The 57,671-nt window shown below is 59.4% G+C and carries 44 protein-coding genes (1 of these 44 running past the window's edge); 19 read left to right on the top strand and 25 right to left on the bottom strand.

Annotation, left to right across the window (positions count from 1 at the left end):
- The 10 genes from yccS to betI form a co-directional block, all read right to left on the bottom strand.
- Nucleotides 1–1,797: the 5' portion of a YccS family putative transporter gene (yccS, locus tag ACZYSM_RS03780; protein ID WP_489069001.1), read on the bottom strand. The gene continues 387 nt to the left of window position 1, outside the view; 1,797 of the gene's 2,184 nt are visible here — the first part of the coding sequence; it begins with the start codon at nt 1,795–1,797; its stop codon lies beyond the left edge, outside the window.
- 238 nt (nt 1,798–2,035) lie between these two features.
- A complete protein-coding gene (locus ACZYSM_RS03775) occupies nt 2,036–3,214 on the bottom strand; it encodes a BaiN/RdsA family NAD(P)/FAD-dependent oxidoreductase (protein ID WP_489068999.1) in 1,179 nt (392 codons plus the stop codon).
- A gap of 142 nt (nt 3,215–3,356) precedes the next feature.
- Nucleotides 3,357–4,694, bottom strand: coding sequence for an ATP-dependent RNA helicase DbpA (dbpA, locus tag ACZYSM_RS03770; RefSeq protein WP_489069528.1), 1,338 nt, complete (start codon nt 4,692–4,694; stop codon nt 3,357–3,359).
- A gap of 153 nt (nt 4,695–4,847) precedes the next feature.
- Complete coding sequence (mdtD, locus tag ACZYSM_RS03765; RefSeq protein ID WP_489068997.1) at nt 4,848–6,275, bottom strand: multidrug transporter subunit MdtD; 1,428 nt, start codon at nt 6,273–6,275, stop codon at nt 4,848–4,850.
- 90 nt (nt 6,276–6,365) lie between these two features.
- Nucleotides 6,366–7,703: a TldD/PmbA family protein gene (locus tag ACZYSM_RS03760; protein WP_489068995.1), complete on the bottom strand. Its 1,338-nt coding sequence runs from the start codon at nt 7,701–7,703 to the stop codon at nt 6,366–6,368.
- Entirely contained in the window at nt 7,703–9,145 is a 1,443-nt protein-coding gene (locus tag ACZYSM_RS03755; RefSeq protein ID WP_489068993.1) for a TldD/PmbA family protein, read from the bottom strand. The genes ACZYSM_RS03760 and ACZYSM_RS03755 overlap by 1 nt, the downstream gene beginning before the upstream one ends.
- 150 nt (nt 9,146–9,295) lie before the next feature.
- Complete coding sequence (locus ACZYSM_RS03750) at nt 9,296–9,991, bottom strand: RraA family protein (RefSeq protein WP_489068991.1); 696 nt, start codon at nt 9,989–9,991, stop codon at nt 9,296–9,298.
- Between the two features lie 249 nt (nt 9,992–10,240).
- Nucleotides 10,241–11,944, bottom strand: coding sequence for a choline dehydrogenase (gene betA, locus ACZYSM_RS03745; RefSeq protein ID WP_489068989.1), 1,704 nt, complete (start codon nt 11,942–11,944; stop codon nt 10,241–10,243).
- Nucleotides 11,945–12,082: 138 nt separating this feature from the next.
- Nucleotides 12,083–13,555 (bottom strand): betaine-aldehyde dehydrogenase, encoded by a 1,473-nt coding sequence (gene betB / locus ACZYSM_RS03740; protein ID WP_489068987.1) that lies wholly within the window; start codon nt 13,553–13,555, stop codon nt 12,083–12,085.
- Between the two features lie 106 nt (nt 13,556–13,661).
- The gene (gene betI, locus ACZYSM_RS03735) at nt 13,662–14,255 is read right to left on the bottom strand and encodes a transcriptional regulator BetI (RefSeq protein WP_489068985.1); all 594 of its coding nucleotides are present in this window, start codon (nt 14,253–14,255) and stop codon (nt 13,662–13,664) included.
- 468 nt (nt 14,256–14,723) lie between these two features.
- On the opposite strand from betI, the gene ACZYSM_RS03730 reads away from it, so the two are divergent.
- On the top strand, nt 14,724–16,679 hold the full coding sequence (locus ACZYSM_RS03730; protein ID WP_489069526.1) for a BCCT family transporter: 1,956 nt from the start codon (nt 14,724–14,726) through the stop codon (nt 16,677–16,679).
- 149 nt (nt 16,680–16,828) lie between these two features.
- Here ACZYSM_RS03730 and choV read toward each other — a convergent pair whose 3' ends face one another.
- From choV to ACZYSM_RS03715, 3 genes are all read right to left on the bottom strand, one after another.
- Complete coding sequence (choV, locus tag ACZYSM_RS03725) at nt 16,829–18,007, bottom strand: choline ABC transporter ATP-binding protein (protein ID WP_489068983.1); 1,179 nt, start codon at nt 18,005–18,007, stop codon at nt 16,829–16,831.
- Nucleotides 18,004–18,852, bottom strand: coding sequence for a choline ABC transporter permease subunit (choW, locus tag ACZYSM_RS03720; RefSeq protein WP_489069524.1), 849 nt, complete (start codon nt 18,850–18,852; stop codon nt 18,004–18,006). Before choW ends, choV begins: the two co-directional genes overlap by 4 nt.
- Before the next feature lie 63 nt (nt 18,853–18,915).
- Nucleotides 18,916–19,863, bottom strand: coding sequence for a choline ABC transporter substrate-binding protein (locus tag ACZYSM_RS03715; protein WP_489068981.1), 948 nt, complete (start codon nt 19,861–19,863; stop codon nt 18,916–18,918).
- A gap of 447 nt (nt 19,864–20,310) precedes the next feature.
- Here ACZYSM_RS03715 and ACZYSM_RS03710 point away from each other — a divergent pair, with 447 nt between their 5' ends.
- Together ACZYSM_RS03710 and gbdR are read left to right on the top strand one after the other, a co-directional pair.
- Nucleotides 20,311–21,687 (top strand): L-serine ammonia-lyase, encoded by a 1,377-nt coding sequence (locus ACZYSM_RS03710; protein WP_489068979.1) that lies wholly within the window; start codon nt 20,311–20,313, stop codon nt 21,685–21,687.
- A gap of 557 nt (nt 21,688–22,244) precedes the next feature.
- On the top strand, nt 22,245–23,348 hold the full coding sequence (gene gbdR / locus ACZYSM_RS03705; protein ID WP_489068977.1) for a choline metabolism transcriptional regulator GbdR: 1,104 nt from the start codon (nt 22,245–22,247) through the stop codon (nt 23,346–23,348).
- A gap of 116 nt (nt 23,349–23,464) precedes the next feature.
- Here the strand turns inward: gbdR and ACZYSM_RS03700 are convergent, their stop codons facing one another.
- The 6 genes from ACZYSM_RS03700 to choX form a co-directional block, all read right to left on the bottom strand.
- Nucleotides 23,465–23,728 (bottom strand): hypothetical protein, encoded by a 264-nt coding sequence (locus tag ACZYSM_RS03700; RefSeq protein WP_489068975.1) that lies wholly within the window; start codon nt 23,726–23,728, stop codon nt 23,465–23,467.
- 412 nt (nt 23,729–24,140) lie between these two features.
- On the bottom strand, nt 24,141–25,304 hold the full coding sequence (locus ACZYSM_RS03695) for a gamma-butyrobetaine dioxygenase (RefSeq protein ID WP_489068973.1): 1,164 nt from the start codon (nt 25,302–25,304) through the stop codon (nt 24,141–24,143).
- Between the two features lie 23 nt (nt 25,305–25,327).
- The gene (locus ACZYSM_RS03690) at nt 25,328–25,804 is read right to left on the bottom strand and encodes a thioesterase family protein (protein ID WP_489068971.1); all 477 of its coding nucleotides are present in this window, start codon (nt 25,802–25,804) and stop codon (nt 25,328–25,330) included.
- Nucleotides 25,805–26,081: 277 nt separating this feature from the next.
- Complete coding sequence (locus tag ACZYSM_RS03685; protein ID WP_489068970.1) at nt 26,082–27,047, bottom strand: L-carnitine dehydrogenase; 966 nt, start codon at nt 27,045–27,047, stop codon at nt 26,082–26,084.
- 141 nt (nt 27,048–27,188) lie between these two features.
- Nucleotides 27,189–28,076, bottom strand: coding sequence for a 3-dehydrocarnitine:acetyl-CoA trimethylamine transferase CdhC (gene cdhC, locus ACZYSM_RS03680; RefSeq protein WP_489068968.1), 888 nt, complete (start codon nt 28,074–28,076; stop codon nt 27,189–27,191).
- A 72-nt stretch (nt 28,077–28,148) separates the two neighbouring features.
- Complete coding sequence (gene choX, locus ACZYSM_RS03675; RefSeq protein ID WP_489068966.1) at nt 28,149–29,093, bottom strand: choline ABC transporter substrate-binding protein; 945 nt, start codon at nt 29,091–29,093, stop codon at nt 28,149–28,151.
- A gap of 194 nt (nt 29,094–29,287) precedes the next feature.
- Here choX and ACZYSM_RS03670 point away from each other — a divergent pair, with 194 nt between their 5' ends.
- A complete protein-coding gene (locus tag ACZYSM_RS03670; protein WP_489068964.1) occupies nt 29,288–30,259 on the top strand; it encodes a GlxA family transcriptional regulator in 972 nt (323 codons plus the stop codon).
- Nucleotides 30,260–30,264: 5 nt separating this feature from the next.
- Here ACZYSM_RS03670 and ACZYSM_RS03665 read toward each other — a convergent pair whose 3' ends face one another.
- Both ACZYSM_RS03665 and ACZYSM_RS03660 read right to left on the bottom strand, forming a co-directional pair.
- On the bottom strand, nt 30,265–30,684 hold the full coding sequence (locus ACZYSM_RS03665) for a DUF3010 family protein (RefSeq protein WP_489068962.1): 420 nt from the start codon (nt 30,682–30,684) through the stop codon (nt 30,265–30,267).
- Nucleotides 30,685–30,937: 253 nt separating this feature from the next.
- Nucleotides 30,938–31,339: a lysozyme inhibitor LprI family protein gene (locus tag ACZYSM_RS03660; RefSeq protein WP_489068960.1), complete on the bottom strand. Its 402-nt coding sequence runs from the start codon at nt 31,337–31,339 to the stop codon at nt 30,938–30,940.
- A gap of 234 nt (nt 31,340–31,573) precedes the next feature.
- Between ACZYSM_RS03660 and ACZYSM_RS03655 the strand changes: the two genes are divergently transcribed.
- From ACZYSM_RS03655 to ACZYSM_RS03625, 7 genes are all read left to right on the top strand, one after another.
- Entirely contained in the window at nt 31,574–32,551 is a 978-nt protein-coding gene (locus ACZYSM_RS03655; RefSeq protein WP_489068958.1) for a dipeptidase, read from the top strand.
- A gap of 212 nt (nt 32,552–32,763) precedes the next feature.
- Entirely contained in the window at nt 32,764–33,294 is a 531-nt protein-coding gene (locus ACZYSM_RS03650) for a DUF5943 domain-containing protein (protein WP_150807153.1), read from the top strand.
- 15 nt (nt 33,295–33,309) lie between these two features.
- Nucleotides 33,310–35,370 (top strand): dimethylglycine demethylation protein DgcA, encoded by a 2,061-nt coding sequence (gene dgcA / locus ACZYSM_RS03645; RefSeq protein ID WP_489068956.1) that lies wholly within the window; start codon nt 33,310–33,312, stop codon nt 35,368–35,370.
- 175 nt (nt 35,371–35,545) lie between these two features.
- Entirely contained in the window at nt 35,546–37,495 is a 1,950-nt protein-coding gene (gene dgcB, locus ACZYSM_RS03640; protein ID WP_489068954.1) for a dimethylglycine demethylation protein DgcB, read from the top strand.
- Nucleotides 37,495–38,715 (top strand): electron transfer flavoprotein subunit alpha, encoded by a 1,221-nt coding sequence (etfA, locus tag ACZYSM_RS03635; RefSeq protein ID WP_489068952.1) that lies wholly within the window; start codon nt 37,495–37,497, stop codon nt 38,713–38,715. Before dgcB ends, etfA begins: the two co-directional genes overlap by 1 nt.
- A 15-nt stretch (nt 38,716–38,730) precedes the next feature.
- Nucleotides 38,731–39,501, top strand: a complete 771-nt coding sequence (gene etfB, locus ACZYSM_RS03630; protein ID WP_489068950.1) for an electron transfer flavoprotein subunit beta — start codon at nt 38,731–38,733, stop codon at nt 39,499–39,501.
- A 125-nt stretch (nt 39,502–39,626) separates the two neighbouring features.
- Complete coding sequence (locus ACZYSM_RS03625) at nt 39,627–40,193, top strand: GNAT family N-acetyltransferase (RefSeq protein ID WP_489068948.1); 567 nt, start codon at nt 39,627–39,629, stop codon at nt 40,191–40,193.
- Nucleotides 40,194–41,181: 988 nt separating this feature from the next.
- Here the strand turns inward: ACZYSM_RS03625 and gbcA are convergent.
- A complete protein-coding gene (gbcA, locus tag ACZYSM_RS03620; RefSeq protein WP_489068946.1) occupies nt 41,182–42,474 on the bottom strand; it encodes a glycine-betaine demethylase subunit GbcA in 1,293 nt (430 codons plus the stop codon).
- A 289-nt stretch (nt 42,475–42,763) separates the two neighbouring features.
- Here gbcA and gbcB point away from each other — a divergent pair, with 289 nt between their 5' ends.
- Nucleotides 42,764–43,864, top strand: a complete 1,101-nt coding sequence (gbcB, locus tag ACZYSM_RS03615) for a glycine-betaine demethylase subunit GbcB (protein WP_489068944.1) — start codon at nt 42,764–42,766, stop codon at nt 43,862–43,864.
- Between the two features lie 283 nt (nt 43,865–44,147).
- Here the strand turns inward: gbcB and ACZYSM_RS03610 are convergent, their stop codons facing one another.
- The gene (locus tag ACZYSM_RS03610) at nt 44,148–45,188 is read right to left on the bottom strand and encodes a threonine aldolase family protein (RefSeq protein WP_489068942.1); all 1,041 of its coding nucleotides are present in this window, start codon (nt 45,186–45,188) and stop codon (nt 44,148–44,150) included.
- Nucleotides 45,189–45,622: 434 nt separating this feature from the next.
- Here ACZYSM_RS03610 and glyA point away from each other — a divergent pair, with 434 nt between their 5' ends.
- From glyA to fdhA, 7 genes are all read left to right on the top strand, one after another.
- On the top strand, nt 45,623–46,876 hold the full coding sequence (gene glyA, locus ACZYSM_RS03605; protein ID WP_489068940.1) for a serine hydroxymethyltransferase: 1,254 nt from the start codon (nt 45,623–45,625) through the stop codon (nt 46,874–46,876).
- 23 nt (nt 46,877–46,899) lie between these two features.
- On the top strand, nt 46,900–48,150 hold the full coding sequence (locus tag ACZYSM_RS03600) for a sarcosine oxidase subunit beta (RefSeq protein WP_489069522.1): 1,251 nt from the start codon (nt 46,900–46,902) through the stop codon (nt 48,148–48,150).
- Between the two features lie 14 nt (nt 48,151–48,164).
- Nucleotides 48,165–48,491 (top strand): sarcosine oxidase subunit delta, encoded by a 327-nt coding sequence (locus ACZYSM_RS03595; protein ID WP_489068938.1) that lies wholly within the window; start codon nt 48,165–48,167, stop codon nt 48,489–48,491.
- Nucleotides 48,488–51,505 (top strand): sarcosine oxidase subunit alpha, encoded by a 3,018-nt coding sequence (locus ACZYSM_RS03590; protein ID WP_489068937.1) that lies wholly within the window; start codon nt 48,488–48,490, stop codon nt 51,503–51,505. The genes ACZYSM_RS03595 and ACZYSM_RS03590 overlap by 4 nt, the downstream gene beginning before the upstream one ends.
- A gap of 140 nt (nt 51,506–51,645) precedes the next feature.
- Nucleotides 51,646–52,278 carry a sarcosine oxidase subunit gamma gene (locus ACZYSM_RS03585; protein WP_489068935.1) on the top strand — a complete coding sequence of 211 codons (633 nt, stop codon included), beginning with the start codon at nt 51,646–51,648 and terminating at the stop codon, nt 52,276–52,278.
- 253 nt (nt 52,279–52,531) lie between these two features.
- Nucleotides 52,532–53,389 (top strand): formyltetrahydrofolate deformylase, encoded by an 858-nt coding sequence (gene purU / locus ACZYSM_RS03580; RefSeq protein ID WP_489068933.1) that lies wholly within the window; start codon nt 52,532–52,534, stop codon nt 53,387–53,389.
- A gap of 199 nt (nt 53,390–53,588) precedes the next feature.
- Nucleotides 53,589–54,788, top strand: coding sequence for a formaldehyde dehydrogenase, glutathione-independent (gene fdhA, locus ACZYSM_RS03575; RefSeq protein ID WP_489068931.1), 1,200 nt, complete (start codon nt 53,589–53,591; stop codon nt 54,786–54,788).
- A 161-nt stretch (nt 54,789–54,949) separates the two neighbouring features.
- Here fdhA and ACZYSM_RS03570 read toward each other — a convergent pair whose 3' ends face one another.
- Nucleotides 54,950–56,044: an RHS repeat-associated core domain-containing protein gene (locus ACZYSM_RS03570; RefSeq protein ID WP_489068928.1), complete on the bottom strand. Its 1,095-nt coding sequence runs from the start codon at nt 56,042–56,044 to the stop codon at nt 54,950–54,952.
- A 322-nt stretch (nt 56,045–56,366) separates the two neighbouring features.
- A complete protein-coding gene (locus ACZYSM_RS03565) occupies nt 56,367–57,269 on the bottom strand; it encodes an RHS repeat-associated core domain-containing protein (protein ID WP_489068926.1) in 903 nt (300 codons plus the stop codon).
- Nucleotides 57,270–57,671: the final 402 nt, after the last annotated feature.

The following is a 57,671-nucleotide window of genomic DNA, read 5'->3' as shown; positions in this document are numbered from 1 at the left end:
CATATTGGCCAGCGTGGTCGACAGTGCCGCGTCAGCGTTGTGGGCATTGCGTCGGGCCAGGCGATACGCCAGATCATCACTTTTGCCAGCAGCGTATTGCTGCATGATTTGCCGAAGGTAGATGCTGTTGCAGGTCAGGGTATTGGCCAGCACTTTGTTCAAGCGGCGGCCTTGCCAGTCCGGCAGGAACAGGAACACCGAGAGCCCTGCAATCAGGCTACCGAGCAAGGTATCGAACAGTCGTGGCAGGAACAGCCCATAGCCGTCGCCGACCTGATTGAAGCAGAACAGCACCATCAAGGTGATCGCCGCCGTGGCCAACGTGTAACGGGTGGTACGGTTGATAAAGAACACCACCCCGGCGGCGATGGCGAACAGCGACTGGATCAAGGGGCTCGGGAACAGATCGAACAACGCCCAGGCCAGGGTCAGGCCGATCGCCGTGCCGATGATCCGCTGACCCAGCTTGCGCCGGGTCGCGCCGTAGTTCGGTTGGCAGACAAACAGTGTGGTGAGGATGATCCAGTAACCCTGGGATGGGTGGATCAAATGCACCATGCCGTAGCCGATGCTCAAGGCCAGGGGCAAACGCAGGGCGTGACGGAATAACAACGAAGTCGGCGTCAGTTGGGTGCGTAGGCGCGTCCAGACATCCTTGAAGGTGCGCGGCGAACGGTCCAGCAGGCTGCTGTCGGTGGCGTCGGCCAGGGTGTCCGGGTTGCTCGCATCGCTGAGCAGCCGGTCGAGAGTGCCGAGGTTCGCCGCCAACGCGCGCAAAGAGCGCAGCAGGCCGCGCCAGGTCGGGTTGCTCTGGATGCGCAGGTGTTCGAGGGAGGCGTGCAAGTCGTTCAGCGCTTCGGCGAAGCTGGCGTCATACACGAATGGCTGGCGCATCTGGATCGACTCAGCCAATGCCTGACAGGCCTTGCCTTGTTGGCGCAGCAGGCGCAGACAGCGAAATAGCACGTCGCTGTGGAAGAAGGCTTCGGCCAGCGCGTTGTAGGGGTAGTGCGAGGAACTGGCGCGCTCATGGATGTCTTGAGCGAGGAAGTACAGCTTCAGATAGCGGCTGACTTTCGATCCCGGCCGGCCATTGCCGACCCGGTGCAGGATGATTTCTTTGGCGGCGTTGAGCGCTGCGACGACCCGACCGTTTTGCTGGGCCAGTTGCAGGCGCCGCGCCTCGACGTCCATTTGCCGAATGGGCTCGAACAGCGACGACTTCAGCTTCAGGTAATACCCCAGCTCACGGAACAATCGCGCCAGGCTCTGCTGCACCGGCTGGTTGGAGAACAGTGCCTGCCACAGGACCGACAGCAGGCCGTACCACGCGGCACCGGCCACCAGCAGCACCGGTTCATGCCAGAAATCAGTGACCGCACCGCCGCGCTGGTCCACGCCGATCATGGTGTAAACCGAGAGAATCAGCGTCGCCGACGCAATCGCCCCATAGCGTTCTCCCAAGGCGCCGAGCATGGTCAGGCCGAAACTGGCGAGCGCCAGGGCAGCCACAAATATCAGCGGGTAGGGGAATAACAGCTCGACGGAAAGCGCGGCGACACTGAAACAGACCAGAGTCACGGCCAAGGCATTCAAGCGGCCTTGCCAACTGTCGTCGGTCTCGGCCAGGGCGCTGGCAATAATCCCCAGGAACAACGGGATCAGCAATCCCATTTCGTCCTGATACCAACACAGCGCCATGCTGCCGGTCAGGGCGATGAACACCCGCACGCTGTAGCTGAATTTATCCAGCGCCCAAAGGCGACGCAGAGACTGACGAAACGAGGTCGATGACATGAAGTGCGAGGGCCTTCCGGGGCAATCCAGCTAAATTGAGCCAGTAATGACGACGGCGCAATGGCGCCGATCACATCTGACAGCAAAATCTGTTCCTTTAAGATCAATACATAACCAATGTGGGAGCGAGCCTGCTCGCGATGGGGTCAGCACATTCAACATCGATGTTGTCTGTCAGACCGCTATCGTCGGAGCGCCGCCCGGAGCAGGCTCGCTCCCACATTTTGTTTTGTGTTGGTCAGACGTATTGCGCAGCCGCGTAGCCGGAGGCCCAGGCCCACTGGAAGTTGAAACCGCCCAGATGCCCTGTGACGTCCAGTACTTCGCCGATGAAATACAGACCCGGGCTTTTCAGGGATTCCATGGTTTTGGAGGACACTTCACGGGTATCAACGCCGCCCAGGGTCACTTCCGCCGTGCGATAGCCTTCGGTGCCGGCCGGGACCAGTTTCCAGCTCGCCAGTTTTTCGGCGATGTCGGCCAATTCAGCGTGGGTGTACTGCTTCATCGGCTTAGAGACGAACCATTGTTCGGCCAACAGGTTGGCCATCTTCTTGGTGAAAATCTCGCCGAGCAGGGTTTTCAGCTCGCTATTGGGGCGTTCGGCTTGCTGCTGTTGCAGCCAGCTCGGCACGTCGTAATCCGGCAGTAGGTTGATTTCTACGGTGTCGCCCGATTGCCAGTACGAGGAAATCTGCAAAATCGCCGGGCCGCTAAGGCCGCGGTGGGTGAACAGGATGTTCTCGCGAAAGCTCTGATCGTTGCAGCTCACCAGACAATCCACCGAAGTGCCCGACAGCTCGCCGCACAGTTCTTTGAGTTGATCGGTGATGGTGAACGGCACCAACCCGGCGCGGGTTGGCAGCAGGTCATGGCCGAATTGCCTGGCCACCTGATAACCGAAACCGGTCGCGCCAAGGGTTGGAATCGACAGGCCGCCGGTGGCGATCACCAAGGATTCGCACGTCAGCTGCCCCAAGGTGGTCTCCAGCAGGTAGCCGCTTTCGAGTTTTTCGATCTGCTGGATCGAGGTGTCCAGGTGCAGGCTGACGCCGACCTGTTCACACTCATCGAGCAGCATGCCGAGGATGTCGCTGGACTTGTTATCGCAGAACAACTGACCGAGTTTTTTCTCGTGGTAGGGCACGCCATGCTTGGCCACCAACCCGATGAAATCCCACTGGGTGTAGCGGGCGAGGGCAGATTTGCAGAAATGCTCGTTCTGCGAGAGAAAATTGTTCGGTTCGGTGTACATGTTGGTGAAATTGCAGCGCCCACCGCCGGACATCAGGATTTTCTTGCCGGCCTTGTTGGCGTGATCTATCAGCATCACCTTACGCCCACGCCCGGCGGCAGTCAGCGCACACATCAAACCTGCGGCGCCAGCGCCAATGATCACGACTTCGGTAGAGCGCAAAACGGTGTCCTCTTAATGTGTCACCACAAAACAAACTGTGGGAGCGAGCCTGCTCGCGATGGGGTCAGCACATTCAACATAGTTGTTGTCTGTCAGTCCGCTATCGCGAGCAGGCTCGCTCCCACAGGGAAGTGCGTTGTTCTTACAAGATGCGTACGCGCAACGAGCGGCCTTTGATTTTGCCTTCGCTCAAACGCTGCACGGCCTGCTTGGCGATTCCGCGTTCCACGGCGACGTAGGCCTGGAAGTCGAAGATCGCGATTTTGCCGACCTGGGCACCCGGGATACCGGCGTCGCCCGTCAGTGCGCCGAGGATATCGCCTGGGCGAACCTTGTCTTTACGGCCGGCGCCGATGCACAGGGTGCTCATGGCCGGCAGCAGCGGGGCGCCGCCCTGGGATTTCAGGTTGTCCAGTTGATCCCAGCTCAGTGGCGATTTCTGCAGTTGCTCGATGGCTTGGGCGCGATGGGCTTCGGACGGCGCGACCAGACTGATCGCAATACCTTTCTCACCCGCACGACCGGTACGGCCGACGCGGTGGATGTGGATTTCCGAGTCACGGGCCAGTTCGACGTTGACCACCATGTCCAGCGCATCGATGTCCAGACCGCGAGCGGCGACGTCGGTGGCGACCAGTACCGAGGTACTGCGGTTGGCGAACATCGCCAGCACCTGGTCACGATCGCGTTGTTCCAGGTCGCCATGCAGGCCGACGGCGGAAATACCTTTGGCGGTCAAATGGTCAACGGTTTCCTGTACTTGCTGCTTGGTAAAGCAGAAAGCCACAGTGGATTGCGGACGGAAATGCGCGAGGATTTTGACCACTGCGTCCATGCGCTCTTCTGGCGAGATTTCGTAGAAACGCTGCTCGATCTGGCTGTCGGCGTGCATTGCCTCGGACTTCACTTGCTGCGGGTTACGCATGAATTTCGAGGACAGCTGCTTGATGCCGACCGGGTAGGTGGCGGAGAACAACAGGGTCTGGCGACGCTCTGGAGTCTGCATGATGATTTCTTCGATGGAGTCGTAGAAACCCATGTCGAGCATGCGGTCGGCTTCGTCGAGGATCAGGGTGTTCAGACCGTCGAGTTTCAGCGAACCCTTGCGCAGGTGCTGCTGGATACGACCCGGAGTGCCGACGATGATGTGCGCGCCGTGTTCCAGGGAAGCGATCTGCGGGCCAAAGGACACGCCGCCGCACAGGGTCAGGACCTTGATGTTGTCTTCGGAACGGGCCAGTCGACGGATTTCCTTGGCGACCTGGTCGGCCAGCTCGCGGGTCGGGCACATGACCAGCGCCTGGCAGCCGAAGAAGCGCGGATTGATCGGGTTCAGCAGGCCGATGCCGAAGGCCGCAGTCTTGCCGCTGCCGGTCTTGGCCTGAGCGATCAGGTCCATCCCTTTGAGGATCACCGGCAAGCTTTGCGCCTGGATCGGCGTCATCTGGGCATAACCGAGGGAGTCGAGGTTAGCCAGCATGGCGGCGGACAGCGGCAAAGTATTAAAAGCGGTGGCGATGGTGGTCACGGGACGGGCCTGCAAAACAAAATGTCGCGCAGTGTACCAGTCCCGAGCATTTCCCCCGCAAGTTCTGGACGAAAAGTAGCCAGGTGCGGCACCTTTTGTCAGAAACTAATGCTCAATATGCTCTTCCGGAAGGCGAATACGCCGGCCGTCCTTGGGTGACAGCTGCAAAAAGATCGCCGCGGCCAGCATTGCCATGATGCCGACGGTCACGAAAGTCAGCTGGAACGCACCCAATACAGTGTCCACACCGTCGTTGCCCACCTCAGCGGTAAAGCCACCGAGCAGGGCTCCGGCACACGCCACGCCCAGGCTCAGGGACAATTGCGCGACCACCGACAGCAGGCTGTTACCGCTGCTGGCGCTGGCGTCGTCGAGGTCGATCAGGGTCACGGTGTTCATTGCGGTGAACTGCAGCGAGTTGACCGCACCGAGCAATGCCAGTTGAAACAGCAGTATCCCGTAAGGCGTCTGTTCGCTGACCAGTCCCATGCTCGCCAGCAGCAAACCCAGCGCAAAGGTGTTGCCAGTGAGCACGATGCGGTAGCCGAGGCGCTCGATCAACGGTCGGGCGACCCATTTGGCGATCATCGCCGCAGCCGCCAGCGGCAGCATGCTCATCCCGGCTTGGGACGGTGAATAACCCAAGGCAATCTGCAGCAACAACGGCACCAGAAACGGCAGGGCGCCGCTGCCCAGGCGGGCGAACAGGTTGCCCAGGATGCCCACGGCAAACGTCCGGGTCTTGAACAGCGACGGTGCAAACAATGGATTGTCGATATGCCCGGCCCGCAGCCAATAGGCCGCCAGGCACGCCATGCCGCCGAACAGCAGCAACATCACCCGCAAGTGCGGCAGGTGCAACTCGCCCAGACCTTCCATGGCAATGGTGATCAACACCATCGCCGCGCCGAACAGTAGAAAGCCGATGCCGTCGAAACGTGTGCGTTCGCTGCCGCGCAAGTCGGGAATAAAGCGCCAGACCGCGTAGCAGCCGATCAGGCCGACCGGCAGGTTGATCAGGAAGATCCAGTGCCAGGACAGGTACTGAACCATCCAGCCGCCCATGGTCGGGCCGAGCAGTGGGCCGAGCAGACCGGGGATGGTGATGAAACCCATGATCCGCACCAGTTCCGAGCGCGGGTAGGCCCGCAGCACTACCAGCCTGCCCACCGGCAGCATCAGGGCGCCGCCGAGCCCCTGTATGACCCGGGCGCCGATCAGCGTGCTCAAGCTGCTCGATAGCGCGCAGAGCAGCGAGCCAAGACTGAACAGCAGGATTGCGCCGAAGAAAATTTTCTTGGTGCCGAAGCGGTCGGCGATCCAGCCGGAGGCGGGGATCAACAGGGCCACGGTGAGCATGTAGGAGATGACCACGCCTTGCATGCGCAGCGGGTCTTCCGCCAGGTCCCGAGCCATGGCGGGTAGCGCCGTGTTGAGGATCGTCCCGTCGAGGGACTGCATGAAAAACGCGATGGCCACCACCCACGGCACCCAGCGGGCGGTTATTGCGTCAAGCGTCGGGCGGTTGGGCATGGGACCTCTTGTGATGAGTGGTGGCGCAATCAGCAAGAATGGCGAAATCCTCGTAGCAGCCTTCGGCAGCTGCTACGGGGTTTTTGCGTGTTACAGGGTCAACGTCAACCGGCTGACCAGCGCTCCCGGCAGCAGCGCCGAGGCGGTTTGTCGCTGGCTGTAGGTGCTGGCCGACAAGATCAGTTCCCGCTCGCTGGTCAGTGCTTCCAGTTGCGAACCCAGCAAGCTGTAGGCGCTGTCGTCGAAACGCATGGTGCTGACCGGTGCCTGTATTTTGCCGTTTTCCACCCAGAAGGTGGCGAAGCGGGTCATGCCGGTCAGGCGCGCTGCGGGCAGGTCCGAGTAGTTCAGGTACCAGAGGTTGCTGATGTACAGGCCGGTTCCCAACTGCTTGAGAATCTCTTCCTGCGCCAGCGAACCCGCCGCCATGTTCAGTGCACTCGGCGATTCGCCGCCATCGGCACCATTGGCCGTGAGACCGTATTCGGCGGCACTGCGCGAGTTGACCAGTTGCGCATCGGCCTTGCCGGCATTGATCAGCTTCAGATCGCTGCGCGGATAACCTTCGCTGGAAAACGCCGGGCTCAACGATCCCGTGACTTTTTCATCGAGGGACACCTGTGGGCTGAAATCGCAATCGCCGCCGTAAAGCCGTTGCAGCGGGCTGCTCTTGCTGGCGATCGACTGGGCCGAGAAACCGCCCCAGCAGAGCATGCCGATGATTTCCTCAAGGGCGGCCGGGGCGAGGTAGGCCCGGTATTGTCCCGGCGCCAACGTGCGTAGCGGTCGGCTCAGGTATTCCAGCTGCTCGCGGGCCTGCTGGAAGCGCTTGGCGAAACCCTCACTGTTCCAGGCATGCCCGGCGTAGCTGGCCTTCACCGCCTGGCCGTTGGCGTGGAACAGGCTGAAGTCGAAGTTGAAACTGTTGGCTTGATGCCAGCCAAAGGCTCCCGCTGAACTGGCGAAGCCACGGCTGATGGGACCTGCGGCATAGAAACCGACCAGATCGAGCCCTTCAGCAGCGCGGCTGATGGCCTCCACGACCTGCACGGTGTCGGGCAGCGGGTGGTCCTGCACATTCTTGCTCTGCCAGCCATTGTGGTTGAGCAGCAGGTACGGGTCCTGTGGCAACAGCGGCAGGGTTTCGCGCAGCTGTTGCAGGCCGTCGGCAAGGCGCTGACAGTCGACTTGCGGGTCACCCGCGAGGGTGATGCCGAGGTTCGCATGGCGACCGTCGTTAATCAGTTTGAAGCTCAGGCTGGCCTGTTGTACATGCCCGGCCTGACGCACCTTGGCGTGGTTGAAACGAATGAACTCCGAGGACTCGGCGTCGTAGCTCAGGGTGAACTGTTCAGGCTCGCGCAGGTTGTCGCGCAACCAGCCGACCAGCGCCTGGAATTGTTGCACCTGACTCATGGCGGTACTCATCAGGCATCTCCTCCAAACACATCAACGTTGCTGAACACGCAGGCGGGCGACGCATGGCCGACCCGGATCACCTGATTCGGTTCGCCTTTACCGCAGTTCGGCGTGCCAAGGACCTTAACGGTACTGGCGTCGCCGACGGCGCTGAGGTTGCGCCAGAACTGTGCGGAAATGGCACGGTAATTGGGGTTCTTCACCACGCCTTTGAGCTCGCCGTTTTCGATCAGTTGGCCCCATTCGCAGCCGAACTGGAATTTGTTGCGCGCATCGTCGATGGACCAGGAACGGTTGGTCGACATCAGCACGCCGTGCTCAATGCCGCCGATCAGTTGCGCAAGCGATTGATCGCCGGGCTCGATGTTCAGGTTGGCCATGCGGTCGATCGGCGGACGGTTCCAGCTACAGGCGCGGCTGTTGGCGACGCCTTCGAGGCCGGAGCGGTACTGCGACAGCGCGCCGCCCAATGGGCGCAGGAGCAACCCTTCGCGGATCAGAAATTGTTTGCTGGCTGCACTGCCGTCGTCGTCATGGCCGTAGCTGGCGAGCTGTTCGGGAATGTCCGGGTCGAAGGTCACGTTGAGCAGTTTCGAGCCATATTGCAGGCTACCGAAGTCGCTGGCTTTGACGAAACTGGTGCCGGCGTAATTGCGCTCGTCGCCGAGAATGCGGTCCAGTTCCAGCGGGTGTCCGATGGACTCGTGGATCTGCAGCATCATCTGGTCTGGCATCAGCAGCAGGTCGCGCGGGCCTTGCGGGGTGTTCGGCGCCAGCAGCAGTTGCAGCGCCTGGTCGGCGACTGTTGGCCCTGCACCCACCAGCCCACAGCGGCTGATCACATCGGCGCCGCCTTGCTGGCCGAAGTTCTCGCGGCCCAGGCTACGGGTCTGGCTGTCGCTGCCGTCGTAAGCGGTGATCTCCAGGCTAGGGTAGACAAAACGTTGCGCCTGGCGCAGCTCGGCACCGGCGTTGTTGAGGTAGATCTGCTCAACGTAGGTGATTCCGATGCTCACTTGCCAGTTCACCAGCCGCTCGTCTTTTGGCACGGCGGCGGATTCATCGCCGAGCAATTGGTAGCAGTCGCTTAGAGACGGGAAGGGTTGTTCGAGGTTCGGTGAAAAGTAGTCGCCGCGCTCGCTGGACACCGGCTGTTGGCGCAGGTCGAGCAGGGCATGGACGGCGATCAACCGGGCTTGCTGTTCGGCCCGATCGAGGGCGGCTTGCAAGCCGGATTGGGAAAGGTCGTTGGTCGCGGCGTAGGCTTCGACGCCGTTGACCCGTGCGGTCAGCATCGCGCCTTCGTCGCGGCCCAGGTAGGGAGGCTCTGCAACGTTCTTGCGCACCGACAGGTACTGACCAGACTCGCGCACATAGCGCAGCGAAAAGAATTCAGCGCCCGTGCGCAACGCAGCAAAGCGCTGCTTGAGCTGGGGGTGGAAATCGAACATTCGAAGAACCTCCTTGTGAGTGGCGGCGACCATGAAGGCCTCATCGCGGGCAAGCCTCGCTCCTACAAGACCAAGATTGAATCAAAAATGCGCGACTGATCCAAATCCTGTAGGAGCGAGGCTTGCCCGCGATGCTTTTGCTTTGGGCTGTTAGACCGGGCAACCCTTGGCCCGCAGAATCGCATCGAAGCGATCCGGGTCCAGCGTCCCCGCTTCGATAGCAGCAAGCGTGGCTTTTTCGCGGGCCAGCAGATCGTGGCAGCGAATCAACAGTTCCGGCAGCTCAGCGCGTGCTGCGGCGACTACGCCGTCACCGTCGCCGATCATCAGGTCGCCCGGTGCGACGAGCATCCCGGCGCAGGAAATCGGCACGTTGATTTCGCCGCCACCGTCGGTGCTCGGGCCGCGATGCACGCCGCCGATGGCGTAGGCCGGCAGTTCACCGGTTTGCCATTCGTCGAGGTCGCGCAGAGCGCCGTTGATCACCACACCGACGATCCCGGCCTTGAGCGCCATGGCGCGCATGATGCCGCCGAACACGGCGCGGGTCAGGTCGGCGCTGCCGTCGATCACCAGTACGTCGCCGGGGCGGGCCATCTGCATGGCTTTGAGAATCATCAGGTTGTCGCCAGGGCGCACGCGCACGGTCAGTGCGCTGCCGAGCATCGGAGCGTTGCCGTGGAAGGATTTGAGGCCCAGACCACCGACGTTGCGACCCAGGCAGTCGCTGACGGCAGCGGCCGGGATCTTGCTGAATTCCTTCAGCCATTTGGGATCGAGGGGTTCAACGTTTGGATTGATCAGGTAGCCGGTGGGCCATTTGCTCGAAGAAACGACATCAAACATGAGAAAGCCTCGTGGCCAGTCTAGTGGCGGCTTGTCAATTGGGGCGGGGGTGAAACGTTTGCGCGGCACTAGATTAGGCCTGCGCAGGGGGTGGGATCAAGGGTGAAGCGGTGTGGGGTGGGTTTATGCAGTGTGAGGCAGAGAGTGATGTGGCGTTTGGGAGGACGCCATCGCGAGCAAGCTCGCTCCTACAGGGGTTACGCTATTCATGTAGGAGCGAGCTTGCTCGCGATGCGCCGTAGGCGCCTGTTACTGCGCGGTCCGGCTCACTTCCCGCAGCGGCTTGCCGCGCACCGGTTTTTCGCCAGCGACGTAGTAGTCAGCGGTGCTGCGTGGCAGCGGTTTACGGCCACGGATCTTGTCGGCGATTTTCTCGGCGATCATGATCGTTGGTGCGTTCAGGTTGCCGGTGGTGATCAGCGGCATGATCGAAGCATCGACCACACGCAGGCTCTGCAGACCATGCACACGGCCTTCGCCATCGACCACGGCCATTTCGTCTGTGCCCATCTTGCATGAGCAGGACGGGTGGAACGCAGTCTCGGCGTGCTCGCGGACAAACTTGTCCAGTTGCTCGTCGGTCTGCACGTCGATGCCCGGGCTGATTTCGCGGCCACGGAAAGCGTCCAGTGCCGGCTGCTGCATGATTTCCCGGGTCAGGCGGATACCGTCACGGAATTCCTGCCAGTCCTGCTCGGTGGACATGTAGTTGAAGAGGATGCTCGGGTATTCGCGCGGGTCCTTGGACTTCACTTGAATACGACCGCGGCTTGGCGAGCGCATGGAACCCACGTGTGCCTGGAAGCCGTGCTCTTTCACACCGTTGCTGCCGTTGTAGTTAATCGCGACCGGCAGGAAGTGGTACTGAATGTTCGGCCATTCGAATTCCGGGCGCGAGCGGATGAAACCGCCGGCTTCGAACTGGTTGCTGGCGCCGATGCCGGTGCCGTTGAACAGCCACTCGGCACCGATTGCCGGCTGGTTCCACCACAACAGTGATGGGTACAGCGAGACCGGTTGGGTACAGGCGTATTGCAGGTACATTTCCAGGTGGTCTTGCAGGTTCTGGCCAACGCCTGGCAGATCGTGAACCACCGGGATGTCCAGGCTTTTCAGCAGTTCGGCCGGGCCGACACCGGAGCGTTGCAGAATCTGTGGCGAGGCGATGGCGCCGCTGCACAGCAGGACTTCCTTGCGGGCCTTGGCTACGACGCGTTCTTCAGCGTCGCCCACCAGGTAACGCACGCCAATCGCACGCTTGCCTTCGAACAGAATCTTGTCGGTCAGGGCGTGGGTGACGATGGTCAGTGTGGAGCGCTTCTTGGCCACGTCCAGGTAACCGCGAGCGGTGCTGGCACGACGGCCGTTAGGCGTCACGGTACGGTCCATCGGACCGAAGCCTTCTTGCTGGTAGCCGTTCAGGTCTTCGGTACGTGGGTAACCGGCCTGTACACCTGCTTCAACCATCGCGTGGAACAGCGGGTTGTTGCCGGCTTTTGGCGTGGTCACGCTGACCGGGCCTTCGCCACCGTGGTAGTCGTTCGGGCCGATGTCGCGGGTTTCCGCTTTGCGGAAGTACGGCAGGCAGTCCAGGTAAGTCCAGTCTTCGAGCCCGGGGTTTTTCGCCCAGCCGTCGTAGTCCATGGCGTTACCGCGGATGTAGCACATGCCGTTGATCAGCGAAGAACCACCCAGGCCTTTGCCGCGACCGCATTCCATCTTGCGACCGTTCATGTGTGGCTCTGAATCGGTTTCGTAGGCCCAGTTGTAGCGACGGCCTTGCAGCGGGAATGCCAACGCGGCTGGCATTTGCGTGCGGAAGTCGAAACGGTAGTCCGGGCCGCCTGCTTCGAGCAGCAGTACGGTGACGCCTTGATCTTCAGTCAGACGGGTCGCCAGGGTGTTACCGGCAGAGCCGGCCCCGATGATGATGTAATCGAATTCTTGGGACATTAAATGCACCCTCTTTGTGTTGGGTCAGGAGGGGCCGTTGCGAGTGCTGCGCACTCGATCGCGAGCAAGCTCGCTCCTACACCTGTAGGAGCGAGCTTGCTCGCGAGACGGCCTCGCGAGCGGTGAAAGACTCGAGTCTTAGAACACCGAGGCGTAATCGCCCAGTTCGACCTGTACCGATTTGATGCGTGTGAAGTTGTTCAGCGAACTGATGCCGTTTTCACGACCCACGCCCGATTGCTTGTAGCCGCCAACCGGCATTTCTGCCGCCGACTCGCCCCAGGCGTTGATCCAGCAGATACCGGCTTCCAGTTGATGAATCACGCGGTGAGCGCGGTTCAGGTCTTTGGTAACCACACCGGCAGCTAGGCCGAAGTCGGTGTCGTTGGCGCGACGGATGACTTCTTCTTCGGTTTCGTAGGTGAGGATGCTCATCACCGGGCCAAAGATTTCTTCACGAACGATGGTCATGTCGTCGGTGCAGTCGGTGAACACGGTGGGTGCCACGAATGCGCCTTGGGCGAAGCGCTCTTCGGTCAGACGTTCGCCGCCGCACAGCACGCGGGCGCCTTCTGCTTTACCTTTGGCGATGTAGCCGAGCACGCTTTCCATATGGGCAAAGCTGACCAGCGGGCCGAAGTTGGTGTTTTCGTCTTCCGGGTTGCCGATGCGGATGCGGGCAACGCGCTCAACGATCTTGGCTTCGAAAGCAGCTTTCAGGTGGCTCGGAACGAACACGCGAGTGCCGTTGGTGCAGACCTGACCGGAGCTGTAGAAGTTGGCCATCATCGCGGTGTCGGCAGCGCGATCCAGGTCAGCGTCGTCGAAGATGATCAGCGGGGATTTGCCGCCCAACTCCATGGTGACGTCTTTGAGCGAGGAGCTCGAAGCGCTGGCCATAACCTTCTTGCCGGTGTCGGTACCGCCGGTGAAGGAGATTTTTTCGATGCGCGGGTGCTCGGTCAGCCAGGTGCCGACTTCACGGCCGCTGCCGGTCAGAACGTTGAACACGCCATCCGGCAGGCCGGCTTCGGTGTAGATCTCAGCCAATTTCAGGGTAGTCAGGGAAGTGACTTCGCTTGGCTTGAAGATCATCGCGTTACCGGCCGCCAGGGCTGGAGCGGATTTCCACAGAGCGATCTGGATTGGGTAGTTCCACGCGCCGATACCGGCTACAACGCCCAAAGGCTCGCGACGGGTGTAGACAAAAGAGGTGGTGCGCAGCGGAATCTGCTCGCCTTCGATGGCCGGGACCAGACCTGCGTAGTACTCGAGCACGTCAGCGCCGGTAACGATGTCGACGTAACGGGTTTCGGAGTAGGACTTGCCGGTGTCCAGGGTTTCCAGATAAGCCAGCTCATCGTTGCGCTCGCGCAGGATGTCCACAGCACGACGCAAGATGCGCGAACGCTGCATGGCCGTCATCGCGGCCCAGATTTTCTGGCCCTTTTCGGCGGCAACAACGGCGCGCTCGACGTCATCGAAAGTCGCACGTTGCACGTGTGCGAGAACTTCACCGGTAGCCGGGTTGATGGCGTCGAAAGTGGCGTCGCCGCTGGCGTCAGAGTAGCCGCCGTCAATGTAGAGCTTTTGCAGTTCAAAACGGGCCATAGTGTCCTCGCAAGTGCATTGTGATTGGCATTAACCACTGGGCGCGCCATAAAGCTTTGGCAACGTTGATCAGCGGCAGTTCAGGGGCTGAGCGGTTCTGTGTGCTCTAGCGCTCCTGCTTAGCCAGTTGTAAATCCATGTATTCGTAAGCGATCTGTTGTGCCTGCTCGGTGTCGAAAGCGTCTCCCGACAGCGCGCCGCGCAACCACAAACCGTCGATCAGGGCTGCCAGACCGCGGGCGGCGCTGCGTGCTTCAGACAGCGGCAACACTCGGCGGAACTGGCAGCACAGGTTGGAATACAGACGGTGATCGTTGATCCGCTGCAACCTGTGCAAAGACGGGTGGTGCATGCTGGTGGCCCAGAAGGCCAACCAGGTTTTCATTGCCGGGCCATTGACCTGGCTGGCGTCGAAGTTGCCTTCGATAATCACCTGGAGATGGGCCCGTGGGCCGTTATCTTCCAGCGTCTGGCGGCGCGCGGTGACGTTCTCGCTGAGGACGGTCATCAGATACCGCATCGTGGCGGCGATCAGGCCATTCTTGTCCTGAAAATAGTGACTGATGATGCCATTCGAGACACCGGCCAAACGGGCGATCAGCGCAATGCTGGCGTCCCCCATTCCGACCTGATCGACCGCCAGTAAAGTGGCTTCGATCAACTGCTGGCGGCGTATGGGTTGCATACCGACCTTGGGCATCTTGCACATCTCCTTAGGCCTGCCAGTAGTCGTCAAATGGCTACCGGCGTGAAGGCCAGTCTATTTTGTTTTGATTGAACGTTCAATCAACAAAGAATAAGCTCTGCGACAAATCGTCGCTGTCTACGGGTTTTCCTACGTGTAGATGGCGGAAAACGATATCTGAAAAAGCTCGAAACTCACTCGGTGCTGGGTGTGAATCGGCGAAGACGGACGTGTTGAGCGCTTGAGGCCCTGTGGCCAAGCAATCTTACGTACAAGGCCTTCGCTGGTTTTCAACGCAACCCATGTGGTTTCGGGCTTTTTTCGGGGTGTCTTTATATCACCCGCTGGTCGGCTGCCAATTAACCGATTGGTCGGGTAACGCGCTGCCTTGTGTCTTTCTCTCGCACTGCCTGGAGCATCTGTGCAATGAGTTCTGCTTCTCTTATAAAGACCCCACCCGAGAAGGTGACGGTCAACGGTTGGGTGTTCTACACCTCCACCGTAATGATCCTTCTGCTGACTGCCATTCTCATCGCCGCGCCGCAAGAAGCCGGGAGAGTGCTCGGGGTAGCCCAGGCCTGGCTGTCGCGCAGCTTCGGTTGGTACTACATGGTGGTAATCGCCGCCTACCTGGTGTTTGTGGTCGGCCTGGCGTTTTCGTCCTACGGCAAGCTCAAACTGGGCAGCAAGGACGACACTCCGGACTTCAGCTATGGCGCCTGGGCCGGCATGCTGTTCTCGTCCGGCATCGGTATCTCGCTGCTGTACTTCGGCGCGTCCGAGCCGCTGGATCACTACTTCAACCCGCCGGAAGGCGTGCCGGGCAGCAACCTCGCTGCGCGTCAGGCGATGCAGCTGACCTTCCTGCACTGGGGCCTGCATGGCTGGGCGATCTATGCGCTGGTCGGTCTGGCTGTGGCGTACTTTGCTTACCGTCATAACCAGCCGCTGGCGCTGCGTTCGGCGCTGTACCCGCTGGTAGGCGAGCGCTGGGTCAAAGGCGCGGCCGGCCACGCGGTGGACGGTTTCGGCATGTTCGTGACCCTGCTGGGCCTGGTGACCAACCTTGGGATAGGCTCGATGCAGGTGTCGTCGGGGCTGGAAAACCTGTTTGGTATGGCCCACAGCAACACTAACCTGCTGATCGTGATCATCGTGATGAGCACCGTGGCGACCATCGCTGCGGTGTCCGGTGTGGAAAACGGCATCCGTCGTCTGTCAAACCTGAACATCGTGCTGTTTAGCAGTTTGCTGATTTTTGTACTGCTGTTCGGCCCGACCCTGCACTTGCTCAACGGCTTTGTGCAGAACGTCGGCGACTACCTGAACGGCGTGGTGCTGAAGACCTTCGACCTCTACGTGTACGAAGGCGACAGTGAGAAGTCCGATCGCTGGTTGGGCCTGTGGACTCTGTTCTACTGGGCCTGGTGGATTTCCTGGGCACCCTTCGTGGGCATGTTCATCGCGCGTATTTCCCGTGGTCGTACCGTGCGTGAACTGGTGGCCGGCGTGCTGCTGATTCCACTGGGCTTCACCCTGGCCTGGCTGTCGATTTTCGGTAACTCGGCGATGGATCTGGTGATGAACCATGGTGCGGTGGAGCTTGGGCGAACAGCCCTGGAGCAACCGTCCATGGCGATCTATCAACTGCTTGAGCATTACCCGGCGTCGAAGATTGTGATCGGCGTGTCTATTTTTGTCGGTTTCGTGCTGTTCCTGACTCCGGCGGACTCCGGCGCGGTGATGATGGCTAACCTGTCCTGCAAGGGCGGCGATGTCGACGAAGATGCGCCGCACTGGTTGCGGATCTTCTGGTCGGTGGTGATCACACTGGTGACCATCGGTCTGTTGTTCGCGGGTAACTTCGAAGCGATGCAAACCATGGTGGTGCTGGCGGGGCTGCCGTTCTCGGTGGTGCTGGTGCTGTTCATGTTTGGCTTGCACAAGGCCATGCGCCAGGACATGGCGGCCGAGCAGGAACAAGCCGAGTTGGCGGCCCGTGGCCGTCGTGGTTTCAGTGAGCGTTTGGGTCAGCTGGATCTGCAGCCGACTCAGGCCATTGTTCAGCGCTACATGGACAAGCACGTTAGTCCGGCACTGGAAGAGGCGGCTGTCCAATTGCGCAGCCAGGGCTTGAGCGTGCAAACCCTGCTGGGCAAAGCCAAGCGCTGCATCGGGCTGCGACTCGAGATGGAAGAGGGTAACCCGTTTGTCTACGAAGTGAGCCTGGACGGTTATCTGGCCGCACCGAGCGAATCGGTCCAGCCTGAAGGCTCGGGTACCGAGCAAGTGCGCAGCCGTTACTACCGCGCCGAGGTTTACCTGCATAACGGCAGTCAAGAATATGACTTGATGGGATTCACGCCAGAGCAAATCACCCGTGACGTGCTCGATCAGTTTGAAAGCCATCGGCAGCTCCTGGGCCGGGTGTATAGCTAAGACTTGAGTGGCGCGCGGTGTATCAGTGACATCGCGTCGCTCCTTGAAAGATCGTCTGAAACGCTGCGATCTTTTGAAGCAACGCAATCATCAATGACGGATACAAACAAAAACGCCGCGATCCTCGCGGCGTTTTTGTGTCTGCTGCCTTACCCCAGATTCTTCCCTAGCAACGCATGGTAGAGCTCGCTGTCGCCGAGTATGCCGACCACCTTGTGGTTGTCATGTAGCACCAGCTTGTTGCCGGTCTGGTAACGGATCTGCAGCGCGTCGCGCATGCCGATGTTGAAGTCCACCAGGGTGGGTCGACGTCCCAGTCCTTCCACCGCCTGGCCAGGTATCCAGTTCTGCAGATCAAGGCTGGCGCCGTTCTGGCGTGCGCCCTTGATGGTGTTGCCTTCGGCCAGGTCGAGCCAGGAGTCACCGCCTGGGTCGAGGCATACAGAACCGTTGATGCGTTTGCAGTTGTCCAGTGTGCGCATCAGGCTGCGACCGCACAGGACATTGAGCGGATTGGTATGGGCAACGAACGTGCGGACATAGTCATCGGCCGGGTTCAGCACGATCTCTTCTGGCTTGCTGTACTGGACGATCCGACCGTCTTTCATGATCGCGATACGGCTGCCCAGCTTCAGGGCTTCATCAAGGTCGTGGCTCACGAATACGATGGTCTTGTGCAGCTTGCGTTGCAGCTCCAGCAGTTCGTCTTGCAGGCCTTGGCGGATCAGTGGATCGAGGGCCGAGAAGGGTTCATCCATCAGCAGGATGTCGGCGTCCATCGCCAGGGCGCGGGCCAGGCCCACACGTTGTTGCATGCCGCCGGAGAGTTCATCGGGTTTCTTGTTGCGCCATTGAGTCAGGCCCACCAGTTCGATTTTTTCGTCGACCAGTTTGTTCCGTTCTTTTTCCGGACGACCCTGCATCTCGAGGCCGAAGCTGATGTTCTCGCGCACGGTCAGCCAAGGCATCAGGGCGAACTTCTGGAACACCATGGCGATGCGCTTGGTGCGCATCATCTTGAGTTCCGCCGGGGTGCAGGAGGCGATGTCGATTTGCTTGCCTTCATGCTCGACGAACAACTGCCCGCGGCTGACGGTGTTCAAGCCGTTGATGCACCGCAACAGGCTGGACTTGCCGGAGCCGGACAGCCCCATCAGCACGCAGATTTCGCCTTTCTCAATATCCAGGCTGGCCTTTTCAACGCCGACGATCTGCCCGGTCTGTTTCAGAATCTGGTCACGCGTCAGACCCTGGTCCAGCAGTTTGAGGGCCTCACGCGGGTCTTTGGAGAAGACAACATCTACCTTGTCGAAGCGAATTATGCTCATGCGTCACCCCCTACTTTAGCGTCGGGTTGTTTGCAAATACGGTCGAGCATGATCGCCAGCAATACGATCGCCAGGCCAGCTTCGAAGCCCAGAGCGATATCAGCAGTGTTCAGTGCGTTGACCACGGGTTTACCCAAGCCATCAGCACCTACCAGTGCCGCAATCACCACCATCGACAGTGAGAGCATGATGCACTGGGTGATGCCGGCTGCGATGCTCGGCATGGCGTGGGGCAGTTCAATGCGCGAGAGCAACTGACGGCGCGAGCAGCCAAAGGCCTTGCCAGCGTCCATCAACTCTTGCGGTACATCGCGGATGCCCAGGTAGGTCAGACGGATGGGCGCGGCAATCGCGAACACCACCGTGGAAATCAGACCCGGGACCACACCCAGACCGAACAGGGTCAAGGTAGGAATGAGGTAAACGAACGTCGGTACGGTCTGCATCAGATCGAGAACCGGACGCATTAAAGTATAGAACATCGGCTTGTGCGCCGCGACGATGCCCAGTGGCACGCCAATGACCACGCAGACCAGTGTGGCGAACAACACCTGGGCCAGCGTTTCCATGGTTTCCTGCCAGTACCCCAGGTTCAGGATCAACAGGAAGGACAGTATGACAAAGGCCGTCAGGCCCCATTTGCGTTGAATGAAATGAGCCAGTAGCGCGATCAGGCCGATCAATGCCAGCGGATTGAACCAGGTCAGCGCAAACGTCACGCCGTGGATCATCGTTTCCAGTGTCACGGCGATCGCATCGAAAGTGCTGGCGCCGTTTTGCGTCAACCATTCAACGAAGGCAGCGATGTACTGGCCTAGGGGGATTTTGTGATCAGTCAGCATGATAGTGAACGTCCCGCATGCAAGGAAAAAACAGCCCGGGCGAGCGAACTCGCCCGGCATCAACGATTACTGCGCGAGTTTGGCTTTAACGGCCTCCAGGCCTGGTTTACCGTCAATGGTGGTCACGCCAGCGAGCCAGGTATCGAGCACCTGTGGATTCTTTTTCAGCCAAGCCTTGGCGGCTGCGTCAGGCTTCATTTTGTCGTCCAGGATGTTGCCCATCAGAGAGCTTTCCATGTCCACGGTGAACTCCAGATTTTTCAGCAACTGACCCACGTTGCTGCATTCCTGGGTATAGCCCTTGCGGGTGTTGGTCAGGACAGTGGCTGCGCCAAAATCCGGACCGAAGTAATCGTCGCCACCGGTGAGGTACTCAATCTTGAAGCGCTTGTTCATCGGGTGCGGTGCCCAGCCCAGGAACACCACGGCGGTACTGCGCTTCTGGGCGCGGTCGACTTGCGAGAGCATGCCGGCTTCGCTGGACTCGACCACTTTGAAGCCGGCGTCCTTCAGGCCGAAGGCGTTCTTGTCGATCATACTCTGGATCAGGCGGTTGCCATCGTTACCCGGTTCGATGCCGTAGATCTTGCCGTCCAGCTCTTTTTTGAACTTGGCAATGTCTTTGAAATCTTTCAGACCCTTGTCGTACAAAGCTTGTGGAACCGCCAGGGTGTACTTGGCGCCTTTGAGGTTCGTACGCACGGTGTCCACGGTACCGGCATCGCGGTAGGCCTTGATGTCGTTTTCCATGGTCGGCATCCAGTTGCCGAGGAATACGTCCATGTTCTTGCCGTCGGCCAGGGATTTGTAGGTCACCGGCACGGAAATCATGGTGGTCTTGGTTTTGTAGCCCAACGCGTCGAGGACGACGCTGGTGGTGGCGGTGGTGGCGGTAATGTCGGTCCAGCCGACATCAGAGAAGTTTACGGTGCTGCATTGTGCCGGTTCTGCGGCTTGAGCCAGAACAGGCAGACTTAGCATGGCGGCCAACAACAACGACTGGGAACCTTTCATGGGGGTGGACTCCTGGGTGTTTTTTTTGGCGGTGTTCCGACTGGACAACCGCGCTTATGTGTTGCGGTTGGATGGCGTTTTGGGAACTGCTCTACCACGGCGCCTTGCAATCGAGTCGACACTGATCATGTAACAGTGAAAATCAAACGCCTACAGGGTGCGTCGTATCCAGTACAGGGAGGGTCGCATCCAGTGTCGGTGACGTCGCTTACAGATTTTTTCAGCCCTGCAACCGCACTTTTTGTCCATCTGCACCGCAAAAAACGGCCAGAACTTGCCGTTGGCCGAATGCGACGTTGGTGGGCATGAGTGAGTCGGTGTGAGACGTCGTGCCTGACTGCAAAAGCCTGATGATGCGGCCATCTCGGCGGATTGCGGTTTGAGCGTAGCAGCTCCGTCACCGGGCGCTTTGGCGCCTGGAGTGTGCTTATCAGGAGGTTCGCGGTAATGGCTATCAGTGTGTTTGACCTGTTTAAGATTGGTATCGGGCCCTCTAGCTCTCATACCGTTGGACCGATGCGCGCAGCGGCGCTATTCGTCCAGACGCTTCGCGAGCAAGGTCTGCTTGATCAGGTGCGGCGGGTCGAAGTGCAGTTGTACGGCTCGCTGTCCGCCACCGGTATTGGCCACGGCAGTGATAACGCAGTGATCATGGGGCTGATGGGTGAATGGCCGGACGCTATCGACCCGTCGCAAATCGGCGTGCGTATCGACACCTTGCGCGAAACCAATACCTTGCTGCTCGATAGTCGCTTACCGATCCCCTTCGTCTGGGCACGGGACATGCGCCTGATCGATGAGAACCTGCCGTTCCACCCCAACGCGATGACCCTGGTCGCCGAAGGCGAGGCCGGCGAGCTGCATCGCGACACCTATTACTCGATTGGCGGCGGTTTTGTCGTCGACGAGGCGCAAGCCAGCAGCGGTGTGGCGGACCTTGATCGCACCGTGCTGCCTTACGATTTCTCCAGCGCGGTCGAACTGCTCAGCCTTTGCAAGAAACACAACCTGCGCGTCGCCGAACTGATGATGGCGAACGAGAAGGTCTGGCGCTCGGAAGAAGAGATTCGCAGTGGTCTGATGAAACTCTGGCGCGCCATGCAGGACTGCGTCGAGCAAGGGCTCAAGCACGAAGGCATCCTGCCCGGCGGTCTTAATGTGCGGCGCCGTGCGGCCAAGCTGCATCGCAGTCTGCAAGAGCTTGGTAAACCGAATGTGATTGGCTCGACCCTGAGCGCCATGGAATGGGTCAACCTGTTCGCCTTGGCGGTCAACGAAGAAAACGCAGCCGGCGGACGCATGGTCACGGCACCGACCAACGGCGCGGCAGGGATTATCCCGGCGGTGCTGCACTACTTTATGAAATTCAGCGAAGTGGTGACCGATGCCAATGTCGTCGACTATTTCCTGAGTGCGGCGGCGGTCGGGATTCTGTGTAAAAAGAACGCATCGATTTCCGGTGCTGAAGTCGGTTGCCAGGGCGAGGTCGGTTCGGCGTGCGCCATGGCTGCGGCCGGGCTGGCGGAAATTCTCGGTGCGACGCCGGAGCAACTGTGCAACGCGGCGGAGATTGGTCTGGAGCATAACCTGGGCCTGACCTGCGACCCGGTCGGCGGCCTGGTGCAAGTGCCGTGTATCGAGCGCAACGCGATTGCCGCAGTGAAAGCCATTAATGCGGCGCAGATGGCTTTGCGTGGGGATGGTCAACACTTCATCTCCCTGGACCGGGTGATCCGCACCATGCGTGACACTGGCGCCGACATGCACGACAAATACAAAGAGACGTCGCGCGGTGGGTTGGCAGTGAGTGCGGTGGAGTGTTGAGACCGAGTTGGCCTCATCGTCGGAACGCCGCCCGGAGCAAGCTCGCTCCCACATTAGATCTGCTGTGTTGACACAAATGGGTCTATGTCTGCGATTAAGTGTGGGAGCGAGCCTGCTCGCGAAGAGGTCAGACCTGGCAAAACTGCGCGGTAAGTGAACACTGATTCGATTTGACGCCACCTTTTGGCGCGTCGCTTACAGATAAGAGAAACACCCTCAGGTCAGGGCGCTCATTCGGCCCCGACCGTCGGTCACCCGTGCTTGCGGTGACACTCTTTGCCGGCGCTTCTCAGCGCCGTTCCCACAAGTGCTACCGATTTGCTCAAAGCCATCAGGCCAGGGCACCTGCACTCCTCTCATCTGTCGTTAATCCTCACTCCACGCGGGGGCTATATAGACACATCGCGACGTCGTTTTCAGGAGTTGTTGAATGGCCATTCAACTTTAGGCATGGCAATTGCTCTGTCATAACAAAGCCCGTCTCGGCACGAGAACGATGGCAATAACAAGAGCCTCCGCCTGAGGCCATCACCCGCTTTGTGTGAGGAGATACCGCGATGACGTCGTTCAACTCTGGGGCCCAACCCCAGAACCGTGCGCCTCAATCCATCGGCTTTTTGCTGCTGGACAATTTCACGCTTATTTCTCTGGCCTCCGCAGTAGAACCCCTGCGCATGGCCAACCAATTGTCCGGTCGCGAGCTGTATCGCTGGACTACCCTCACCGCCGACGGTGGCCAGGTCTGGGCCAGCGATGGTCTGCAGATCACCCCCGACGCCTCGATGCACAAAGCGCCCGTAATGGACACCATCATCGTCTGCGGCGGTGTCGGTATTCAACGCACCGTAACCCGCGAACATGTGTCTTGGCTGCAGAGTCAGGCGCGTCAGTCCCGTCGCCTCGGTGCGGTCTGCACCGGCAGCTGGGCCCTGGCCTGCGCCGGTCTGCTGGACGGCTTTGATTGCAGCGTGCACTGGGAGTGCCTGGCGTCGATGCAGGAAGCTTTCCCGCGTGTTGCCATGAGCACACGATTGTTCACCCTCGACCGCAACCGTTTCACCAGCTCCGGCGGCACCGCGCCACTGGACATGATGCTGCACCTGATCAGCCGTGATCACGGGCGCGAATTGTCGGCCGCGATCTCCGAGATGTTCGTCTACGAGCGCATTCGTAACGAACAGGATCACCAGCGTGTGCCGCTCAAACACATGCTCGGCACCAACCAGCCGAAGTTGCAGGAAATCGTCGCGCTGATGGAAGCCAACCTGGAAGAGCCGATCGACCTCGACGAACTGGCGGTGTACGTCACCGTATCGCGGCGTCAGCTGGAGCGTCTGTTCCAGAAATACCTGCATTGTTCGCCGTCGCGCTACTACCTGAAACTGCGCTTGATCCGCGCCCGGCAGTTGCTCAAGCAAACGCCGATGTCGATCATCGAAGTGGCTTCGGTCTGTGGCTTCGTCTCAACGCCACACTTCTCCAAGTGCTACCGCGAATACTTCGGTATTCCGCCACGCGATGAGCGCGTCGGGTCCAACACCGCGCAACAGGTGGCGATGATGCCGATTCCGCAGGCGCTGGTACTGGCCCCGCTGTCCGGACCCCTGTCGGCGTTGAGCCAGGCAAGGAATGAGTCGACGTTTGCCAGTGTAAGGCTCTAAACCGCATCGCGTTCAATCGCGAGCAGGCTCGCTCCCACAGTTGACCGAGTGCAGGCCACTTTTGTGTGCCTGTCGACGATCTAATGTGGGAGCGAGCCTGCTCGCGATGCGATCTATCAGGCGCTACGGCTCTGCTTGTATTGCGAGAGAGCAGGCAACAATTGCTTGTCGATAGCCTGGCGCACGGCTGGCAGAATCGTCGCGCTGCCGGTGTACATCTGCTCAACCATCCCTTTGAGTGCCTTGGCCCGCGCATCGCTCAAGCCACGCACAGCACACTCGCAAGCTTGCTCGGCGCTCGAGCCGCTGGATACTTCGAATCCCAGGGCCCTCAATTGGCCCAGCAGGTCGTCCTGGTCAATCAAATCTGCGTGCATCATGACTCTTATCCTTATTCAGGGAGCGTGGTCGTGGCTCGATTCTGGTAGGCACTTGGGGGCGTCGGCAAGGGCGAATTGTCGCAATGGCCGCAATACCTATGAACAGGTCGTTTTCGACTAACTCGCCGGGGAGCTGACTGGGCACACTGAGCCTCAGCTGACGTGTCGAACGGTTTGGTCACCCTCCGCGCAAAGCTCCTCTGAAAGCAACTTCTGCCCCGATCTTGTCACGGCTTGATCGGGGCTTTTTTTGTTTGGGGATTGGGATGTCATCAGGACGATGTGCGTTGCTTGGCAGGACGCAATCGCGAGCAGGCTCGCTCCCACATTAGATCTTCAGCGAACACTTATTTTGTGTACGACTACGATCCAGTGTGGGAGCGAGCCTGCTCGCGATGAACGATGACGCGGTCTAGCGTTGCAACACCAATATCCGCGACAACAATTCATCACGGTCGATGTAACAGCCCTGGAAATGCCGGGCGCCGGTGGTGGGGTCGAAGGCGTTGCGGGCGTGGAGGGTGCGGCGGTTGTCGAAGCACCACATCTCGCCGGGGTTGAGCCGGGTCATCACGCGGAAACGTGTTTCACGGGTCATGGCGATAAAGCGCCGATAAGCGTGATACAGCTTCGGCATCTGGTCCGCTGACGCATCGAACGGCCCGCGCAGGAAGTTGGCCATACGGATTTCCGTGATCTGACCAAGGGCATCGAGAGCGATGATCGGCGCCAGGCAGCGATAGTCGCTGTGACGGTCCTTGTTTCGAAACTCAACGGGGATGTCGCACAGGCTGCGAAAGGCTTCTGGATCCTCCTGACGCAAGGCTTCGGCAATGGCGAAACCATCGACAAAGATACTCTCGCCACCTTCCGCTTCATTGACCAGGCAATGCAGGAATTGCAGCCCCGGTTGCAGCTCGCGGGTTGGCAGGTCGCTGTGCAGCGGCAAGTTGAAGGCGGTGTAGGCGTTGCTGTCGGCATCGGCCTTGGATTGCACGTTGAACAGCACGCCGAAGTTGCTCTCGCGGATGAAGGAAATGCGCTTGGCGATCTGCGCCAGCGAACCCGGTTCGGTGGGCACGCCGCGCACTTGGGTGAGGCCGATATCGCGCAGCGCCAACAGCCATTGCAGCAGCGCCTTGGGGTCGTCCATCACGGCTTGATACTCGAACACCGGCAGTTTCAGGTCGCTGTGCCACAACTGGCTTTTCGGTTTGCCGGCGCGACGTTCTGCTCGGGATTCGTCGTCATAAGCATGGGCCCGTAACCAGCCGGGATCAAAGCGGCTGCGATGGCCGTCCTGCCAATCAATGCTCAGGCAGCCGTCGGCATCGATACGGGACGAGGAGGGCGCCAGGTCGTCGGCGACGTCGACGATTTCGAATACTTGTTCGCGAGTCACGCTATAGACGCAGACGGGGCATGGGCAGTTGTCGCGCAACCATTGATGATGAAACGGGCTCAGTCGGCCATCGGCCCATTGCACCTGAACACGGTCCGCCAAGGCTTGCACGGCGGACAAGGCGCTGATCAGCGGATAACTGCGGAAGTCGGCAAAAGCGGCAGCGGTGTTCATGCGAGCTCCTTGTTTTTTATTGGTTATTTTTCCGGTGGCAGACCGATTATTCGGCCAATGTAGGCGGGTTTTGGCAAGTCGACTTGCTGCGCAGTGATGGCTAGCAGTTTGTTCAGCACCGGCTCGCTGAACGGTGCGGAGCGTGGGCCTGCAAGGTCGACGTGAAGCAGCATTTGTTCATTGCCCGCCAGTTCTCGTTCTTCGCCGACCAGGTGCAGGCTGTGATAGAGGTGCAGGCGTTTGCGGTCGTGGCCGATGATCTGGGTGTGCACTTCAACCTCTGCACCGAGTTTCACTTCGTGCAGGTAATTGAGGTGCAACTCGAGGGTGAACAGCGAATTGCCGCTGGCTTCGCGGTTGTTACTGTCCATGCCCAGTTGATCCATCAACGCGTCGGTAGCGTAGCTGAAAATCAATAGATAAAAGGCATCGCGCAGATGACCGTTGTAGTCGACCCAGTCGGGGATGATTTGGGTGTTGTAGGTGGTTAGGGTTGGCATGGTGTGGGTTCCGGCGGGTGTTTGGGTTGATGCTGGGCAGTGAGATTTTGGTCGGATTCAAGAACCACCCCTCACCCCAGCCCTCTCCCCAGAGGGGAGAGGGGGAAAGGGAGCCGTTTTGTGTTGTTTTCGGGACTTATGTTCGACTCGGTTTTTCAGGTCGCAGTAACGCCAGAGAACTCCGAAGATCAGTCCCCTCTCCCCTCTGGGGAGAGGGCTAGGGTGAGGGGTGGGCACAGAGGCTGACAAAAAATTCTGAGGACTCCTCCAACAACCATCACTCGCTAAACGCCATCCCATGCTTGGCCTTGGTGGTTTTCACCGCTTCAAGCACTGCCAGCAGGCAGTCATCACGATAGCGTTCCAGAGCCGAAATGCTGTGTTTGCCGAGTTGATCGGTGGTGCCGTCGACCACGTCGTCGATCAGCTTATCGGTCAGCTCCGGTGCTGGCAGGTAGGTCCAGGGCAATTGCAGCGCCGGGCCGAACTGGGCCATGAAGTGCCGCATACCGGCGTCGCCACCGGCCAGGGTGTAAGTCAAAAACGTGCCCATGAACGACCAGCGCAGACCAGCGCCAAAACGAATCGCATCGTCAATCTCACCGGTGGTCGCCACGCCATCGTTGACCAGGTGCAGCGCCTCACGCCACAACGCTTCGAGCAAACGGTCGGCGATAAAACCGGGCACTTCCTTGCGCACATGCAGCGGGCGCATGCCGAGGGATTCGTAGACTTTTATTGCCGCTTGCACGGCTTCTGGCGCAGTGTTTTTGCCGCCGACCACTTCCACCAACGGCAGCAGGTAAACCGGGTTGAACGGGTGGCCGACCACGCAGCGTTCCGGGTGGGTCGAGCCCTCGTAGAACTCGCTTGGCAGCAGACCTGAAGTGCTGGAGCCGATCAGCGCATTGGGCTTGGCCGCGGCGCTGATTTTGCTGTGCAGCTCAAGTTTCAGCTCCAGACGCTCCGGGGCGCTTTCCTGAATGAAGTCGGCGTCTTTTACGCACTCTTCGATGGTCGCGACAAAGCGCAGGCGATCTTGCGAGGCACCGGGTGCAAGCCCCTGTTTCTCCAGAGCGCCCCAGGCGTTGGCGACACGTTTGCGCAAGGCAGCTTCAGCGCCCGGCGCCGGGTCCCAAGCCACTACGTCCAGGCCATGGGCGAGGGCGCGGGACACCCAACCGCTGCCGATGACACCGCTGCCCAGCGCGGCGAAGGTTTTGATTTCGGTGATAAAGCTCATGGTGACTTCCTGAAGAGTTCGGTGATCCAGTGTGGGAGCGGGCTTGCCCGCGAAGGCGGTATTCCGGTCACAGAACATGTGGCGGATGTACCGGCCTCTTCGCGAGCAAGCCCGCTCCCACAGGTGAGGTTTAAGTCCGGGTTAACCGCGTTTGGTCAGGCCCATCTTCGTCCGGCCTTCGGCTGGGGTCAGAACACGGGCGCCGAGACGACTGAGGATTTCCGAAGCGCGCTCAACCAATTGGCCGTTGGTCGCTAGCACGCCTTTGTCCAGCCACAAGTTGTCTTCCAGACCGACCCGCACGTTGCCGCCGAGCAATACCGCTTGGGCAGCCATCGGCATTTGCATACGACCGATGCCGAACCCGGCCCAGACCGCATTGGCCGGCAGGTTGTCGACCATGGCTTTCATGGTGGTGGTGTCCGCCGGAGCGCCCCACGGGATGCCCAGGCACAGTTGGAACAGCGGATCGTCCAGCAAGCCTTCCTTGATCATCTGTTTGGCGAACCACAGGTGACCGGTGTCGAAAATTTCCAGCTCAGCCTTCACGCCCAGCTCTTGAATGCGTTTGGCGCCAGCGCGCAGCTGCGCCGGAGTGGAGACATAAATCGTGTCGCCGTCGCCGAAATTCAGGGTGCCGCAGTCCAGGGTGCAGATTTCCGGCAGCAGCTCTTCAACGTGTGCCAGACGGGTCAGCGGGCCAACCAGATCGGTATTCGGGCCGAATTCCATCGGGTTTTCACCGGCGCCGATTTCCAGGTCGCCGCCCATGCCGGCGGTGAGGTTGACGATGACGTCGACGTCCGCCTCGCGAATGCGCTCCATGAGCTCGCGGTACAGCGCCACATCACGGCTGAACTTGCCGGTTTCAGGATCGCGAACGTGGCAGTGCACCACGGTGGCCCCGGCTTTGGCCGCTTCCACTGCGGCGGCGGCGATTTGTTTGGGGGTGACTGGCACGTGTGGGCTTCTGCCGGTCGTGTCGCCAGCACCGGTGAGTGCGCAGGTGATGATGACGTCGTGGTTCATGAGGCGGTTTCCTTCAGGCGTTGTGAGTCACTGCGCAGCCGTTTGGCGCTGCGCAGATTGATTTTGGTCGGGTTATTTACTGGTCAGCTGTAGGTTGGCGGCGGCGGGTTTGCCGTCGAAGGTGGTCACACCTTCCAGCCAGCGTTGCTTGTCTTGTGGGTGATCCTTGAGCCATTGTTTGGCTGACTCGAACGCGTCTTTATGATCGAGCAGTGGCTGCATCATCCGGCTCTCATCGGCAGCGGTGAAGGTCAGGTTGCTCAGCAAGCGGCTGACGTTCGGGCATTGATCCGCGTAGTTCGGTGCAGTGACGGTCCAGACCGTGGCCATGCCTTCATCCGGACCGAGGGCGTTTTCGCTGCCGGTGAGGTAGGTCATCTTCTGGTTGACGTTCATTGGGTGCGGCGCCCAGCCGAAGAACACGATGGCTTCGTTGCGTTTCACCGCACGGGTCACCGCCGAAAGCATTCCGGCTTCACTGGATTCGACCAACTGGAACTTACCCAGGCCGAACTGGTTCTTGGCGATCATCTCTTTGATTTGGGTATTGGCGCCCGAGCCCGGTTCGATGCCGTAGATCTTGCCACCCAGTTCTTTTTCAAACCTGGCGATGTCGGCGAAGGTTTTCAGGCCTTTGTCGGCGAGGTAAGTGGGTACCGCCAGGGTCGCCCGTGCATCTTTGAGACTTGGCGCGGCCAGGACTTTGACTTGATTGCCATCGACGAACGGAGTGATGGTCTGGGTCATCAGCGGGTTCCAGTAGCCCAGGAACATGTCCAGGCGCTGGTCGCGGATACCGGCGAAGATGATTTGTTGGGAGGCGCTGGTTTGTTTGGTCTTGTAGCCGAGGCCATCGAGCAGGACTTGAGTCATGGCACTCGTCGCGATCACGTCGGTCCAGTTCACTACGCCCATGCGCACGTTTTGGCAGGCGGCGGGTTCGGCCGCCATGACGCTGGAGCTCAAGAAAGCGGTACCGCTGAGTGCAAGAACACAGCTGCTGATCAGTCGTTTCATGGTGGGTTCCTCGGCAGGTCGTTATTGTGGGTTCCGGTGTCTATGTGCGCCGGTGATGTCACGTTACGCAGCTCAAGGTGGCAGAAAACGCACAGCGGCGACTAGCTCTTGCACAGCAGCGACCTGTCGTCTTGAATGGTGCCTTGAACTGGCGTATCACGGTTCCCACGCTACCCGTCATCCGAGTGCGTTCCATGTCCCAGGATTTCTACTTTTTGCTCATGCCGGGTTTTTCGGCTATCGGCTTCATCTCGGCCATCGAGCCGCTGCGCGTAGCCAACCGCTTTCGTGGCGAGCTGTATCGCTGGCATGTGCTGAGCGCTGACGGCGGCGCGGTACTGGCGAGCAATGGCATGTCGGTCAACGCCGATGCGGCGCTGGAGCCGTTGAAGAAGGGCGCGACCTTATTGGTGGTCGCCGGTTTTGAACCGCTGAAGTTTGCGACTCCCGCGCTGGAGCACTGGCTGCGCCGTCTCGACCACGATGGCGTGACCCTTGGTGCCATCGACACGGGTAGCTTCATCTTGGCCGAAGCCGGTTTACTCGACGGCCATCGCCTGACCCTGCACTGGGAAGCCATCGACGCCTTCAAGGAGTCTTATCCACAGCTCAGCGTGACCCAGGAGCTTTTTGAAATCGACCGCCGTCGCATCACTTCGGCCGGCGGCACGGCGTCCATCGACCTGATGCTCGACCTGATCGGCCAGGCCCACGGCCCGGAACTGGCGATCCAGGTGTCCGAACAATTCGTGCTCGGTCGCATCCGCCCACGCAAAGACCACCAACGCATGCAAATCGCCACCCGTTACGGGATCAGCAATAAGAAGCTGGTGCATGTGATCGGCGAAATGGAGCAACACAGTGAACCGCCCCTGAGCACTCTGGAATTGGCCGAATCGATCAAGGTGACCCGCCGTCAGCTGGAGCGACTGTTCCGCTTGCACCTCAACGACACCCCGAGCAACTTCTATCTAGGCTTGCGCCTGGAAAAGGCCCGGCAATTGCTGCGTCAGACCGACATGAGCGTGCTGGAGGTGAGCATTGCGTGCGGGTTTGAGTCGCCGTCGTATTTCACCCGCAGCTATCGGGCGAGGTTTGCGCGGTGTCCGCGGGAGGATCGGCGGCGGGTGAGTGAGGTGCAGGAGATAGCTTCGGAACCGAAGTAAGTCGCTTATTTGGCTTTCATCAACGCCGAGCACGCCGCCTTGAACGCCTCATGCTGATACTTGTTCAGCGTTGCCGGCAGTGCAAAGTCAAACTTCTTGTTCTGCGCGTTGATGGTTTGCGGCGAGAGCAGGGTGACTTCGCAGTTTTCCAGTAGCTGGAATACGCCTTCAATCTTGAAGGTGGTCGGGCCACCGGCGAATTCGCCTTTTTTGCTGCGCTTTTTGATGGCGATCCGTTCGATGCCGTTATCGCGGACAAACGTGGCGACCTGCGTGGCGAAGGCTTTGACGTTGGCGGCTTCATCGTCGTCTTCGAGGGCGATTTTTTTGGTGGTCAGGGCGAGGTGGTTCAGCGCCTGATTGTCCAGGGAAGCAACGGCGATAATCGCTTCACTGCCTTTGATTTCGATGCCGCAGATTTTCATTTGAATCCTTTGAGTTTCGTTGAATTGTGCGTTGTTCGCGCAAAACCTGTGGCGAGGGGGCTTGCCTTAATGCCGTTGTAGGAGCGAGCTTGCTCGCGATGGACTTCAGGGCGGCGCGTTGACTCAGAAAACACGCGTTATCGTTAACGTCCATCGTCGGAACGCCGCCCGGACCAATCGAGCGTCGACCGGCTGCTCCTACGGGGGCGAAGACAATTGCCAAGCTGTCGCAGATTTTTGGTCAGGCCAAACCTCACTCCTGCCCAATCGACTCCAAAAACTCTGACCGTTCATCGCTCATCCGTGCCACACAGTCGTTCTGCGCAATGGTGTAAGCCTTGCTGCCTGCCGTGGCGGGGAAGACCTCGACCGCGCAATCGGCATCGCGCAGCTTCAACCACTGCTGCTGGGCGGTTTTGAGTTTGCCGGTAATGTCGTTGAGCTGGGTTTTGTTGTTGGCGTAGAGCGTCTGCATGCGCTCGAGCAGACCCTGGAAGTTGTCTTTGAGCAGTTGTTCAGCGGTGGTTTTGCTGTAGGCCGAGCATTCCACGGTCTGTTGGTCGTTTTCCACCGCATCGCACGGCGAGCTGTCGGCCTCATCAGCCGCCTGTACGCCGGTCGCGATCAGTGCCAAAGCCAGGAAGATCGATTTCATTGCGTCGCCGCCCTAATCCAGTAAAACATCCAGTAGTGCGGCGAATTCTGGCTCAAGCGCGGGGTAAAGAACAGATGGGCTTTGGCCCTGTCATGAGACCCTTTGTCGCGTATTGACGCTTTCGGCAATTCCCTTGTCGTTTTTGCACCCGGCTGCCCGAGCCCTCAGGCATATGCTGACCCCAAAGCGCCGGCAGATGATTCGGCGCATGAATCGCTAATAGGGGACAGCCTGATGAGCCCAGCCGAATTGCACGCCGACAGCATCGTTATCGACGGGCTGATCATTGCCAAGTGGAACCGTGAGCTGTTCGAAGACATGCGCAAGGGCGGTCTGACCGCAGCCAACTGCACCGTGTCGGTGTGGGAGGGCTTCCAGGCCACCGTCAACAACATCGCTGCCAGTCAGAAACTGATTCGCGAGAACAGCGACCTGGTGATACCTGTGCGCACCACCGCCGATATCCGTCGCGCCAAAGAACAGGGCAAGACCGGCATCCTCTTCGGTTTCCAGAATGCCCACGCGTTCGAAGACCAGATCGGCTACGTCGAGATTTTCAAGCAGCTGGGCGTCGGTATCGTGCAGATGTGCTACAACACCCAGAATCTGGTGGGCACCGGTTGCTACGAGCGTGACGGTGGCCTGTCGGGTTTCGGTCGCGAAATCGTTGCCGAAATGAACCGCGTCGGGGTCATGTGCGACCTGTCCCACGTTGGTTCGAAAACCTCCGAAGAAGTGATCCTCGAATCCAAGAAGCGGGTCTGCTACTCCCACTGCCTGCCGTCGGGTCTCAAAGAGCACCCACGCAACAAGTCTGACGCTGAACTCAAGTTCATTGCCGACCACGGCGGTTTCGTCGGCGTGACCATGTTCGCGCCGTTCCTGGCCAAGGGCATCGATTCGACCATCGACGACTACGCCGAAGCCATCGAATACACCATGAACATCGTCGGCGAAGACGCGATCGGTATCGGTACCGACTTCACCCAGGGCCACGGCCAGGACTTCTTCGAATACCTGACCCACGACAAGGGCTACGCCCGCCGCCTGACCAGTTTCGGCAAGATCATCAACCCGCTGGGCATCCGCACCGTGGGCGAGTTCCCGAACCTCACCGAGACCCTGCTCAAGCGCGGTCACCCTGAGCACGTGGTGCGCAAGATCATGGGCGAAAACTGGGTCAACGTCTTGAAGGACGTCTGGGGCGAGTGAATACCTCCGGAGCCTACTCCGCTCGCCGATAGCTGCGTCAGGTCCTCGCGCCAAGCTCGCCGTACGTTCCGTACTGTCTCGCTTGTCGCTCCGGTCCTTCCTTGCTCTCGACGTGCTCGCTACGGCTCCAAAGGCATTCACCCAGCTTTTTATTAATGCAAAGCCAAGGCTTTGCTAAGTACTAAAAACGAATTTTCTGGAGTTAAGTTTCCATGGCTAAGATCGCCCCGCAATTGCCTATCGAAGTCGACAGCGAAACCGGTGTCTGGACTTCTGACGCCCTGCCGATGCTGTACGTACCGCGTCACTTCTTCGTCAACAACCACATGGGTATCGAAGAAGTGTTGGGCGCCGACGCCTACGCCGAAATCCTCTACAAGGCCGGCTACAAATCCGCTTGGCACTGGTGCGAGAAAGAAGCTGAATGCCACGGCCTGGAAGGCGTTGCGGTGTTCGAGCATTACATGAAGCGCCTGTCGCAACGCGGCTGGGGCCTGTTCAAGATCCAGGACATCGACCTGGAAAAAGGCACCGCCAGCGTCAAGCTTGAGCACTCGGCATTCGTCTACGTGTACGGCAAGGTCGGACGCAAGGTCGACTACATGTTCACTGGCTGGTTCGCCGGCGCCATGGACCAGATTCTTCAGGCCCGTGGCAGCTCGATCCGCACCGTAGCAGAACAGGTTTACGGTGGCTCCGAAGAAGGCCACGACGACGGTTTGTTCACCGTCAAGCCGTTGTAAGTCGAGGAACCCGCCATGGCTTTCGAAGCAATGTTTCAACCGATTCAACTCGGCAAACTGACCATCCGCAACCGCGTGCTCAGCACCGCGCACGCCGAGGTCTACGCCACCGACGGCGGCATGACCACCGATCGGTACATCAAGTATTACGAAGAGAAAGCCAAGGGCGGGATCGGCCTGGCGATTTGCGGGGGGTCGTCGGTGGTGGCCATCGACAGTCCGCAGGAATGGTGGAGTTCGGTCAACCTGTCTACCGACCGCATCATCCCGCACTTCCAGAATCTGGCTGACGCCATGCACAAGCATGGCGCCAAGATCATGATCCAGATTACCCACATGGGGCGTCGTTCGCGTTGGGACGGCTTCAACTGGCCGACCCTGATGTCGCCATCGGGCATCCGTGAGCCGGTGCACCGTGCGACCTGCAAAACCATCGAACCGGAAGAAATCTGGCGGGTGATCGGTAACTATGCCAGCGCGGCTGGACGCGCGAAGGCCGGTGGCCTGGACGGCGTCGAACTGTCCGCCGTGCACCAGCACATGATTGACCAGTTCTGGAGCCCTCGGGTCAACAAGCGTACCGACGAATGGGGCGGCACTTTCGAGGGCCGTATGAAGTTCGGCCTGGAAGTGCTCAAGGCTGTGCGTAAGGAAGTCGGCCCGGATTTCTGCGTCGGTATCCGTCTGTGCGGCGACGAGTTCCATCCCGATGGCCTGAGCCATGAGGACATGAAGCAGATCGCCAAGTATTACGATGACACCGGCATGCTCGACTTCATCGGTGTCGTTGGTTCGGGTTGTGACACTCACAACACCCTGGCCAACGTTATCCCCAACATGAGTTATCCACCGGAGCCGTTCCTGCATTTGGCGGCCGGTATCAAAGAAGTGGTCAAGGCCCCGGTGCTGCACGCGCAGAACATCAAGGACCCGAACCAGGCAACACGCATTCTGGAAGGCGGTTACGTCGACATGGTCGGCATGACTCGTGCGCACATTGCCGACCCGCACTTCATCGCCAAGATCAAGATGGGTCAGGTCGACCAGATCAAGCAGTGCGTCGGTGCCAACTACTGCATCGATCGCCAGTACCAGGGCCTGGATGTGCTGTGTATCCAGAACGCCGCGACTTCCCGTGAATACATGGGCGTGCCACACATCATCGAAAAATCGACCGGTGTGAAACGCAAGGTGGTAGTGGTCGGTGCCGGTCCTGCCGGTATGGAAGCCGCTCGAGTGGCGGCGGAACGTGGCCATGATGTGACCCTGTTCGAGAAGAAAGCTTTCATCGGCGGGCAGATCACCACGGCCTCGAAAGCCCCGCAACGGGACCAGATTGCCGGTATCACCCGCTGGTTCCAGCTGGAGCTGGCACGCCTGAAGGTCGACCTGCGCCTGGGCACTGCGGCGGATGCCGCGACCATTCTCGACCTGCGTCCGGATGTGGTAGTGCTCGCCGTTGGCGGCCATCCATTCCTTGAGCAGAACGAACACTGGGGTGCCGCTGAAGGCCTGGTGGTCAGCAGTTGGGACGTGCTCGACGGCAAAGTCGCGCCGGGCAAGAACGTGCTGGTCTACGACACCATTTGTGAATTCACCGGGATGTCGGTTGCCGACTTCCTTGCCGACAAAGGCAGCCAGGTCGAGATCGTCACCGACGACATCAAGCCGGGCGTGGCCATTGGCGGTACGTCGTTCCCGACTTACTACCGCAGCATGTACCCCAAAGAAGTGATCATGACCGGCGACATGATGCTCGATAAGGTCTATCGCGAAGGCGACAAGCTGATCGCGGTACTGGAAAACGAATACACCGGCGCCAAAGAGGAGCGGGTGGTTGACCAGGTGGTGGTGGAAAACGGCGTGCGTCCTGACGAAGAAATCTACTACGCACTGAAGGAAGGTTCGCGCAACAAGGGCCAGATGGACGTCGAAGCGCTGTTCGCGATCAAGCCTCAGCCTTCGTTGAGCCAGGCGGGTGACGGTTACTTGCTGTTCCGCATCGGCGACTGCGTGGCCCAGCGCAACACCCATGCGGCGATCTACGACGCGCTGCGGTTGTGCAAGGATTTCTAAGAGCTTGTGGATAACCCGTAGGAGCAAGGCTTGCCCGCGATAGCGTTGGTACATCCGATGCATTCTTGGCGGTAGGAATACCGCCATCGCGAGCAAGCTCTGCTCCTACAGGGATTCGAGCAAGGCATCCAGGTCGTTTGGCCTGCAAGACCCCGAGGTCTTTGGGAGCTCCACCATGTTAAACACCCTTCTTCCCATCCTGCTGTTCGCTGCCCTGGGCCTGGCTGTCCTGGGCGCCTTGCGGCGGGTGGCTATGTGGCGCCAGGGCCGTGCGGCCAAGGTCGACCTGATCGGCGGCCTGCTTGCCATGCCCAAGCGCTACATGGTCGACCTGCACCATGTGGTGGCGCGGGATAAATACATCGCCAACACCCACGTCGCCACGGCCGGTGGAGCCGTGGCGTCCATTGTGTTGGCAATATTGGTTTATGGTTTCGGCCTGCACAGTCGCATCCTCGGTTTCGCCCTGTTGATTGCCTCGGCGGTGATGTTTGTCGGCGCAATATTCATGTTTCTGCGCCGTCGTAACCCACCGGCTCGCCTGTCCAAAGGGCCTTGGATGCGCCTGCCGAAAAGCCTCCTGGCGTTCTCTGCGAGCTTCTTCCTGCTGACCCTGCCGGTGGCGGGCATCCTTCCCGAAAACTTCGGTGGATGGGTGTTGGCGGCAATCCTCTTTGTCGGTGTGCTCTGGGGCGTATCGGAACTGTTCCTCGGCATGACCTGGGGTGGGCCGATGAAGCACGCCTTCGCCGGGGCGCTGCACCTGGCCTGGCACCGTCGCGCCGAACGTTTTGGCGGTGGTCGTTCTACCGGGTTGAAACCGCTGGACCTGAACGATCCGAACGCGCCGCTGGGCGTGGAAAAACCCAAGGATTTCACCTGGAACCAACTGCTCGGCTTTGACGCCTGCGTGCAGTGCGGCAAGTGCGAAGCCGCATGCCCGGCCTTTGCCGCGGGCCAACCGCTGAACCCGAAAAAACTGATTCAAGACATGGTCGTTGGCCTGGCCGGTGGCACCGATGCCAAGTTCGCCGGCAGCCCGTATCCCGGCAAACCGATTGGCGAACACAGCGGCAATCCGCATCAGCCAATCGTCAACGGTCTGGTGGACGCCGAAACCCTGTGGTCCTGCACCACCTGCCGCGCTTGCGTCGAGGAGTGCCCGATGATGATCGAGCACGTCGACGCCATCGTCGACATGCGTCGTTACCTGACCCTGGAAAAAGGCGCGACCCCGAACAAGGGCGCCGAAGTCCTGGAAAACCTGATCGCCACCGATAACCCAGGCGGATTCGCTCCGGGCGGACGGATGAACTGGGCGGCGGACTTGAACCTGAATCTGCTCAGCGACAAAAAAACCACCGACGTGCTGTTCTGGGTGGGCGATGGTGCTTTCGACATGCGCAACCAGCGCACCTTGCGTGCGTTCGTCAAAGTGTTGAAAGCGGCCAAAGTCGACTTCGCGGTGCTTGGCCTGGAAGAGCGCGACAGCGGCGACGTGGCCCGGCGACTGGGCGATGAAGCGACCTTCCAGACGCTGGCCAAACGAAATATCCAGACCTTGGCCAAGTACAGCTTCAAGCGCATCGTCACCTGCGATCCCCACAGTTTCCACGTGTTGAAAAACGAATACGGCGCCTTCGACGGCAACTATGTGGTGCAGCATCACAGCACCTACATGGCGGAAATCATCGGTGCCGGCGCGCTCAACCTCGGCCAGCACAAAGGCAGCAGCGTGACCTATCACGACCCTTGCTACCTCGGCCGTTACAACGGCGAATATGAGGCGCCGCGCGAAGTACTGCGGGCGCTGGGGATCGAGATCAAGGAAATGCAACGCTCCGGTTTCCGCTCGCGCTGCTGCGGCGGTGGCGGCGGTGCGCCGATCACTGACATTCCCGGCAAGCAACGGATCCCTGACATGCGCATGGAAGACATCCGCGAAACCGGCGCCGAGCTGGTGGCCGTGGGTTGTCCACAGTGCACCGCGATGCTTGAAGGCGTGGTCGAACCGCGTCCGCTGATCAAGGACATTGCCGAGTTGGTGGCTGATGCATTGCTTGAGGACGCGGCGCCAGGCAAGCCGTCGACCCCGGCCAAACGTGAACCTGCGGAGGCCCACTGATGAGCGACATTATCCACCGCGACCCTCGCGCTGAATGGATCGCCCGCAACCGTCTGCACCCGCTGCACGCGGCCATGCAGCCTGCGCAACACAGCTGGATGGGGCCTAACGGCATCATTCGCAAGAATCCCCACGGCATTGGTTTCATCGGCCCCAACGGGATCAAACGTATTGACCGCAGTGGTGCCCAGCAGGGTGGCGCAGCCAAGCGTTCGGCCACGGTTGAAGTGCAATTGCCGCTGCATCAAGTGCTGCAGCCGGCGTTCTACATCAGCGTCGTACCGGACATGGTCGGCGGCCGCTTGAGCAGCCACGATCGCGATTTGCTGGGACTGGCCCATCAATTGGCCGGCAAGGACGGTGCGGTGCTGGCCGTGGTCTTCGGCGAACACAAAGAAAGCGCCTTCACCAAGGCTGGCGTCGACCGCTTGCTGGTGCTCGAAGGCAGTGAGTTCAGCGGTTATGCACCGGAACAACGGGTCCAGGGCCTGCGGGCTGTGGATAACCAGTTCAACCCACGGCACTGGCTGTTGCCAGACAGCCGCAGCGGTGGCGGTGAACTGGGTCGACGCTTCGCCGCTGCCTTGGGCGAACGCCCGGCTACGCGGGTCTGGCAGGTCAAGGGCGAGGAGTGCATCGGCCGCGCCGGTGCCGGTCTGCAGGACCTCGTACGGCCAGTGGCGCGCTTGATTCTGGCAGCGGCCGAGTGCGCGGAACCTGTCAGCGAAACCCGTCACGAAGCCTTGCCAGTGGAGTTATCCACAGCGGTCGCTCGCAGCCTGTCGCGCATCGAAGACCTCGGTGCAGTGGCGGTCGATCCGGCGGCGATTCCCATGGCCGAAGCCGAATTCATTTTCTCCGGCGGCAACGGGGTCAAGGACTGGCCGCTGTTCCACAAGGCTGCGGCAGCGCTCGGGGCTACTGAGGGGGCTTCGCGGGTGGCGGTGGACGATGGCTTCATGGCCCGCGACCGTCAGGTCGGCGCCAGCGGTACCTGGGTCACGGCGCGGGTCTATGTCGCGGTGGGAATTTCCGGGGCGATCCAGCACCTGCAAGGCATCGGTGCCTGCGACAAGGTGGTGGCGATCAACCTTGATCCGGGTTGCGACATGATCAAACGCGCCGACCTGTCGGTGATTGGTGAGAGCGCGGCGATTCTTCAAGCCTTGATCGCGGCGGTAGAGGCTTACCGCAACGAAGCCAAGCGCGATGCGGCTTAAGGGAAGGATAGGGTTATGAGTACGAATGTGATCAGCCTGGTGTCTATCGGCGCCCACCCGACTTCCGGGCGACCTCGGCGTGCCGAACAGGATGCACGGGCGGTCGAGCTGGGTTTGCAACTGGCTGGGGATAACCTGCAAGTGCTGCATGCCGGCGACATTGCCGAACCTGCGTTGCGGGCCTACCTGGGGATGGGGCTGGAGCAACTGCATGTGCTTGAACAACCGCTCGGCGCCGATGCGCTGCCGGCACTGACTGACTATCTGCGTGATGCGGGTGCTCAAGTCGTCCTGACCGGCAGCCAGGCGGAAACCGGTGAGGGCTCGGGCATGCTGCCGTTCTTGCTGGCCGAAAGTCTGGGTTGGCCGCTGGTGGTGGGCCTGGCTCAGGTTGAGTCCATCACAGGCGGGGTGGCGCTGGTGCTGCAAGCCTTGCCTCGTGGTCAACGTCGGCGTCTGAAAGTGAAGCTGCCGTTTCTTGCGACTGTGGATAACGCCGCGCCGAAACCTCGGCAAAGCGCTTACGGCCCGGCCCGGCGTGGTGTGTTGCAGGCCGATGAAGTTGAAGTCGTCGACGATGAACTGCTCGCAGTTGCCACGCTGCAACCGGCCAAGCCGCGTCCAAAACGCTTGAAGGTGATCAAAGCCAAGAGCGGCGCTGATCGCATGAAAGCCGCGACCGCCAAGGCCAGCGGCGGCGGTGGGCAAGTGCTCAAAGGCGTGACGGCACAAGCGGGGGCTGAAGCGATTCTCAAGTTGCTGATCGAAGAAGGCGTGGTTCGCTAACGGATAACCGGCGCAGCTCTAATAATGTGGGAGCGAGCCTGCTCGCGAAGGGGGCCGAACATTCAATATTGATGCTGGCTGATCCACCCCATTCGCGAGCAGGCTCGCTCCCACAAGGAAACATAATGGCAGTTGAATTTCGTTTGGCCCTGCGCGCCGATGCGCGGGAGATTGCTCGTTTGTTTCAGATTTCATCAGAGGGCGCTGCGGATTACATCTGGAGCCAGCTGGCGCAGCCCGGCCAGGACCTGTTGGACGTAGGCGCCAGTCGTTACGCCCGTGAGGACGTCGATTTTTCCTATCGGAACTGCGTGATTGCGCAGGCAGAAGGGAAGGTCATTGGAATGATGCACAGCTACGTGATGCGTCACGATCCACAGGCGGCTCCCGTCACCGATCCAGTCCTGGCGCCGTACGCCACGATGGAAATCCCCGACACGCTTTATATTTCGAGCCTGGTGTTGCATGAGGGCTGGCGCAATCAGGGCCTGGGTCAACACTTCCTCGCCTACGCTTACGACCGTGCCAACCAGTTGGGGCTCAACGGCTTGAGCCTGATCGACTATGCCGCGAATACCGGCGCCTGCCGGTTTTATCAACGGCATGGCTTTCGTATCGTCGATACCTGCCAGATCACGCCGCATCCGATGATTCGGGTGACTGGTGAAGCCTATTTGATGTATCGGCCGTAAGGCATGAGCCAAACGTAAATCCCTGTAGGAGCTGAGCTTGCTCGCGATGACGGACTGACATTCAACATCGATGTCGCCTGATACACCGCTATCGCGAGCAAGCTCGGCTCCTACAGGACAGGGCTTTGTGAATTTACCCACAATCGCTGTTAACGCTTCTGTGGATAACATGTTCGTGCCTCGCTGAGGGCCATGCAAATCAACGCTCACAGCCTTCTGTACGAAAATCAACCAGCCTAACTCCTCGTTTTTTCGAGCTTTTTTCTGTGGATAAGGAAATCCCCATGCTCCCTTCCGGTGAAGACTTGCCCCCAAAGTCTGTTGGCGGTTCTGTGGATAAGATGTTTGCTGTCAGCTACAGGCCAAGCCAATAGCGCTTTACAGAGCTTTGATCATAAAATAACCAAACGCGTCTTTTTACTCTCCAAACACCGCTGAAACCCCGACATTTCGAGGTTTAGAGCGGTTTTCCACAAGGAAGAGCGGTTTTATCCAAAGTTGCCCCCAAAGTCTGTTGGCGCTTCTGTGGATAAGGTGTTTGCCATCCTCTGCAGGCCATGTTCTGCGTGGCTTTGCGCGACATGATTAAAAAACAACCAATTCTTGATGGAAACCCTGCTTCTGGATAAGTCACGGATTTTCTTGGGTTTATGTGAAGAAAATATGGGATGAATCTCGACTTGCCCACATTAGCTGTGGGTGGCTCTGTGGATAACTTGTTGGCGAAGCGCCAGGACTGTTGCTGTGTATAGGCCCGCTAGCGATAGATCATATTTCATACAGTTCTAAGACCCATGGGGCGAACTGGGGAGAGAACGAGGCGTTTATTGGCGAGGGGTGTCGAATTGATCGGGTTTGCAGTGATGGACAGGTGTTGATTGTCAGGACGCTTTCGCGGGCAAGCCTCGCTCCTACAGGGATCTCGTCGTTCGCGAATGTTGTGAACGACATCAATCCAATGTAGGAGCGAGGCTTGCCTGCGAAGCTTTTACTGCGCCGCTACACCCTTGAGGTAGGCTGGCGCTTCGGCCCCAAGGTTGTTCAGCAGACGCTCGCTGTACCAGTCCACGAAGTTGACCACACCAAACTCATACGTCTTGGAGTACGGGCCTGGCTGGTACGCGGTGGAGTTGATCCCGCGCTGGTTCTCTTCTGCCAGACGACGGTCCTGGTCGTTGGTCGCATCCCAGACCTGACGCATGCGCTCGACGTCGTAATCCACGCCTTCGACCGCGTCTTTGTGCACGATCCACTTGGTGGTGACCATGGTTTCCTGCGCACTGATCGGCCACACGGTGAAGACGATGATGTGATCGCCCATGCAGTGGTTCCACGAGTGCGGCAGGTGCAGGATGCGCATCGAGCCCAGGTCCGGGTTCTTGATCCGGCCCATGAGTTTTTTGCTGCCGACCTTGCCGTCGATGGTCATCGACACGGCGCCCTTGAGCAGCGGCATGCGCACGATGCGGTTACGCAGGCCGAAGCTGGCGTGAGCGTAAGGAATCTTCTCTGCTTCCCAAGCTGCAGCGGAGGAGGCCACGTGGTCCTTGAACGCCTGGTCGGCGCGCGGGTCGGTGACGTCGTCCCATTCCAGCAGGGTTTTCAGCAGTTCCGGGTGCGAGGCGTTGCAGTGGTAGCACTCGCGGTTGTTTTCCAGCACCAGCTTCCAGTTGGCTTTTTCGAACAAGGTGGTCTGAATCGCCACCTTGGTGTTCTCCATGTCGTACGGTTCCATGTAATGGTTCAGTGTCGACAGGAAGTCATCAATGGCCGGTGGGTTCTCTGCCAGGCTGATAAAGATGTAACCGCCGGCAGTCTTCACATTCACGGGCTTGAGGCCGTATTGCTTCATGTCGAAGTCGGCACCCATCTCGGTGCCGGCGAACAGCAGGCGACCGTCCAGCTCATAGGTCCACTGGTGGTAGTGGCAAACCAGCTTGGCAACCTTGCCTTTCTCGCTGGTGCACAACCGCGAGCCGCGGTGGCGGCAGACGTTGTGGAACGCATGCACCTGACCTTCAGCGCCACGAATGACGATGATCGGGTTCTTGCCGATCTGCAGGGTCAGGAAGTTGCCCTTGGTCGGGATTTCGCAGGTCATGCCTGCGATCAACCACTCTTTCTGGAAGATCTCCTGCATATCGATATCGAACAGCCGCTCATCAGAGTAAAACGGCTGCGGTAGAGAAAAAGTCCGCTCGCGGGTTTGCAGCATTTCTGCGGTGGCCTTGCGTGCGGGTTCCAGCGGATCGCCCAAGCTCAGGGTTGCGGTGACGTCCATCGTTTAAGTCCTCATGGCCATTCTGTGTGGCCGGCGAAAGTGGCTAATCAGGTCAGGGTGCTACGCAAGGCTAATAAAATAGCGGTTATCTGTTGAAGCGAGTGTGCGGTCGTGCGCATCTGGAACCTTATCTATGGGCGACATGGCCCAATCTGTTCCCGACGCGCAACCCCCGGTAGTTGGGGGCTGGTCGCGATAAGTATGTGAATGTCGTAGATAGGTAAGTGGTCGGTCTGCACCTTGAGCAGAATCGCCATCATGAGGCCGACAGTCGGCCGTGGAGACCCGCATGTCCAACAGCTTCCTGAACCCGGTAACAACCCAGACCTGGGCCAATGGTCGGCACATCGTCCGTTGCGTCAAAGTCATCCAGGAAACCTGGGATGTGCGCACCTTCTGCTTTATGGCCGATCAGCCCATTCTGTTCTTTTTCAAGCCTGGGCAGTTCGTCACCCTGGAGCTGGAAATCGACGGCGTGCCGATCATGCGCTCCTATACCATTTCCAGCTCGCCTTCGGTGCCTTACAGCTTTTCGGTGACCATCAAGCGCGTACCGGGCGGCAAGGTGTCCAACTGGCTGCACGACACCTTGCATGAAGGCCAGGAACTGGCGGTGCACGGCCCGGTCGGGCTGTTCAACGCGATGGATTTCACCGCGCCTAAAGTGCTCTACCTCAGCGGCGGCGTCGGGATCACCCCGGTAATGTCCATGGCTCGATGGTTCTACGACACCAACGGCAATGTCGATATGGTGTTTATCCACAGCGCCCGCTCGCCCAAAGACATCATCTATCACCGCGAACTGGAACATATGGCATCACGGATCGACAACTTCAGCCTGCACCTGATCTGCGAGAAGCATGGTCTGGGCGAGCCCTGGGCCGGTTATCGCGGTTACCTGAACCACAAAATGCTCGAGTTGATGGCGCCGGACTTCCTTGAGCGCGAAGTGTTCTGCTGCGGCCCGACGCCGTACATGACCGCGGTCAAGCGCCTGCTGGAAGCCAGTGGCTTCGACATGAAGCATTACCACGAAGAATCCTTCGGTGCGACACCTCCGGAAGCGCGCGCCGATGCCGTGGAGCAAGCCGAACAAGCGGCCGACGCCCCGGAAATCGATGTCGCCGATCTGCACCAGGTGGAATTCACCGCCTCCGGCAAAAGCATTCGCGTCGCGCCGGGTGAAACCGTCCACGCCGCCGCCGCCAAGCTTGGCCTTCTGATCCCCAAAGCGTGTGGTATGGGCATCTGCGGCACCTGCAAAGTGATGAAGCTGGGCGGGGAGGTCGAGATGGAGCACAACGGCGGCATCACCGAAGAAGACGAGGCAGAGGGTTACATCCTGTCGTGCTGCAGCGTGCCGAAGGGTGATGTGCGGATTGAGTTTTAATTTGGGGATCGTTGAGGCCGATCGAGAGTCCGGCTTGAGATCGACCCCTCACCCCAGCCCTCTCCCCAGAGGGGAGAGGGGGAAGGGAGCCGATCTCCATGCTCTTCAACACCAGAGTTCGACTTGCAATCGCAGGTCGCAGCACATCGACAAAACACCTCGGTCAGTCCCCTCGCCCCTTTGGGGCGGTCCGACGTTTCGGGAGGGTTAGGGTGAGGGGTGGATCTCGCTGACACACCACAACGCGCTCAAACGCCGGAAATTCCACCCTCAAAAGCAAACTTCAACCCATCATCACTTCCCGAATATCCGCTGCCAATTCCCTTACGCGCTCCTCTTCGGTGTCCCACGAGCACATGAAGCGTGCGCCGCCGCTGCCGATAAAGGTGTAGAAGCGCCAGCCCTTGGCGGTCAGTGCAGCAACGGCCGGTCCTGAGAGTTGCAGGAACACACCGTTGGCTTCCACCGGGAACATCAATTCCACGCCGGGAATGTCGCTCACCAGGTTACTCAGCAATTGCGCGCAATGGTTGGCGTGACGGGCGTGTTTGAGCCAGGCGTCGTTTTCCAGCAGGCCGACCCACGGTGCGGAGAGGAAACGCATTTTCGACGCCAGTTGCCCGGCCTGTTTGCAACGGTAGTCGAAGTCTTCGGCCAGTTTACTGTTGAAGAACAGAATCGCCTCGCCCACGGCCATGCCGTTTTTCGTGCCGCCAAAGCACAGCACGTCGACCCCGGCTTTCCAGGTCAGGTCCGCTGGCGAACAGCCGAGGAACGCACAGGCGTTGGAGAACCGCGCGCCGTCCATGTGCAGGTTCAGGCCCAACTCTTTGCACGTGGCGCTGATGGCGCGGATTTCTTCCGGGCGGTAGACGCTGCCGACTTCTGTCGCCTGCGTCAGGGTCACCACGCGCGGTTTCGGGTAGTGGATGTCCTGACGTTTGAGGGCGATTTCGCGGATCGATTCCGGGGTCAGCTTGCCATTTTCAGTACGAGCGGTCAGCAGCTTGGAGCCGTTGGAGAAAAACTCCGGCGCGCCGCATTCGTCGGTCTCGACGTGGGCGGTCTCCGAGCAGATCACGCTGTGGTAGCTCTGGCACAGGGACGACAGCGCCAGGGAGTTGGCCGCGGTGCCGTTGAAGGCGAAGAACACTTCGCTGTCGGTTTCGAATAATTTACGGAAATCGTCAGCCGCGCGAGCGGTCCACTGATCGTCGCCATAGGCGCGTTGGTGGCCGTGGTTGGCCGCTTCCATTGCGGCCCAGGCCTCAGGGCAGATGCCGGAATAGTTGTCGCTGGCGAATTGTTGGCTCTTATCGGTCATGGCCGGATCCTGTGGTCGATGATGGTGCGCACTTTAACCAGAATTGCAGGAGGCGCACATCTGCTGATTCTGTAGGAATAATTCCCGATGCGCGAGCGGTCCCCTGTAGCAGCTGGCGAAGCCTGCGTCCGGCCGCGAAGCGGTCGTAAAACGCTCAAAACGCGGTCTTGCAGGTAAATTGTGAATACAGGATTTGCGACCGATTCTCGGTCGAACGCAGCCTTCGGCAGCTGCTACGAAAGGCTCGTGCGCATAAACGATCAGCTACCAATTATCCCTGCGCGCCAACCTATGTCGTAAACGCACCTTTGCGTGGCGTCCATAGGCATTTGGCCTGTCTGCGCCGGTCATACCATCACATCCAAAGGGCACTGTCTTCAGGGCAGAGGCCTCACCGAGACGAATGGCGCACCACCGCCGCTGGGAGAGACGCGATGTTCAGCAAGCAAGACCAAATCCAGGGTTATGACGATGCACTGCTGGCGGCGATGAATGCCGAGGAGCAACGTCAGGAAGATCACATCGAGCTGATCGCGTCGGAGAACTACACCAGCAAACGCGTCATGGAAGCGCAAGGCAGCGGCCTGACCAACAAATACGCCGAAGGCTACCCGGGCAAGCGCTACTACGGCGGTTGCGAGCACGTAGACAAGGTCGAAGCGCTGGCCATTGACCGCGCCAAGAAGCTGTTCGGTGCCGACTACGCCAACGTCCAGCCGCACTCTGGCAGCCAGGCCAACGCGGCGGTGTTCCTCGCCCTGTTGCAGGCCGGTGACACCGTGCTCGGCATGAGTCTGGCCCACGGCGGTCACCTGACCCACGGTGCCAAAGTCAGCTTCTCCGGCAAGCTCTATAACGCTGTGCAGTACGGCATCGACACCACCACCGGCCTGATCGATTACGACGAAGTCGAGCGTCTGGCGGTCGAGCACAAACCGAAAATGATCATCGCCGGGTTCTCGGCCTACTCGAAAACCCTGGATTTCCCACGCTTCCGTCAGATCGCGGACAAAGTCGGCGCCTATCTGTTCGTCGACATGGCTCACGTTGCCGGTCTGGTCGCTGCGGGCCTGTACCCGAACCCCCTGCCGTATGCCGACGTGGTCACCACCACGACCCACAAAACCCTGCGCGGTCCGCGTGGTGGCTTGATCCTGGCCAAAGCCAACGAAGAACTTGAAAAGAAATTTAACGCAGCCGTGTTCCCTGGTGGTCAGGGCGGCCCGCTGATGCACGTGATTGCCGCTAAAGCGGTGTGCTTCAAAGAAGCGGCCGAGCCTGGCTTCAAGGTTTATCAGCAGCAAGTAATCGACAACGCCCAGGCCATGGCGAGCGTATTTATCAAACGCGGCTACGATGTAGTGTCCGGCGGCACCGACAACCACCTGTTCCTGGTCAGCCTGATTCGTCAGGGCCTCACCGGTAAAGAAGCTGACGCTGCATTGGGTCGCGCTCACATCACCGTGAACAAGAACGCCGTACCGAACGATCCACAGTCGCCGTTCGTCACTTCGGGCCTGCGTATCGGCACCCCGGCGGTCACCACTCGCGGCTTCAAGGTCACTCAGTGCGTCGAACTGGCCGGCTGGATCTGCGACATCCTCGACAACCTCGGTGATGCCGACGTCGAGGCCGATGTGGCGAAGAATGTGGCGGCCCTGTGCGCGGACTTCCCGGTTTACCGCTGAGAGCAGTTTTGGAGTAAATGACTATGCAACGCTACTCGGGCTTCGGCCTCCTCAAGCACTCCCTCAGCCACCATGAAAACTGGCAGAAGATGTGGCGCACGCCGACCCCGAAAAAGGTCTATGACGTGGTCATCGTCGGCGGTGGCGGGCATGGTCTTGCGACCGCCTACTACCTGGCCAAAGAACACGGCATCACCAACGTCGCCGTGGTCGAAAAAGGCTGGCTGGGCGGCGGTAACACCGCGCGCAACACCACGATCGTTCGTTCCAACTACCTGTGGGACGAGTCGGCGCACCTCTACGAACACGCGATGAAACTGTGGGAAGGCCTGTCCCAGGACCTGAACTACAACGTGATGTTCTCCCAGCGTGGCGTCTACAACCTGTGTCACACGCTGCAGGACATCCGTGATTCCGAGCGTCGGGTCAGCGCCAACCGCCTCAACGGCGTTGACGGCGAACTGCTCAATGCCAAGCAGGTTGCGGACGAGATTCCGTACCTGGATTGCTCGAAAAACACCCGTTACCCAATCATCGGCGCCACCGTACAGCGTCGCGGCGGCGTGGCCCGTCACGATGCCGTGGCCTGGGGCTTTGCCCGTGCTGCCGACGCCTTGGGCGTGGACCTGATTCAACAGACCGAAGTGATCGGTTTCCGCAAGGAAAACGGCGTATGCATCGGTGTGGAAACCAACAAGGGCTTCATCGGCGCCAAACGCGTCGGCGTGGTGACTGCCGGTAACTCCGGACACATGGCCAAGCTCGCCGGTTTCCGTCTGCCGATCGAATCCCATCCGCTGCAAGCGTTGGTGTCCGAGCCGATCAAACCGATTATCGACAGCGTGATCATGTCCAACGCCGTACACGGTTACATCAGCCAGTCCGACAAGGGCGACCTGGTGATCGGCGCCGGTATCGACGGCTACAACGGCTACGGTCAGCGTGGTTCGTACCCGGTGATCGAGCACACCATTCAGGCCATCGTCGAGATGTTCCCGGTGTTGTCGCGCGTACGCATGAACCGTCAGTGGGGCGGCATCGTCGATACCACCCCGGACGCTTGCCCGATCATCTCGAAAACCCCGGTTCCGAACATGTTCTTCAACTGCGGTTGGGGCACTGGTGGCTTCAAGGCGACACCTGGCTCGGGCAACGTGTTTGCCGCAAGCCTGGCCAAGGGTGAAATGCACCCGTTGGCTGCTCCATTCTCCATCGACCGTTTCCACAACGGTGCGTTGATCGATGAACACGGCGCTGCAGCTGTCGCCCACTAACAGGAGAAATCCCTATGTTGCACATCTTCTGTCCTCACTGCGGCGAACTGCGCTCCGAAGAGGAATTCCATGCATCCGGCCAGGCGCACATCCCGCGCCCACTGGACCCGAATACCTGCACCGACGAGGAGTGGGGCGACTACATGTTCTTCCGTGACAACCCACGCGGGTTGCACCACGAACTGTGGGATCACGTCGCCGGTTGCCGTCAGTACTTCAACGCCACCCGTGACACCGTGACCTACGAAATTCTCGAAACCTACAAGATCGGCGCCAAGCCGCAATTCACTGGCAAGACAGAAACGGCGAAAGTCGCCACTGGTCTGGGGGAGAAGGTATGAGCCAGATCAATCGCCTGTCCAACGGCGGACGGATCGACCGCACCAAAGTCTTGAGCTTCACCTTCAACGGCCAGAGCTACAAAGGCTTTGAAGGCGACACCCTGGCCGCAGCCTTGCTGGCCAACGGTGTGGACATCATTGGTCGCAGTTTCAAATACTCCCGGCCGCGCGGCATCTTCGCCGCCGGTGCCGAAGAGCCGAACGCGGTGCTGCAGATCGGCGCCACCGAAGCCACGCAAATCCCTAACGTGCGCGCTACTCAACAAGCGCTGTACCAGGGCCTGGTTGCCACCAGCACCAACGGTTGGCCGAGCGTCAACAACGACATGATGGGGATTCTCGGCAAGGTCGGCGGCAAGCTGATGCCGCCGGGCTTCTACTACAAAACCTTCATGTACCCGCAATCGTTCTGGATGACCTACGAGAAGTACATTCGTAAGGCCGCAGGTCTTGGTCGTTCGCCGACCGAAAACGATCCAGACACCTACGACTACATGAACCAGCACTGCGACGTGCTGATTGTCGGCGGTGGCCCTGCTGGCTTGGCGGCTGCTTTGGCGGCTGCGCGCAGCGGCGCCCGGGTGATTCTGGCGGACGAGCAGGAAGAGTTCGGCGGCAGCCTGCTCGACTCTCGCGAAAGCCTCGACGGTAAACCGGCCGCCGAATGGATTGCCAGCGTTATTGCTGAGCTTAAATCCCTGCCGGACGTGCTGCTGTTGCCCCGCGCCACAGTCAACGGCTACCACGACCATAACTTCCTGACCATTCACGAACGCCTCACTGATCACCTCGGTGACCGTGCACCGATTGGTCAAGTCCGTCAGCGTATCCACCGGGTTCGCGCCAAACGCGTGGTGCTGGCCACCGGCGCTCACGAGCGTCCACTGGTTTACGGCAACAACGACGTGCCGGGCAACATGCTGGCCGGCGCAGTCTCGACATACGTGCGTCGCTACGGCGTAGCACCGGGCAAAAAACTCGTGCTTTCCACCAACAACGACCACGCCTACCGTGTGGCGCTGGACTGGCTCGATGCCAGCCTGCAAGTGGTGGCCATCGCCGATGCACGGAGCAATCCTCGCGGCGCGCTGGTAGAAGAAGCTCGGGCCAAAGGCATCCGTATTCTGACCGGCAGCGCAGTGGTTGAAGCCCGTGGCAGCAAACACGTGACCGCGGCTCGCGTCGCGGCCATCGATGTTAAAGCTCACACCGTGACCAGCCCTGGCGAATGGCTGGAATGCGACCTGGTGGCCAGTTCCGGCGGTTACAGCCCGGTGGTTCACCTGGCTTCGCACCTGGGCGGCAAGCCGATCTGGCGTGAAGACATCCTAGGTTTCGTACCGGGCGAAGCACCGCAAAAACGCGTGTGCGTCGGCGGTGTGAATGGCGTGTACAGCCTCGGCGACACGCTGGCCGATGGTTTTGAAGGTGGCGTGCGCGCGGCCAGCGAAGCCGGATTCAAAGCGGTCGAAGGCGTGTTGCCAAAAGCCCTGAGCCGTCTGGAAGAGCCAACGCTGGCGCTGTTCCAGGTGCCCCACGAAAAAGCCACCGCACGGGCGCCGAAGCAATTCGTCGACCTGCAGAACGACGTCACCGCCGCCGCCATCGAACTGGCAACCCGCGAAGGTTTCGAGTCGGTCGAACACGTCAAACGCTACACCGCACTGGGCTTCGGTACAGACCAGGGCAAACTCGGCAACGTCAACGGTCTGGCCATCGCGGCGCGTTCACTGAACGTAACCATCCCGCAAATGGGCACCACCATGTTCCGTCCGAACTACACGCCGGTGACCTTCGGCGCAGTAGCCGGTCGTCACTGTGGCCATATCTTCGAGCCGGTGCGTTATACCGCCTTGCAAGCCTGGCACGTGAAGAACGGCGCCGAGTTCGAAGACGTCGGCCAATGGAAGCGTCCATGGTACTTCCCGAAGAACGGTGAAGACCTGCACACCGCTGTCAAACGCGAATGCAAAGCCGTGCGCGACAGCGTTGGTCTGCTCGACGCTTCGACCCTGGGCAAGATTGATATTCAAGGCCCGGATGCGCGTGAGTTCCTCAACCGCATCTACACCAACGCCTGGACCAAGCTCGATGTGGGCAAGGCGCGTTATGGCCTGATGTGCAAAGAAGACGGCATGGTGTTCGACGACGGCGTAACCGCCTGTATCGCCGACAACCACTTCCTGATGACCACCACCACCGGCGGCGCTGCACGCGTGCTGCAATGGCTGGAAATCTACCAACAGACCGAATGGCCAGACCTCAAGGTGTACTTCACCTCGGTCACTGACCACTGGGCGACCATGACCCTGTCCGGGCCGAACAGCCGCAAGCTGCTCAGCGAAGTCACCGACATCGACCTGGACAAGGACGGCTTCCCGTTCATGACCTGGAAAGAAGGTTTGGTCGGCGGTGTACCGGCACGGGTGTTCCGTATCTCGTTCACCGGTGAGTTGTCCTACGAGGTCAACGTGCAGGCCGACTACGCCATGGGCGTACTGGAAAAAATCGTCGAGGCCGGCAAAAAGTACAACCTGACCCCGTACGGCACTGAAACCATGCACGTGCTGCGGGCCGAGAAGGGATTCATCATCGTCGGTCAAGACACCGACAGCTCGATGACCCCGGACGACCTGAACATGGGCTGGTGTGTTGGCCGAACCAAACCGTTCTCCTGGATCGGCTGGCGCGGCATGAACCGTGAAGACTGCGTGCGTGATCAACGCAAGCAACTGGTCGGCCTCAAGCCAATCGATCCGACCAAATGGCTGCCTGAGGGTGCGCAACTGGTGTTCAACACCAAGCAAGCGATCCCGATGAGCATGGTCGGTCACGTGACCTCCAGCTATACCTGCGGTTCGTTGGGCTACTCGTTTGCTCTGGGTGTAGTCAAAGGCGGCCTCAAGCGTCTGGGCGAGCGAGTCTTCGCACCGCTGGCCGACGGCAGCGTGATCGAAGCGGAAATCGTTTCTTCGGTGTTCTTCGATCCGAAAGGTGAGCAGCAGAACGTTTGACCGCTACGCGGTCATCGCGAGCAAGCTCGCTCCTACAGGTACAGCGCAATCCATGTAGGAGCGAGCTTGCTCGCGAAACGATGGAACAGGTTTCACCTTTTGGCGGTTAACCGCGAAATAGAATTCAAGACAGGTGCTTTATGACCGCAGCCAATGTTTACCAACAACGCCCAACCACCGGGGCAAAGGCCGAGTCGCCGCTGCATCACGCAGACCTCGCCAGCCTGGTGGGCAAGGGCCGCAAAAACGCCGGTGTCACCGTGCGTGACAAGAAACTCCTCGGCCATCTGACCATTCGTGGCGACGGCCATGATCCAGCGTTCGCCGCTGGCGTGCACAAAGCCCTGGGCCTGGAACTGCCGGTGGCCCTGACCGTCGTCGCCAAGGGCGAAACCAGCCTGCAATGGATGGGGCCGGACGAATGGCTGCTGATCGTGCCGACTGGCGAAGAATTCGCTGCCGAGAAAAAACTGCGTGAAGCGCTGGGTGGTCTGCACATCTCCATCGTCAACGTCAGCGGCGGCCAACAGCTTCTCGAACTGAGCGGCCCGAAAGTTCGCGAAGTGCTGATGAAATCCACCAGCTACGACGTTCACCCCAACAACTTCCCGGTAGGCAAAGCCGTTGGCACTGTGTTCGCCAAGTCGCAACTGGTGATCCGCCACACCGCCGAAGACACCTGGGAACTGGTGATTCGTCGCAGCTTCTCCGATTACTGGTGGCTGTGGTTGCAGGATGCGGCTGCCGAATACGGGCTTAGCGTTCAGGCTTAAGAGCAGGGCGAGTTGATCTTGTTATCAAGGGTCGGCTCAAGATCGACCCCTCACCCCAGCCCTCTCCCCACAGGGGAGAGGGGGAAAGGGAGCAGATCTCCAGCGTTTTCAACTCCTGAGTTCGACCGAATCTCGCAGGTCGCAGTAATACCCGAGAACAACTCGTTCAGCTCCCTCGCCCCTCTGGGGAGAGGGTTGGGGTGAGGGGTCGATCTCACTGACACCCTAAACAACGAACAGGAGTCACCGCACTATGAGCCGCGCCCCAGACACATGGATTTTGACTGCCGATTGCCCAAGCGTATTGGGCACGGTGGATGCGGTGACCCGTTTTCTGTTCGAACAGGGTTGCTACGTCACCGAGCACCACTCCTTCGATGATCGGCTTTCGGGCCGCTTCTTCATCCGTGTGGAGTTCCGTCAGCCCGACGACTTCGACGAACAGGCGTTCCGCGCAGGTCTTGCCGAGCGGACCGATGCGTTCGGCATGATCTTCGAACTGACACCGCCGCACCACCGGCCAAAAGTGGTGATCATGGTCTCCAAGGCCGATCACTGCCTCAACGACTTGCTCTACCGCCAACGCATCGGCCAGCTGTCCATGGACGTGGTCGCGGTGGTCTCCAACCACCCGGACCTCAAACCCTTGGCGGATTGGCACGAGATTCCCTACTACCACTTCCCGCTAGACCCGAACGACAAGCCATCGCAAGAGCGTCAGGTCTGGCAGGTCATCGAAGAATCCGGCGCCGAACTGGTGGTCCTTGCCCGCTACATGCAAGTGCTGTCGCCGGAGCTGTGTCGCAAACTCGATGGCAAGGCGATCAACATCCATCACTCCCTGTTGCCCGGTTTCAAAGGCGCCAAGCCCTATCACCAGGCCTACAACAAGGGCGTGAAACTGGTGGGTGCCACCGCGCACTACATCAACAACGACCTGGACGAAGGCCCGATCATCGCCCAGGGCGTGGAAGCAGTGGATCACAGCCACTACCCCGAAGATTTGATCGCCAAAGGGCGTGACATCGAAGGCCAGACATTGGCGCGGGCGGTTGGGTATCACATTGAGCGAAGGGTATTCCTCAACGCGAACCGTACCGTCGTTCTTTAGATTTTGGGGCTGCTGCGCAGCCCATCGCGAGCAAGCTTGCTCCTACAGGTACAGCGCCAATCCATGTAGGAGCCGAGCTTGCTCGCGATGAGGCCCTCCCAAACAACACAAAACACACAGGCAATAAACCCGAGCAATCAACGCGCTGCCGCTCCATGGCAACGCGACCGCTACATAAAAACAACAGCGAGGTGAAAGCATGTCTGGTAATCGTGGTGTCGTGTATCTCGGCAATGGCAAGGTCGAAGTACAGAGAATCGACTATCCAAAATTGCAGGACCCGCGCGGCAGGAAGATCGAACACGGTGTCATCCTGCGTGTGGTGTCTACCAATATCTGTGGTTCCGACCAGCACATGGTGCGCGGCCGCACTACTGCCCAGACCGGTCTGGTCCTGGGCCACGAGATCACCGGTGAAGTGATCGAGAAGGGCCGCGATGTCGAGAACCTGCAGATCGGCGACCTGGTATCGGTGCCGTTCAACGTTGCATGCGGCCGTTGCCGTTCGTGCAAAGAACAGCACACAGGCGTCTGTCTGAGCGTTAACCCTGGACGTCCGGGCGGTGCCTATGGCTATGTCGACATGGGTGACTGGACCGGTGGCCAGGCCGAATACGCGATGGTGCCGTATGCCGACTTCAACCTGCTGAAACTCCCTGATCGCGACAAGGCCATGGAAAAAATCCGCGACCTGACCTGCCTCTCCGACATCCTGCCGACCGGCTACCACGGTGCCGTGACCGCCGGCGTTGGCCCAGGCAGCACCGTATACATCGCTGGCGCCGGCCCGGTCGGTCTGGCCGCTGCCGCTTCCGCTCGCCTGCTGGGCGCAGCGGTGGTGATCATTGGTGACGTCAACACTGTCCGCCTGGCCCACGCCAAGGCTCAGGGTTTCGAAATCGCCGACCTGTCCCTGGACACCCCGCTGCACGAGCAGATCGCTGCGCTGTTGGGCGAGCCGGAAGTGGATTGCGCCGTCGATGCCGTAGGCTTCGAAGCCCGTGGTCACGGCCATGACGGCGTGAAACACGAGGCTCCGGCCACCGTGCTCAACTCGCTGATGGGCGTGGTCCGCGTAGCCGGCAAAATCGGCATCCCTGGCCTCTACGTCACCGAAGATCCGGGTGCAGTCGACGCCGCCGCGAAAATGGGCAGCCTGAGCATTCGCTTCGGTCTGGGCTGGGCCAAATCCCACAGCTTCCACACCGGCCAGACCCCGGTCATGAAGTACAACCGCCAATTGATGCAGGCGATCATGTGGGACCGCATCAAAATCGCCGACATCGTGGGTGTTGAAGTTATCAGCCTTGATGACGCGCCACGTGGTTACGGCGAGTTCGATGCGGGTGTGCCGAAGAAGTTTGTGATTGATCCGCATAAGTTGTTTAGTGCGGCGTAATATTGTTTGCGGCACTAGAAAGGGCGACTTGATGTCGCCCTTTTTATCGGGCCTGCAACGTTAAATTATGTTGGTGCTGTTCATGTCTAATTGTTGAATATTGTTTTTGGCGATAAGTGTGTGTCTGATTTCTCAGTCGCACATCTCGTGTAAAGCCTAGTTTAATCGGGAAGATATACTGCACGACGTCTTCCGTTGACTGGTGCTGGCATCCGAGCCTCAGCTGCCCGGACCCGATCGACATTAGTTTTTAATATGAACTTCGTCAGCATGCCCTTATTTTCCTGATAGGCGTTGAGCATACCAATCGCGGGCGCTGGGAGGACGCCATTGATGCTGCCCTGTGCTGCGGATTGAACTCTCTCTAGAGAAAGTCGCGTCTGCCCTGGAGTTAAGAGGCTTGAAGGTGACTTGGCCATTGAGTATGTAATTTGCTTCATCGTTTGAGATGTTGAGGCAAACGAGACTATGTCGGATCCTGGTAAGTGCCCTACGATGTTTTCTAGAATATGCGGCGCTCCCTGGATTTTCCCAAACGCTCCCAATGCTGTGGCAGGTCGTGCATGAGCTACCGGCATAGTATTCGCCGGTGCGTCGGTGATCGTAGCAGGGGCTATATTCGTTGTGTTTGTGGTGGTTACAACTTCTTTGGATCGGGTTAGCGCTCTTTGGAGTCGTGGTGTTCTGAGCCCCAGAATGTTTAATAGGCCTTTGAAAAAATTAGGGAAGTGCCCGGTTGGGTCACTTCTATTAACCGGATCCCCCACGCAATACGCATACGCATTCAACCCACCCTTCCCAAACGGGCTCCAACTGTCCGGGCTGTTGAACCGCATCAACACTGGGTTGAACGCTCGATAACCATTACCCAGCAGATAGTACCTGGTCACCGGGTCCGGGCGCTCGCCATTGAAACCAAGCAGGCTGAGCAAGCCGTTTTCCGGGGTGCGGTGGCCATAAGGCGTATAGGCGAGGGGATGCGGCCGCGCCACATCGAGTGCGTGCAATACCGAGCGTTGTTGATCAGTGGCGAGCAAGGTTGTTTCCACGGTGCCGCCCTGGCGCTGTTGTTGCGCCAGCAGTTGATCCTCCTGCTGAAAAATCGAGCGTTGCACCGAGCCCTGAGTCTCGGTGGCCAAACGGTTTCTCAGGTAGAAGCGCTGGGTGCTGGCCTGCGCCGATGGTGTGCAAGTGGCCAGACGATCCAGCGGATCGTAGTGGTAGCGGCAGAGCAGGGTTTCGTGGTTCGTCGACATGGGGTGAACTCCCTGAAAGGTCCATCGATTCAGGTTATTACTCTCCCTGAATTGGCCTGTGCTGCCTACTAGCAGAACTGCTAGTGGCGGGGACGCTGAGAAGTCGAAGGCACGCTAGTCACTAACCTCTATCTCATGGGTGATCAATTAAATGGCAGTGATTGAGGGTCAAGGCCTAATTTTCGTATGTATTTAACGGCTGGAGTGAGATCTTCAAAACGTGGGCGGTAATGCCCCGATCTGTTATAAATAACTATCTCACCCATGCTGCCAGTCATTAAAGTACCAGCGCTTATTACTTTTTTGCTGTCAAGAACTTCTGCTATTGACGGGTGAGAAATGTACGTTGACGTTCCTTTATCTCCAGAAATGGCTGTTGCCATTTGCCATTTGCCATTTGCCCTTTATCATTTAGAATGAATTTTTGCTCAGCGCCTATACGGCCGGACATGAGATCAGACGCTTCATAAATAATTTTTCTTGGCTCATCCCCCTTCGCCAAGTAGCTCGTATTTAATTGATTTATTTCGGCTTCAAGATAATTGGATTGAGTATTCGCTAACTCCTTTGCTCCACTCTGGGTGGTCGGAGCAGCCTTAGTGCTGTTGAGGTTAATATTATATTTAGGTTTTGCCCGTGCTGATGTTGAACGACCCGCTTTGGGTATTAACTGCCGAAGCCAACGGAAGAATGAAAAGTGCCCCGTTGGATCCTGTCGGTTAATAGGATCTCCCACACAGTACGCATATGCATTCAACCCACCCTTCCCAAACGGGCTCCAACTGTCCGGGCTGTTGAACCGCATCAACACCGGGTTGAACGCCCGATACCCATTGCCCAACACATAATGCCCGGTCACCGGATCCGGGCGCTCGCCGTTGAAACCGAGCAGGCTAAGCAAACCGTTTTCCGGGGCTCGGTGGCCGTAAGGTGAGTAGGCGAGGGGATGAGTCCGCGTCGCGTCGAGTGCGTACAATACTGAGCGTTGTTGATCGGTGGCGAGCAAGGTGGTTTCGACGGTGCCGCCCTGGCGCTGTTGTTGGGCCAGCAGTTGATCGTCTTGCTGAAAGATCGAGCGCTGTACCGAGCCCTGAATCTCGGTGGCCAGACGGGTTTTCAGGTAGAAGCGCTGGGTGCTGGCCTGCGCCGATGGCGTGCAGTCGGTGAGGCGATCCAGTGGGTCGTAGTGGTAGCGGCAGAGCAGGGTTTCGCGGGGCGTCGGCATGGGGTGGGCTCCCTGAAAGGTCCGTCAATTCAGGTCCTCACTCTCAGGCATTTGGCCAGCGCTGCCTACTAGCAGAACTGCTAGGGGCTGGCAGGCGGATGTGATGCGGAGTGTCACGGGCTGCATTCCCACGCAGAGCGTGGGACCGATCAATATTTCCTATTTTCAATGGTCTGAGAACATAATTAAAAAAGGCAGTCGGGATTATCATTCTCAAAAAGGAGCTTCGGCCGATCTGGGTCGAATTAAATGGTCGTTTTTATTCGGGTTCCTAAGGAGACGCTGCAAAAATAGCCAACCGTCCCCACCCTTGGCACACTGAGTACCTTCAACCAACCACCCTCTCCGTGAGCGTTACGCGCGTGCAGAAGACCTTCTCCGAACTCGAATACACCGGCAAGA

Source organism: Pseudomonas sp. F220, from assembly GCF_057813935.1.
Note: the sequence above shows the minus strand (reverse complement) of the source record. Positions and strands in the feature narration are given on the sequence as shown.

Bases quoted from the DNA above. Each gene is read 5' to 3' on its own strand.
- ACZYSM_RS03625 (WP_489068948.1), top strand. From the start codon at position 39,627: ATGGCAGTTGAATTTCGTTTGGCCCTGCGCGCCGATGCGCGGGAGATT.
- ACZYSM_RS03665 (WP_489068962.1), bottom strand. From the start codon at position 30,684: ATGAAAATCTGCGGCATCGAAATCAAAGGCAGTGAAGCGATTATCGCC.
- dgcA (WP_489068956.1), top strand. From the start codon at position 33,310: ATGGCTTTCGAAGCAATGTTTCAACCGATTCAACTCGGCAAACTGACC.
- ACZYSM_RS03570 (WP_489068928.1), bottom strand. From the start codon at position 56,044: ATGTCGACGAACCACGAAACCCTGCTCTGCCGCTACCACTACGATCCG.
- ACZYSM_RS03595 (WP_489068938.1), top strand. From the start codon at position 48,165: ATGTTGCACATCTTCTGTCCTCACTGCGGCGAACTGCGCTCCGAAGAG.
- ACZYSM_RS03670 (WP_489068964.1), top strand. From the start codon at position 29,288: ATGTCCCAGGATTTCTACTTTTTGCTCATGCCGGGTTTTTCGGCTATC.
- dbpA (WP_489069528.1), bottom strand. From the start codon at position 4,694: ATGCTGGCTAACCTCGACTCCCTCGGTTATGCCCAGATGACGCCGATC.
- mdtD (WP_489068997.1), bottom strand. From the start codon at position 6,275: ATGCCCAACCGCCCGACGCTTGACGCAATAACCGCCCGCTGGGTGCCG.
- betB (WP_489068987.1), bottom strand. From the start codon at position 13,555: ATGGCCCGTTTTGAACTGCAAAAGCTCTACATTGACGGCGGCTACTCT.
- ACZYSM_RS03565 (WP_489068926.1), bottom strand. From the start codon at position 57,269: ATGCCGACGCCCCGCGAAACCCTGCTCTGCCGCTACCACTACGACCCA.
- ACZYSM_RS03700 (WP_489068975.1), bottom strand. From the start codon at position 23,728: ATGATGCACGCAGATTTGATTGACCAGGACGACCTGCTGGGCCAATTG.
- ACZYSM_RS03655 (WP_489068958.1), top strand. From the start codon at position 31,574: ATGAGCCCAGCCGAATTGCACGCCGACAGCATCGTTATCGACGGGCTG.
- ACZYSM_RS03590 (WP_489068937.1), top strand. From the start codon at position 48,488: ATGAGCCAGATCAATCGCCTGTCCAACGGCGGACGGATCGACCGCACC.
- ACZYSM_RS03760 (WP_489068995.1), bottom strand. From the start codon at position 7,703: ATGAGTACCGCCATGAGTCAGGTGCAACAATTCCAGGCGCTGGTCGGC.
- ACZYSM_RS03695 (WP_489068973.1), bottom strand. From the start codon at position 25,304: ATGAACACCGCTGCCGCTTTTGCCGACTTCCGCAGTTATCCGCTGATC.
- ACZYSM_RS03660 (WP_489068960.1), bottom strand. From the start codon at position 31,339: ATGAAATCGATCTTCCTGGCTTTGGCACTGATCGCGACCGGCGTACAG.
- ACZYSM_RS03585 (WP_489068935.1), top strand. From the start codon at position 51,646: ATGACCGCAGCCAATGTTTACCAACAACGCCCAACCACCGGGGCAAAG.
- choX (WP_489068966.1), bottom strand. From the start codon at position 29,093: ATGAAACGACTGATCAGCAGCTGTGTTCTTGCACTCAGCGGTACCGCT.
- etfB (WP_489068950.1), top strand. From the start codon at position 38,731: ATGAGTACGAATGTGATCAGCCTGGTGTCTATCGGCGCCCACCCGACT.
- ACZYSM_RS03755 (WP_489068993.1), bottom strand. From the start codon at position 9,145: ATGTTCGATTTCCACCCCCAGCTCAAGCAGCGCTTTGCTGCGTTGCGC.
- gbcB (WP_489068944.1), top strand. From the start codon at position 42,764: ATGTCCAACAGCTTCCTGAACCCGGTAACAACCCAGACCTGGGCCAAT.
- dgcB (WP_489068954.1), top strand. From the start codon at position 35,546: ATGTTAAACACCCTTCTTCCCATCCTGCTGTTCGCTGCCCTGGGCCTG.
- gbcA (WP_489068946.1), bottom strand. From the start codon at position 42,474: ATGGACGTCACCGCAACCCTGAGCTTGGGCGATCCGCTGGAACCCGCA.
- ACZYSM_RS03600 (WP_489069522.1), top strand. From the start codon at position 46,900: ATGCAACGCTACTCGGGCTTCGGCCTCCTCAAGCACTCCCTCAGCCAC.
- ACZYSM_RS03750 (WP_489068991.1), bottom strand. From the start codon at position 9,991: ATGTTTGATGTCGTTTCTTCGAGCAAATGGCCCACCGGCTACCTGATC.
- ACZYSM_RS03650 (WP_150807153.1), top strand. From the start codon at position 32,764: ATGGCTAAGATCGCCCCGCAATTGCCTATCGAAGTCGACAGCGAAACC.
- betI (WP_489068985.1), bottom strand. From the start codon at position 14,255: ATGCCCAAGGTCGGTATGCAACCCATACGCCGCCAGCAGTTGATCGAA.
- glyA (WP_489068940.1), top strand. From the start codon at position 45,623: ATGTTCAGCAAGCAAGACCAAATCCAGGGTTATGACGATGCACTGCTG.
- purU (WP_489068933.1), top strand. From the start codon at position 52,532: ATGAGCCGCGCCCCAGACACATGGATTTTGACTGCCGATTGCCCAAGC.
- etfA (WP_489068952.1), top strand. From the start codon at position 37,495: ATGAGCGACATTATCCACCGCGACCCTCGCGCTGAATGGATCGCCCGC.
- ACZYSM_RS03715 (WP_489068981.1), bottom strand. From the start codon at position 19,863: ATGAAAGGTTCCCAGTCGTTGTTGTTGGCCGCCATGCTAAGTCTGCCT.
- betA (WP_489068989.1), bottom strand. From the start codon at position 11,944: ATGTCCCAAGAATTCGATTACATCATCATCGGGGCCGGCTCTGCCGGT.
- choV (WP_489068983.1), bottom strand. From the start codon at position 18,007: ATGAGCATAATTCGCTTCGACAAGGTAGATGTTGTCTTCTCCAAAGAC.
- gbdR (WP_489068977.1), top strand. From the start codon at position 22,245: ATGACGTCGTTCAACTCTGGGGCCCAACCCCAGAACCGTGCGCCTCAA.
- ACZYSM_RS03610 (WP_489068942.1), bottom strand. From the start codon at position 45,188: ATGACCGATAAGAGCCAACAATTCGCCAGCGACAACTATTCCGGCATC.
- fdhA (WP_489068931.1), top strand. From the start codon at position 53,589: ATGTCTGGTAATCGTGGTGTCGTGTATCTCGGCAATGGCAAGGTCGAA.
- cdhC (WP_489068968.1), bottom strand. From the start codon at position 28,076: ATGAACCACGACGTCATCATCACCTGCGCACTCACCGGTGCTGGCGAC.
- ACZYSM_RS03685 (WP_489068970.1), bottom strand. From the start codon at position 27,047: ATGAGCTTTATCACCGAAATCAAAACCTTCGCCGCGCTGGGCAGCGGT.
- ACZYSM_RS03690 (WP_489068971.1), bottom strand. From the start codon at position 25,804: ATGCCAACCCTAACCACCTACAACACCCAAATCATCCCCGACTGGGTC.
- ACZYSM_RS03710 (WP_489068979.1), top strand. From the start codon at position 20,311: ATGGCTATCAGTGTGTTTGACCTGTTTAAGATTGGTATCGGGCCCTCT.